We start from the raw sequence: 54,317 nt of genomic DNA, 5'->3' as shown, positions 1-54,317 counted from the left end.
CCCCTGCCCCCTGCCCCCTGTTCCCTTCAATGCTGAATTTCTAAATTGAGAATATAACAACCCAATTGCACTTTTCCTGTCCAGAATTCGTATTCTAAACGGAGATGTTCTGGAAAAGGATGTCCACTGAGAGTGAAAGTTTTGGTAAAATTCCGCAAACGAATAGGTTGATGGGGTTGTAATGATTCATTTGGCAACCAAAAACGACTAATACCATATACACCTAACTCCCAAAAGTGACGGTAACTAACTTGTGCATTACCTTGCATTGTCATAATTAACCGCCGAGATGAAATTTCCAACCATAAAATTCTGGGACTGCTAGGAGGAGAAAAATTGTTTTTAGTTGGGTAAATTGTATCTTCTTGATTGAAATAACTGCCTACCTCACAACTAATCAGAGGTGGTGCAGTTAATAGTAAATGAAATTTATCTGTATCCTTTTGAATTAAAGTTCCAGCAGTGTCAACCACAGACCAAATCGGCAAGTCAGTGGAAATCATTGATAAACAGACGGGTTTGCGGTGGTGAGTTAGCATGAGAGTGTGAGGGGTTACAAATAAAGAATAAAAGTTGAGCGATTTTCTAAATTGCTGATTCTGCCTACTATTTAACGTTACGGCTGACGTTTTTGGTGGAAGCAACAAAAAACAAGACATTCAAACAAGATGTCTAATAAATAGTAAAACCTGGTTCATCGTCAGCAAATATTTTGATTTGTTAATCTAGACAATTCAATATGGTATTATCTGTCACCTGTTATCTACCAGAAGAAAGATTATAGTTGCCAAAAAGCGGTAGGATACTAAATTGGAAGTGAATAGTGATAAACAAGTCGCTGTTTAGCTTTTATTCTATTCAAAAGTCATTGTATCCTAATGTCGGCTATTGTTATTAATTTAGAAACTCAAGCAAACTCTTCGGATCACTTAATTATTCAGCGCCCTGTGGCTGGATTGTCTTTGCAGGGACGTATCCGAGTTCCTGGTGATAAGTCTATTTCCCATCGCGCTTTGATGCTGGGGGCGATCGCACAAGGGGAAACTCAGATTCAAGGATTGCTGTTAGGTGAAGACCCCCGTAGCACTGCTGCCTGTTTTCGGGCGCTAGGGGCGGAAATTTCGGAATTAAACACAGAATTGGTAACAGTCAAAGGCATTGGTTTAGGCAATTTTCAAGAGCCTATAAACGTCTTGGACGCTGGTAATTCTGGGACAACGATGCGGTTGATGTTGGGGTTGTTAGCCTCCCATCCAGGGCGATTTTTCACGGTGACAGGTGATAGTTCTTTGCGATCGCGTCCTATGTCCCGTGTCGTCAAACCTTTGCAACAAATGGGGGCGCAAATTTGGGGACGCAAGGATAACACTCTAGCACCTCTAGCCATTCAAGGACAAGCCCTGCAACCCATTCATTATCATTCTCCCATTGCTTCGGCGCAAGTTAAATCCTGTATCCTCCTGGCGGGTTTAAACACCGAAGGACAAACCACCGTCACCGAACCCGCTTTATCACGGGATCACAGTGAACGAATGTTAAGGGCTTATGGCGCAGAATTAAGTATAGATCCAGACACAAATAGCGTCACGATCACAGGTGGGGCGAAACTCTACGGACAAACCGTAATTGTCCCTGGTGATATCAGTTCAGCAGCTTTTTGGTTAGTTGCGGGGGCGATCGTTCCTGGTTCAGATTTGGTAGTGGAAAATGTCGGTGTCAACCCGACCCGCACGGGGATTTTAGAAGCTTTGGAATTAATGGGGGCAGATATTCAACTAGAGAACCAGCGGGAAGTAGCAGGAGAACCTGTAGCTGATATCCGCGTCCGTTCCGGTGGTTTAAAAAGCTGTACCATCGCTGGTGATATTATTCCCAGATTAATTGATGAAATTCCCATTTTGGCAGTTGCGGCGGCTTTTGCTGAGGGGACAACCATTATCAGGGATGCGGAGGAGTTAAGAGTCAAAGAGAGCGATCGCATTACCGTCATGGCACAACAACTCAATAAAATGGGGGCAAAAATCAGCGAACTACCCGACGGGATGGAAATCACCGGTGGTACTCCCCTAGTTGGTGCAGAAGTAGATAGCCATACAGATCATCGCATTGCCATGAGTTTAGCGATCGCAGCCCTTAACGCTACTGGTACAACCACCATTCACCGCGCTGAAGCTGCTGCTATTTCTTATCCCAACTTCACAAACACACTACGGGAAATTTGTCAATAATTTTTAGGGACAGGGAATAGAGAACTGGGGTATAATTGATAAACAACAAATATTCTTAATCAGCATTATGACTACAGTTGCCATTTTACCTATATCAAATGCCAGTGGTGAAAGGTCTTATCGTGCTATTGCTGGAGATAAACAGTCTGTTGGTAAAACTGCCGGTCAAGCTTTAGATGCTTTGACTACACAGTTAGGTGAAGTTGAATTTCGGGCATTATTAATTATTGATAACTTTCATCCCGATCAATTCTTCACTAGAGATCAACAAGAACGTTTATCCGAACTAATGACTATGTGGAGGATAGCACGAGATCAGGAACAGAAACTTCCGCCAGAAATACAAATTGAGTTAGATAATCTTGTTAATCTTGAACTCAATGCTGCTACAGCTAGAACTGCATCCTTCGCACAACAGTGGAGTCAATGAACCCATTTTATCAATTTGTAGCAGATCGCGCCATAACTAATGAAATCTATAGATGAAATTCGTGAACAACTTAAGTCAGGAAAGTTTGAATTTACTCGTCATGGACTAAAACGTTTAGTTGAAAGAAATATCAGTCGCGCGGAAATAATGGAAACAGGAGATAATGCAATTATTATTGAAGATTATCCAGATGATAAATACTCTCCTAGCTGTTTAATTTTAGGATTGACAATTAATAATCGTCCTTTACATTTACAGGTATCAAGACGAGAATCTGATATTTTAACTATTATTACTTTATATGAGCCTGATCAAACTGAATGGATTGATTATTCCCAAAGGAGGTTATGATGGAAAGTTGTCATATTTGTGGTTCAGATAAATTTACTGAAGAATTAGTTAATGAAACTTTTGAATTCAAAGGTAAACTAATTTTAGTAGAGGGTATTCCAGCTAAGGTTTGTTCTCGTTGTGGAGAAATAACCTTTAGTAGTGAAACTGCTGAAAATATTCGTTTAATGTTGAATAGTAATCAAAAATCTCAGAGAAAAATTGAGATTGATGTTTTTGCTTTTTCTGCTTAGGATCATGAATTTAATAAGGTGTCAAACTTTGTTTGAGGTTTCTTGTCCTACGTCAAAGATAATAACCGGGAATTACAGGTTATTTAATCCACGATCCTTAACTGATAACTTGAATATTCTTGTATCATATGAAACTGAATCTGATTTCAATGATTATCTTTCTAATTTAGAAAATTATGAAGCTAGATTGGCTAAAGGAGAAATAAAATCATTTCGTTTCTTGTCTCCATGCTTCTTGACGAATGGACTCAGTAGTAATATTTCTATTTTCCCAGATTCCTGCCAAAGAAAAAAAATCTTGCTCATCATCAGATATATTTGTGTTATCTTCTATTACTTCTACAGAGTTAACAAAATCTAAAGCAGAAATAAGTTTTAATAGCATCTGTGCTTTTTCTTTATCAGCAATTTGAATGATTAGTTGTTGCATATTTGTTTATTGGTATAATAATATTATTGTAATTATACAACTATTTTAGTTTAGTTTAGCGGAAATTATCAAAAATTATCAAATAATAAGCCAATGTTTGCGGTATTTGTTTAATTTGGCAATTTTAAATATCTGATGTATAATTTAGATATATCTTAGTGAAAATGACTCCATGTAATTAAATGCTATGGAAACAATAACCTTAAATTCTCATGTTGGTGAAGATGGAATATTACATTTAGATATTCCTGTAAATATGGTTAATGCTGATTTAACTATTACTATTATTTTAAACCCTAGTGATGATTTTCAACAAGAAAATAAACCAAAAGGAAAAGGTTGGCCTGCTAATTTTTTTGAAGAAACATCAGGATGTTTAAAAGATACTCCTTTAATTATAGATTCTGAATGTTGGGTTTCGTTACCTCCACCCAACCTACTTACTAAGTCCTAAACTACTAAATTGAGTTCAACACGCCTTTCCTTTTGTAGTTTTTCTAAAATGTCAGAGGGAAGATTAGTTACTCGTTTTACTTCAGCATCAACTGTGATGACAAAAGTTTTATCATCTCTCTTAGTGTAAGTCCGAATTTCCATAAAGTTCCGTTCATCATCTAAGATAAGATGACTGCCAAGAACTATATCACCTCTGGCTTTCATATCTCCTTGTATCCGTCTCACATCTTCTTCAATTCGCTCAAAATTCAACAATCCTTCTTGAACACAGACTAACTTAGAAGTTTCTTGCAATCCCTCCTCAACTGCATCTGCAAGTTTTTTAGGGATACTCGTTATATTGTTGAATAGCTTACCAAACTTATCTTGAAGGCTTTCCTGCTTATCCATAACTGATTGTCTCCTAAGTTGCCTGTTGCATAACTTTTATTTTGTCGTTTCTCCTAAATTGGTCTTCAACTTCAGCCGGGACTTCGGCAACTTCCTCCTCTCTGTATTTAAGGGTTGTCACACCAGAGTTACGATTTCTGACATAAACTTCTATTCTCTTATAAAAACGAGCGCCTTGTTTTACAAGATAAACAGTTGCGTCTGATGTGAGTTCAATTGCTCTGTTGATAGAATCAAGGATATAGCCTAGCATTCGACTAGCCCATTCCTGAATTTCATCCCAGAAATAACCAACAGTAAACCCTGCTAAAGCGCTGCCTATAATTATTGCCCAAGAAATTGGATCAATTGGCATAAAATTACTAAAGTCTGTGCTTTCTCTTGCTTACTTGACTTATCACTGTCTTTGACAATCGTGTACTCCATATTAATACTTAATTTGTTTTACTCATCTACAACAATGCCAGAATTTCAGTATTTTAACCAGTCTGATATAAACGGATTTATACGGTTGTTTTATTACAAAATATTAAGAAAAAAATAGGAAAAGATCGGAAAAAATTGAACAATATTCATCTATAATGGTTAAAAGCTTTACACTGTATAAATTCTATGAATGTAAACGAAGTTGTAACATTTGTTGATAAGATAGTCTTTGAAAAAACTGGCAAGCATTTAGACAACGTTCAAACTGCTGTAGTTCAGGGAACATGGGAAAGACGAACCTATGATGATATTGCACAAGAATTTAATGTTACTAAAAATCATGTAGGAGATATAGGTGCTGAATTATGGCAACTTTTATCTCAAGCATTAGGTGAAGATATTAAAAAAACTAATTTTCGTTCTACATTAGAAAGGGTATATATTAAATCATCTAAAAATTCTAATATTTATAATATAAATGGTACTAACAATTATTTTTATCATCCACAAACAACAAAACAGCCTAATAAACAAAATCAAGAAACTAATATAAATACTCAATCTAAATTATCTCATCACGACTTAACCCTAGCACCCCAAATCATCAAGTTTCATAACAGAGAAACTGAACTACAAACGCTTAACCATTGGATATTAAACCAAACTACTAATTTAATCTCAATCTTAGGATTATCCGGTATTGGTAAAACCACACTCGTTAAAAGATTTATAGACTTACATCAACAAAAATTTGATGCTATTGTTTGGAGAAGTTTAAAATTTCCTCAATCCTTAAATTTATTACTTGATGATTTACTCAAACATCACAAATTAGAATCATTACCAACAATAAATGATAAATTAAAACAATTATTTGATATTCTCACAAATAAAAAATGTTTAATTATCCTTGATGATCTGCAAAATATCTTTATTCCTACTCAATTCGCGGGAAAATATCAACCAGAATATCAAGATTATCAAACCTTATTCAAAATGATTACAGAAACCCAACATCAAAGTAGCGTCATATTAATTAGTCAAGAACAATGTCCAGAAATGGAATGTTTAGATGAAGAATTATATCCTATTAAATCTTTAGAATTATCAGGTTTAGATAATCCAGAAATCCTCAACAATACAGGATTAAAAAATGAGGATAGTTGGTTAAAATTAATCAAATTATATGAAGGTAATTTACTTTATTTAAAAAGTATTAGTATATTAATCCATAAAAATTATGATGGTCAAGTTGTTGATTTTTTAGCTGAAAATACTTTACATATTACCAATCAAATTCAGTCTCATTTTCAAGAGACATTTCACCACCTATCACCCCAAGAACAAGAAATAGTATTAGAAATAAGTAAATTTGAAACCCCTATTTCCAGAGAAGAATTAAGACAAAGTTTAAATTTATCCTCAGTAGATTTTAATAATGGGTTACAATCCTTGCAACAACGGTATTTAATCACGAAAATCAAAGAAGATAAAATTCTGTTTAAATTGTCTCCAGTTTTTCAAGAATATTTGAGAACTTGTTCTTAATACGAAAATGTTAGCATCATAGGGAGAGCGATCGCATTACCGTGATGGCACAACAACTCACTAAAATGGGGGCAAAAATCAGCGAATTACCCGACGGAATGGAAATCACCGGTGGTACTCCCCTAGTTGGTGCAGAAGTAGATAGCCATACAGATCATCGCATTGCCATGAGTTTAGCGATCGCAGCCCTTAACGCTACTGGTACAACCACCATTCACCGCGCTGAAGCTGCTGCTATTTCTTATCCCAACTTCACAAGCACATTACGGGAAATTTGTCAATAGTTTTTAGGGACGGGGTAAAGGGGCGGTAGATTGGCAAAATATTGTTAATATTCCATATATAGAATATATTGTCTTTATATCATGGAATGGAACATTGTGTTTGATCCAGATTTTAGAATCTGGTTTTATCAGCAGGAACAGGGATTTCAAAGTCAACCACCCATCACTTCCCTTCGGGTAAGTGAGGGCTTGTAAAAGCCTAGTGTTTTTTATTACGGAATTACAAAAAGGAAATTTATTAGGGGATAGGTTAAGTGGTTTGTGATATAATATCAATACCATAAACAATAGGAGATGTTTTATGAATCAAACTATCAATAAAATTGTGGAATCAATTGAGTCTCTTTCCGGTGAAGAAAAATATTTATTATTTGAGCAATTAGCTAAAAGAAAATTATTTAATGGTTATGAAAAACTATATCCAGATGTCGGAGAATCTTTAGAAATAGCTGAATCTAATTTTAATGATTATCTTTCTAATTTAGAAGATTATGAAGATAGATTGGCAAAAGGAGAAATTAAGTGGTAGATTTAAAAAGAGGAGATATTGTTTTATGTGATCTTAATCCAGTTAGAGGAACAGAACAGGCAGGAATTAGACCAGTTGTAATTGTACAAATAGATCAAGCTAATAAAGTCAGTCCTCATACAATCATTGTACCTTTGACTTCAAAAATTCGACAAACTATTTTAACATCTCATGTATTTATACCCGCTAATATTGGAGGCTTAAAACAGGATTCAGTTATTTTATGTGAGCAAATTAGAGTCATAGATAAATTAAGAATTAATAAAATTATTGGTCATTTAGAAGATGATTATTTGGTTAAATTAGAACAAGCATTATCCGTAATTTTAGGGATTAATATTAACTAACAAAACGGAAAAAATTATTGATGAAACTTGAAAGAAAGAAATAATTAATTATATGGAAACAATAACTTTAAATTCTCATGTTGGTCAAGATGGAATATTACATTTAGATATTCCTGTAAATATAGTCTCATTTTCAAGAGACATTTCACCACCTATCACCCCAAGAACAACAAATAGTATTAGAACTAAGTAAATTTGAAACCCCTATTTCCAGAGAAGAATTAAGACAAAGCTTAAATTTATCCTCAGTTGATTTTAATAATGGGTTACAATCCTTACAACAACGGTATTTAATCACGAAAATCAAAGAAGATAAAATTCTGTTTAAATTGTCTCCAGTTTTTCAAGAATATTTGAGAACTTGTTCTTAATACGAAAATGTTAGCATCATAGGGAGAGCGATCGCATTACCGTGATGACATAACAACTCAATAAAATGGGTGCAAAAGTCACCGAACTACCCGATGGTAACCACCATTCACCGCGCTGAAGCTGCTGCTATTTCTTAGATTAAAAAAGCCTTCTTTAATGTAATTGAAGCAAGAGGAAGGGTAAATTTATTGTCTGAAGATGTTCAAAAAATTCTGATAAAATTTGAACAAAAACTCCAAGAAACAGGTGAAATTGAATTTAATCTTTTACGAATATTGCTAGAGTCTTTAGGATTCAAAGTAGGTTTAATGGTAATATGAATTAAGTGTTGGGTTTCGTTACTCAGTGACTCCTGACTCCTGCTATATTATGTTCCTGGACGAGAGCGAATATGATCTGGTAGATGATGGCGATCGCCTAATATTTCCAACAAAGGACCATTCACATCAAATTTAACCATACTTACTGATGCCACCAAAATATTGACCCGATAACGATAGCGTCCCAAATCAATCCCCAGTAAACTGCAAAGCATAATCCTAATCGTGGCTTTATGGGAAACGACTAAAACATTACCTTGGGGATGTTTTTCTTGAATTTCCGCAATTACAGGCATAGAACGGTTAGCAATCTCTACCGCAGTTTCTCCACCAATGGGTGCATTCCAAGCGGGTTCTGTCAACCATTTTACATAGTTTTCTGCATAATTTTCTTGAGCAAAAGATTTACTCTTAGTTTCCCATTGTCCATAACTACCTTCCCTGAGTCCTTCCCGCACCTGCATCTCCATACCAGTAGCATCACAAAATGGCTTGGCGGTTCCAAGGGCGCGTTTCATCGGACTAACATAAACCGCTGACCAGTGCAATTTTTGATAAACATCAGCAAAACTAGATGCCATTTCCATCCCTGCGGGTGTCAAATCTGCATCAGTTTCACCACAGAAATTACCACTTTGACTAAAAGTAGTTTCGCCATGTCGCAGTAAATACAAATTGAGTGTCATAGTTTGTATGGTGATGGGGATAAAAGAGTTTGTACAAAAACAAAATAACATCAATCTCACTATTGAATCTGTAACAGCAGTACATCGAGTTTTCTGTATCTGTGCCATAATCAAATTAACCTTTTCGGTGTTGCTGAGTAAAAGTATGATTTTATTATGCCTACGGCACGCTGCGCGAACACGCAGAGGCACTCCAGTCGCAGAGAGTAAGAGTTTCATTTTTTTGATTTTTCAATTTCATACCTCAATTCAACAACGCCCGGTCTAATTCAGAAAGGTTAGGAGGATGATCTCTATCTTTTTGATAAATATTTATATATGCACCAACAGGAATAATAACAAAGCCTAATAAAATCAAGTTAAAGCTCTCCTTGCAGACATTAATTCCCATCCTTGCTCACCCATACGGTTCATACCGCTATCAAAAATAACATCTTCAAAACTTTCAAGGTTTCTCATCAGTTTGGGATTCAAATTATTTAAAGACTTTACCCCTTATCCCTATAGGTTTTTGGGAGGTTGTACCTTGTACCCCCCGTAATATTTTATATTAAGGAATAGGCACAGATCGTAATAATCGTTCAACTATAGTTTTTGCATTGCGTCCCCCTCTAGGAATCAGACGATGACAAAGAACGTGCGGTGCGAGAAACTTAACATCATCAGGAAGAGCATATTCCCTACCTAAAATAAAAGCCAAAGCTTGAGCGGCTTTTTGTAAAGCGACAGTACCACGAGGACTAACACCAAGAGTGATTTCTTCATCCTGTCTAGTAGTCCGCACCAATTCCAAAATGTATTTTTGCAAAGATACTTCTACCTTAACTTGGGAACAAGCTTGGCGTAATGCTTGGACTGCTTCTAAAGTAATACAAGGCTGTAAATCAGCAACCTTGAAACCTGCTTGCAAATTTTCCAACATTTGCATTTCCTCAGATTCCGAAGGATAACCCAAACTTAAAGACAGCATAAATCGGTCCATTTGCGCTTCTGGGAGGGGAAACGTCCCTTGGTACTCAATGGGGTTTTGGGTAGCAATTACAAAGAATGGCTGCGGAACTAGACGAGAAACACCATCAACCGTTACCTGATGTTCTTCCATAACTTCCAGTAAAGCCGACTGGGTACGGGGTGTAGCGCGGTTAATTTCGTCCGCTAGGAGGACGTTAGCAAATACAGGACCTTGTAGAAATGTAAATTCCCCAGTTTTAGGATTCCAAATATTTGTACCGGTGATATCTGTAGGGAGTAAGTCAGGGGTACATTGTAACCGTTGAAATTTACCATCTACAGAACGAGCTAGAGACTTGGCTAAAAGGGTTTTACCGACACCGGGGACATCTTCTAGTAAAGCATGACCACCACCTAGTAAAGCTACTATCACTAAGCGTATAGCTTCATGTTTACCAACAATGGTACGAGCCAAATTCTGTGTTAAAGCGTCAATTTTTTCTCTCATGTAGTACCTGGGGGGAAATGTAGAAGGAGAAGTCCTGGCGAATAAAATTCGCGGCTATACTCAAAACGGTTGTGACATGGACTTTTGTAAAATCACGAAAACCCCAGATTTGTAGGGGTAAAGCAAAAGCTTAATGGTGTAAACTTAAGCTCTGGCGAATGGAATTCACGGCTACACAAACAAAGTCCGCCTGCGCGGACTAAGGAAAAATCAAGGATTGAAACCCACGCAGGTGGGTTTTGCCTGTGTAGACGCGGTTTCTAACCGCCCGTTTTACCTTAAGTTGACACATATCAGCAGTGCTAAACCCCTACCCGGAGAATCAAGTAATTAAGCCGTGTTGAGTATACACAAACAAAGTCCACCTGCGCGGACTAATGAGCAATCAAAGATTTTAAACCCAGGTCGGTGGGTTTTACCTGTGTAGACGTGGTTTCTAACCGCCGCTTGATTTTTAAGTTTATACTTTTCATAGTTTAGCCTTTCCTACAGTATTCCCACGTAACAATTCTAATCCACCATGAGAATTAAAAGTTTATTAAGTTGCTAAACCACCGACACAAGGAGAGGAAAGTCAAAAAACAGCTTTTTGGAAATGGTTTTACTTTTAACAATACCTTGGTCAAAAAAAGAGTATGAAGAGAGGGCTGATGTAGTAGAGTTATAATCTTCCAAAAAAACAACTCAAATTTTTGTCATGTCTAATTTTAATATTCAATTATTTATATCAGTAGATTTTGCCTGAATAGCTCTTGATATTTAACTAAATTTCTCAAATATATACTTAGGAAATTTCCTTTTTTCATCTTTGCTGTTTATGTATCAAATAAACTGCCTTTGTTTTACTCTTTATGAATGATTTTTTTCGCTTGTGAGAAATCCGGGTACTATCTTAATATAGATTGGTTTAGGAAAATAAAGCATGAAACGAGATGAGGTACTGGCAACTTTAGCTGCACATAGAGAAAAGTTGCAGGAACTGGGAGTAAAATCCCTTAATTTGTTTGGTTCAGTGGTGCGGGATGAAGCTAGTTCAGATAGCGATGTAGACTTTTTAGTGGAGTTTAATCGTTCGGGTGGGTTGTTTCAACTTTTGCAAGTGCAGTATTATTTAGAAGATATTCTGGGATGTTCTGTTGATTTGGGAACGGAGGATGCTTTGAGAGAACATTTGCGAAAACCTGTATTAAAGGATGTCATTCGTGCCTTCTAGAGATTGGCGGTTTCGTATTCAAGATATTGTCTTATCTATCAATGAAATTGAGCAAAGGACAAAGGGTGTAAGGTTTGAGGAATTTACAAAAAATCAAACGCTTGTCAAAGCTGTTCTCTATGATTTCGTCGTGATTGGAGAAGCTACTAGAAATGTTCCTAATGATATTCAGTTACGCTATCCTCTTATACCTTGGCGGTTAATGGGAGGGATGTGAAATGTTGTACTCACGAATATTTTCAAGTTGATTTGAGTAGAGTCTGGGAAACAATTCAAAATGATTTATCCTCATTATTGCCACAACTACAAGAGGTGCTAGAAAGAGAAATATCAGGAGAATAGTTGATCTGGTACAAATAATTGTAAACTAGGAAATAAATTGTATTTCCTAAATAAGATGTCTTCTATTCCTTCTCTTCGTGAACAACAACATCCCCTGATTCATCAACTAGCTGATTGTATTGAAGCGGTTTGGCATAAACACCTAGACTTATCACCATACCATTTACCTGCGGAATTGGGATATGTAGAAGGTAAATTAGAAGGGGAAAAACTGATTATTGAAAATCGTTGTTATCACAGTCCCCAGTTTCGCAAAATGCACTTGGAACTAGCCAGGGTGGGGAATATGTTAGATATTCTCCACTGTGTGATGTTTCCTCGTCCTGAATATGATCTGCCCCTATTTGGTTGTGATTTAGTCGGAGGTAGAGGTCAAATTAGTGCTGCTATTGCTGATCTTTCGCCAGTAAACTTAGATCGGATTTTACCAGATGGTTATAATTCCCAACTTAGTAAATTAACCACATCTAACTTTTCTCAACCTCGTGATTTACCAGAATGGGGCAATATTTTTTCCGATTTTTGTCTGTTTATTCGTCCTAGTTCCCCGGAAGAAGAAACAAGTTTTTTGTCTCACGTAGAATCATTTTTAGAGATTCATTGTACCCAAGCGATCGCCTCTAGTCCAGTTGCACCGGAAAAAGTGGCTCAAATTGTTGCTGGACAACATAATTATTGTACCAAACAACAACAAAATGATAAAACCCGTAGAGTTTTAGAAAAGGCTTTTGGTGTAGATTGGGCAGAAAATTATATGACTAAAGTTTTATTTGACTTGCCAGATTTACCAGAATAATCTGAGAAAATATTACCAGAAGTGTCAGCAATTAAAAATTGCTATTACTTGATTTGCAGAGTCAGATCCCCGACTTCTTAGAGAAGTTGGGGATCTTATAGTTCATAATTAAAAATTGCTATTACTATATCTGTAAAATGCGTTACGTTTTCCCTCAACTGATAAATGTAGAATTTGTATGAAGTCATCATTACTGATACTTTTAGGAGGGAAAACTAACGTTAATCACGAAGATTCCTAGTTATCTGGTTTTGGCTGATAATTAGTAATTATTAATTGTTAAAATTCTTACCTATTTGCTCTTGTAAACTTTAACTTTTGAAGTTTCGCAAATCTTCTAAAAAATGAAATGTCAAATCTCAACTACTAATGATTTATTAAATCTACCAATTGTATACCAGGTTGCTTTGAGACAGAAATTTTCATGTCAAGATAATACACCTGAATAATCACAAAGTGTAGTTTATGCAAGGTTGATTATACCCAACCATAATTATAAACTTGCCAAAACAAAAGCCCAAAAAGGTGTAAGTCTTGCATAAAGTTTGCTGTGGATTTTAATTACAGCTAATTTACTTTTTTAGTTTCATCACCATAATTCAGATAAATAGGTTAAATATCATGTCAAGGGTGAATGAAAAATCAAAATCCCCAGAAAAGGCACTTGAGCAGCCGAAAATTTGGTTAAGTATTGCCGTAGCTTTACCCGTTGCTATAGCTGCTGGGTTCTTAGCTACAGCGAGAATGGAACAATTAAAAAAACTAACTTCTGCTGTATCTGTAGCCCCAGTTCCTAATAGTATTACTGCCATAGGACGCTTAGAACCAAGAGGAGAAGTAATTAAACTTTCTGCACCAGCGGGTTTATCCGGCAGTTCACGAGTCCAGCAACTTTTAGTCAGAGAAGGACAACGAGTACAGCAAGGACAGGTTGTGGCAATTTTAGATAGCCGCGACACCAGTATGGCAGTAGTAGAAGAAGCCAAAGCTAAATTGCAAGAATCCCGTGCCAATTTAGCCCAAGTTAGTGCTGGTCCACCCAGAGATGCTCAAGCTCAAAGATTCATTATTTCTCGGTTACAAGCCCAATTAGCGGGGGAAAAAGAGGCTCAACAGGCGACAATTAGCCGAATTGCTGCCCAGTTAAGTGGTGAGAAGGTTGCCCAACAAGCCACAGTCAACCGTTTGGAAGCGGAACTAATGGGACAAAGAAATTCCTTGAAAGCTAATATGGAGCGGATTCGAGCCGAACAACGAAATGCTCAGGTAGATTATGGGCGCTATGAATTTTTATATGGACAAGGTGCTATTTCTCAGCAAGAACGCGATCGCCGCCGCTTAAGTGCGTTAACTACAAATCAGCAGTTAATCGAAAGTCAAGCTAGTTTAAAACGGGCAATAGATACCATTCAACAGCAAGTTTCCGAAGCTAGAGCTAATCAAATTAAAACCCTAGCCACTTTACAACAGCAGTTAATTGAAGCCACAGCCAACCGTAACAAAACTGTCTCCACTTTACAAAGGCAAATAGACGAAGAAAGAGAAAGACTGAGCAGAATATTAGTAGTTAGTCCGCTCAATGTCCAAGTAGCCCAAGCACAAGTTACTAATGCCATTGCTTTAATGAGAAAAGCTCAAGTTGAACTTCAGCAAAGCTATGTTAAAGCACCTAGTTCTGGTGAAATATTAAAAGTTCATACCAAATCCGGGGAAATCATGGGAGCAAATGGAATTGCGGAAATCGGACAAACAGATCAGATGTTCGTAGTTGCAGAAGTTCCTGAAGATAGTATTAATAAAGTCCGTTTGGGTCAAACTGCTACTATCTCTAGTGACAACGGCGCATTTGACGGTCAACTAAAAGGCTCAATCACATCAATTGGTAGAAAAATCGGCAAAAAAGATGTCTTAAATAATGATCCAGCCGCAGATATTGATGCCAGAGTTGTAGAAGTGAAAATTGCCCTATCTCCAGAATTTACCAAGCAAGTTTCTGGTTTAACTAACGCTAAAGTCACCGTAGAAATTAATGAGAATTAACCTCATATTTCTATGCCAAATATTCATGTTCAACTACTTAATTAGTATTCAGATCAAAAGATTTAGAAAATGGCAGTAAAAATACCTTTATCTTGGCTACAACTGACAAGAGAAAAAACTCGCCTAGCGGTAGCTTTGTCAGGTATTGCCTTTGCTGATATTTTAATGTTCATGCAGCTAGGTTTCCGAGATGCACTCTATTACAGTAACGTTAGAATGCACAGTAGTCTAGTTGGCGATGTGGTTTTAATTAACAGTCAATCTAATGCTGTTTTGGCTATGAAAACCTTTTCCCAACGGCGTTTATATAAGGCGTTAGATTTGCCCACAGTGCAATCAGTACATCCTATATATTTAGACTATACAAGCTGGAGAAATCCTGTTACAGGTCGTCCTCGCAGTATCTTAATTTTTGGTATGAATCCAGAGGTTAATCTTTTTGATTTACCCGGAGTCGAGGAAAATTTAAATAAACTCAAACTACCTGATGTGGTTTTATATGACCGTTCTTCTCGGGTAGAGTATGGTCCGATCGCTGATAGTTTTAATGCCGGAAAAGTTGTCACAGCAGAAGTACGCAGAAGAAAAGTTCAGGTGGGTGGATTATTTACATTAGGGGCATCTTTTGGTGCAGATGGAAATTTGATTACCAGTGATGTTAACTTTTTGCGGATTTTTAATAACCGTCAGCGGGGATTGATTGATATTGGTATTATTAAGTTAAAACCTGGGGCTGATCCCATAGTGGTAGCTCAAGAATTGCGCAGTTATCTACCTACAGATATTAATGTTTTAACTAAGGAAGAATTTATTGAATTTGAGAGGAATTATTGGGCAAGTAGTACGGCTATTGGCTTTATTTTTACCTTGGGAACAATTATGGGTTTTATTGTGGGAACTGTAATTGTTTATCAGATTTTGTATACAGAAGTCAATGATCATTTATCTGAATATGCTACGCTCAAAGCTATAGGTTACACTCAAAATTATTTACTAACTGTGATTCTTCAAGAGGCTTTTTTATTAGCAGTTGTTGGTTATTTACCTGGATTTGCTTGCGCTTTGGTTCTTTATAATGTTGCTAGAGATGCTACACTTTTACCCATATTTATGAGTTATAATCGCGCCATTATGGTAATCATGTTAACTATTCTAATGTGTTTTATTTCGGGGATGATTGCTATTCGGAAATTAAGCTCTGCCGACCCAGCGGATATTTTTTAGATTAGTCATTGGTCATTGGGAAAAACAATATTTTATTCTTCTTTCTTCTTTCTTCTTTCTTCTTTCTTCTTTCTCCTGACTCCTGACTCCTGAATGGGCGCAGGCCCTGCGCCCCTACCTCCTGAACTCCTACACTCCCCTATTATGATCAACAAAGAACCTGTAATATCTATTAAAAATATCAATCACTACTACGGTAAAGGATCGCTAAGAAAACAAATTTTATTTGATATTAATTTGGAAATATATGCCGGAGAAATTGTGATTATGACTGGACCATCTGGTTCAGGGAAAACGACTTTATTAAGTTTGATTGGTGGGTTAAGGTCGGTACAAGAGGGAAGTTTAAAATTTTTAGGTGATGAATTGTGTGGTGCTAGTCAAAACAAACTGGTACAGATGAGACGGAAGATAGGTTATATTTTCCAAGCTCATAATTTATTGGGTTTTTTAACGGCTCGGCAAAATGTGCAAATGGCTGTGGAATTAAATAATAGTATTTCCCAATCAACGGCTATTTCTCAATCAGAGGAGATGCTGGCATCTGTAGGGTTACAAGAACGGGTTAACTACTATCCAGATAATTTATCTGGTGGACAAAAACAAAGAATAGCGATCGCTCGCGCCTTAGTCAATCATCCTCCCCTAGTCTTAGCCGATGAACCAACAGCCGCATTAGACAAACAATCAGGACGTGATGTAGTAGAAATCATGCAGCGTCTAGCCAAAGAACAGGGAACCGCCATCCTATTAGTAACTCACGACAACCGGATCTTAGATATTGCCGATCGCATTGTGGAAATGGAAGATGGTCTCCTCACTCGTGACGCTCAAAATGTTACTTCTGGGCATAACTCCTAATTTGGATGATCCGTCTTCTTAAATAAACCTTATATCTTGCTCACCAAAAGTTTTTCTCAGTTTTGAATTTTTCGGTATTTGTTAGTAATTTAAAGTGGTGATTATTTCTGAATATAGCAGTATGCACTTGAATGAGATACAGAATCTACAATAAAAGCCTTATGGTAAGAGACTCTTAACTCCTGACTTCTGACTCCTGACTCCTGCTATAGCATCTACAGGATGTTACCCTACTAACTACTATTGTCTCGTCGGAGGAGTTTGACGGCTAGTTCTAAATGTCACATTTACCCCCTCATTTGACTGTTCTAGTACCAGTAACGGAGTCGGTTTAGCCTTTTGATCCCAGTGTATATAAACAATCCGACCTTGAATAGTAGGTTGCCAAGTATCGTCATCTTCTCTGGGACTAAGGTATGTTTCTATACAATCAATAATTTGACTAATGGTAGAAGAAGTAGCTTGAGTTGGTAACTTCATTAACCGAATTTGCGCTCGAAACAGCACCCGCTTGACAATGTTGGGTGCTACACCAGTTTCATACTCGATATCAAACGTTTCATCTACTTGCCTACCTGTACTACTAGAAATCCCCACAGACCCTATATTAGCTTGGTTAGGACGCAGTGATAAAGAGATCTTATCTTTAACTTTGACTTTAATTTGATTCACTAGAGCAAAATGGAATACTTCCTCTGACATTCGCATCCGCAGATAATCTAGGTTAAATTCTCGTGAGTGAACTAAATCTGGATTCGTTTCCATTTTGCGAATAGTTTCCAAAGCCAACTTCAACTTTTTCTCTAATTCTCGCGTGCGGAATTGTTCAAATTTGAGTTTTTTCTCACCCCTTTGCACTATGATTCTGGCATAGACAATGACAGCAACCAGAACTAAGACCATTCCTCCACCCGCAAACAGCAGCAATGGTAGAGGTAGACTGTGAGACTTCTGGATAACAGGTAAGACTTTACTCGTTTGTGTCGTCTTAGATCCAGAAGATTGAGCCAGAAAAATCGTACTAACCATAATTGACAACCTGAAATTATTAACTCCCGATGTTTATAATGCCCAAATCTTACTGAGTAGTTCGCCGTAGTATAAATATTTTCTAGCTTTTCTTGGTAATATCATATGTACAAACCTATTAGTGACTTGGATCAGCATCTTATCAATATACAGCAGTTGTCTGATATAACATCCGCGCATTCATATCATATTCACCTATTGGCAACAGATATGGATGGAACAATCACTAAACATGGCAAATTTACGCCTCAATTACTAAATACTTTAGAGCAGTTATCCGCAGCTAAAATTCCGGTCTTAATTGTTACTGGAAGATCCGCTGGATGGGTAAGCGCTATCAGTAGTTTAATGCCTATAGCTGGTGCGATAGCTGAAAATGGTGGTTTATTTTATCCATCAGACAATTCTGATCCAGTTACACTCACCCATATTCCTGACCTAGTTAACCATCGTCAAGATTTAGCCGAGGCTTTTGTTAACTTACAAACTTATTTTCCACAAATTCAAGAATCCGCTGATAATTTATTTCGAGTCACAGACTGGACTTTTGATCTTACCTCACTGACAACCGAGGAACTACAAAAAATAGGTAATCTTTGTCAACAGATGGGTTGGGGATTTACTTACAGCAACGTTCAGTGTCATATTCAACCCCCAGGACAAAATAAAGCTGCCGGTTTATTAAAAGTTCTACGTCAATATTTTCCTACCTACTTACTTCCCCGAACAGGTGATCACTGTTGGTGACAGTCCCAATGATGAAAGTTTATTTAACCAGCGTTATTTTCCTATTTCCGTAGGTGTAGCAAATATACGCGGTTATGAAAATCAGTTACAACATAAGCCTACTTATATAACTACAGCATCCGAAGGAGAAGGTTTCTGCGAGTTCTGTAGTTATATTTTACAAAACTGTCAGCGGTAGGGGGAGTCACCGAGTCAGGAGTTCAGGGGAAAGAAGAAAGAAGAAGAAAATTCCCTGTTCCCTGTTCCCTATTCCCTGCGAGAAAGTAACCTCCACAACTTTTTTCTCGATCTTCTATCACCTAAAATTAATGTCATCATCTCCTCATGATTATGCAGTTCAGCTAGAGGAGAAAGCTAGATACATCAGTCTTTCCAGCAATTCTCCCTGGAATTACTGTGCCGTTTTATTACCATTCATAGAGATTATATATATAAAATTAATATATTCAATATCAGGAATCTATAAGCTAAGGCTATACCATTTTTATATTTTCTTTGTTATTTTGTATTCAACTGAACAGTTCTTCCACACAAAGCCAGTTTAAATAAAAATTAGTTCAACTACTTTACCGTTCTTTAAGTTCAGTGAAAATTTCCCAGACAATTTGTTGTGCAAATTGCCACATTGGCAAAATTTTATCAATCTCATCTACATAGGACTTACCATCATGCTAAAAACAAATAGTCAACCAATGGTTATCTCTAGTTTTGTCAACCCTATCAAAGAAACCCATTCAGTTAAAAATAAGTTTGATTTATTGCAAAAAATCCGTCAATGGTTGGACGAAATTGAAATTGATAATCGTCGAGTTGCTAGATTAATTGCTAAATTAATTCCTGCCCAATGTCCCTTTGAGCGTGATATCGTGGTTTTTGGTCGAAAAATCGCCCATATTCCACCTTTATGCAAATTCAACCCCCTCTATGATCAGTTTGTCGGCTTGCGTTTTCGTGCATTATGTTATTTAGTAGATAAGTGTGGAGAAGACATCCAATCTTATTGTTAAATACAACTCATGGAAATTAAAGTCGTACATCAACCAAATCTTGCACATCTTAATGAGTTAGATGTATTCAACTGGCCAATTTGGGAAAAGGAAATATCTAAATTTTCTTGGACTTACGATGATCAAGAAACTTGCTACTTTTTAGCAGGTAATGTTGTTGTCACTCCTGATGGAGGACAAGCGGTACAAATGGGTAAGGGAGACCTAGTAACTTTTCCCGCTGGGATGTCTTGTACATGGGAAATTACCAGGGACGTAAAAAAACATTATTGCTTTGATTAGTATTTCTGCAATCTCAATAACTAATATCTGAAGAGATGGATTGGATATTATTGAGAGGTTGGCTAGGAAATTATTGATCCTAAAATATCATCTACAACTAAATTAACTTCGGGGAATGCTTGAATTGACATTTTTTCTCCTCGACTGAGTTTTTGAATGTCGCTATAACCATTTTGGCTAGGGTAGCGATAAACAATAATCACTTGTTCATAAATATCAACTAACCAAACTTCAGTAATACCACTACTAGCATAGAGAGGAATTTTCACGTCTCTATCATATTCCAGACTGCTATCTGCAACTTCAATTAAGAGAAATACATCCTGGGGTTGAGGGTGTCCAGATTCATAAAAATCTGCACGAGGTTTCAGTAGTGCGATATCTGGTTGGGGTTCAGATAAGTTATTTAGGGTAATCGGATTTTGTACAGCAATTATGACTTTTTTACCCAGTAATTGCGAAAAAACTGAATTTAAACGATTTACACAAGCTGTGTGTCTTCTACCAATTGGTGACATTTCTAGAATTTCTCCATTAATTAGTTCTACTTTATCATTTTCTGAAAAAATACCGGCTTCGCTCATTTGATGGTATTGAGAAACATTGAGACGAAAGGTGTTAAGGCGTGGTTTTGCTAATTGTAGATTCATAATTAACTTCCTGTATTTACCTTTAGTTTTAATATAGCAATCTTGAGTGATTAAGATCCCCGACTTCTTAACTTAATTGATTATTTACTGACAGGATAGAAAAATAATTCGGGGATCTAGGTTCGGGGATCTAAGTTTATAGATAATCAAAAAAGACTTCGGGAACTAATCGTAATTCACCAGATTTAAACCGAGAAATATCTACCCACAATGCGCGATGTTGACGTTCTGGTGTTTCTGCAAAAGTTAAACTTTCGATTTGATAAAACTGGGAATCAGCAAAGTCGCATTCATAGAGTTGAATGATTTCATGTCCTTGTCTACCGTTAAAAGTAAATAAGTTTTCGATACAACTTAAATAGCGAATATTTGTTAATTCGGCTTGAATTTCTTCTTGAAATTCTCTAGCTAAGGCGATGCGGCTAGTTTCGCCAAATTCTACGCCACCTCCTAAAGCCCGATAGAATGTTGATTGTTTTTTAGGATCGAATCCTTCAGAAACAAAGATTCTATTACCATCTCGAATGAGTGCTAAAACAATCACCCGAATTTGACCTTCTTTATTCATAACTACAATTAATTATCGTAAATGGAAGAGGGACGACTTTCACTATCTTCTATAGACCAATCTGGATTTTCGCCACCAATGTATAGTTCTTCAATGGTGACGTATTCTTGAGTTAGTTGAGTGAGGGCGTTGATGAGAATATCTAAGGCGATCGCATCACTTGTACCTAAATCAAACCAGCAACGCCCCCATTCTCCTTCGTATTCAAATTCACCCATGTTGTGCATCAAAGCTAGTAAGCTTTTATCATAGCCTTTTGCATCATAGTCCATGTAGCTGATATCAAATCCTGCGTCTTGGATTTGCAGATTTTCCGCATTAAATCCCCCTAATTTACCTAGATAAAACCAGGAATTGAAGACTTCTTCTACATATTGTTTTTCCCGTTGGGAGGGAACATTGCTGAACTTAAACCAAATCCAAACATCAAAAGGATTAAACTCGCGGAATTCAACTTGCATTTTTGTAATTGGTAATGGGTAATGGGTAACTGGTAATTGGTAATGGGTAATTGGTAACTGGTAATTATTCCTATTGCCTATTGCCTCTTGCCTATTCTTTGACTACTAACAGCCTGATTGCGTTCATGTTCAATTTGTTTGACTAAATTAGTAGGAAGTTGGGATTTTTTGGCTAATGCTTTATCAAAATGAGTTATTGCTTCCTTAATTAAATCCTGACTTTTTTCCACTTTCCCCTTTTCATGGAGAATTTGGGCTTTGAGATAGTAAATTTCTGGGTTGTCAGCAGTTGTTTTTAAGGCGCGGTTGACATAATCTAAAGCTTGGGAGTATTGTTTTAAATCTCGATAGGCTAAAGCAATACCTCTATTTACCAAATAATTAGGAGCAGCATTTTTTTCCAATCTTTCAATTACTTGATCTGGACTAGTAAAAGGTAAATTCACAGCTAACATTAAATCCATATAGCCGCGAATTAAGTTTAACTCTGGATCATTAGCAGAAATATCTTCGGCTCTGTCAAGATAGGTATAGACTTTCCGCAACCGACTCAAAGCTTGGGGGACACCATTTACAGTTCCTTCTCGATTTAAAATTACTGCACCTGTCAAAAAATGACCGACAGCAGTATATAAGTTACCACGTAATGGATCACTGGCGATTAAATTTTGTCCAGTTTCTAGGGTTTTGCTGCTGTATTTTTCTAAACTAGCGCTATCTTGATTTTGATATGCTAAAGAAGCCTGAATGGCGTAAATTAGAGGTTCATTGGGTTCGCTAGAGGCGGCTTTTTGTAAAGCATCTTTGGCTAGGGAGTAATTTCCTTGTTGAAAAATAGCATTAAAAGCGGCTTCTGTGCGATCGCCAATTTTACGCGATTCTTGGCCGCGAAAGGGATCACCCGCAAAGGAAGGATTTACCAAGATATGGAAAATGATAGAAGTCGCCACAGTTACTTTTAAAAAAGTAGGCGATCGCCAGAATATCCTTAATTGAGCAATTAAAAACTGTTTAAACATAATAGCCTTCCCGAATAATTACGGTTGAAATTGTTGTATCTATTACCTAAAATGCCAAAATAGTGAATTTAAATTAGTCTATTTCCGCCAAAAATTTTCATAACTCGGTAATTTACACAAATGCTCTATCTTAGAAATCTAACTTATCACCCCACAGCCTGTCCAAAAGCCATCCTCCAAGCTATAAATTTAGAATTACCACCCCAGAAACTAGGTTTAATAATTGGTCCTAGCGGTTCGGGTAAAAGCACCTTATTAGAAATTTTATCTGGATTGGCTGATCCTAGCGCTGGTGGGGTTTTTTGGCGAGAACAGGGACTCATAGCCGAACAATTACAACAATTAGCAGGTTTAGTATTTCAATTTCCAGAACGCCATTTCTGCGGGGGGACAATTTTAGAAGAATTACGCTTAGGACATCCTGAACTGGGAACAGAACAGGTTAAACAAGCATTAACTGAAGTTGGATTAGATCATTTATCCTTATCTGCATCACCTCACGCTTTAAGCGGTGGACAACAGCGACGTTTGGCTTTAGCGGTACAGTTAATTCGTCAACCTAATTTATTATTATTAGATGAGCCTACAGCGGGTTTAGATTGGTCAATGCGTCGCCAACTGATCAATTTACTAGCCAAACTCAAAAAAGATTGGACATTGTTAGTTGTAACACACGATGCAGGTGATATGTTACCAATAGCTGATTATTGTTGGACATTAGATCATGGGGTTTTAAGATCAGGAGTCAGGAGTCAGGGAGAAGAGGTAAAATCTGCTTGAGACTAAATTAATTTTAAGAGTAATTGAACGCAGATGAACGCAGATGAACACAGATAAAGAGGGATGAATTCATACCCTTAATCAGTAACGCCAAAATAGCTTAAAAAAATTAATTTTCACCAATGGATTTAGAATCTTTAGCGATCGCTAATTTGCCAGAAATGGCGGAAATATGGCAAAAAACTCTGAATTGGCAACCAACAACTGATCAAGCACAGCAATTTCAACAGCTTTATCAATTAATTATTGCTGGAAATCGTCAACTGAATTTAACTCGCATTACTGAACCTGATGAATTTTGGGAAAAACATCTTTGGGATTCTTTACGGGGAATTGCACCTAAACAGGTATTTATTCCTGGGATTGAACAGGGTAAGCGGATAATTGATATTGGTACGGGTGCGGGGTTTCCTGGTATCCCCATTTCTCTAATTTTTCCTAATTCTCAAGTTACACTTTTGGATTCTACGGGTAAGAAAATTACTTTTATTGAGACAGTTTTATCAGCACTAGCTGTGAATAATGCTAAAACTTTACTGGGTAGAGTGGAAGAAATTGGTCAACAAATTCAACACAGACAACAGTATGATCTAGCTGTAATCCGGGCTGTGAGTAATGTTTCGGCTTGTGCGGAATATTCCTTACCTTTGGTGAGAAAAGGCGGTTTGGCGGTAATTTATCGCGGTACTTGGACTCAAGCAGAAAATGAAAGTTTAGAAGCTGCTGTTGAGCAATTAGGTGGAGTCATTGAATTAATTGAGGAATTTTCCACTCCCTTGAGTAATAGTATTCGTCATTGTCTTTATTTGCGAAAAGTAGCCAGCACACCAATTAGTTTTCCCCGTGGGGTTGGTATACCTAACCAAAAACCAATTTAATCAACGGATTTCTCGATTTTAGATTAGATTGGTGATTAGATATCTAACAGCGCGAGAGCGTCAACATCGTTATCAATGGCTGAACCCAAGGTTCAACAGTAGCTAAACGCTGATAGCGAAAACAAACCTAAAATCCCAAAATCCAAGTGTTAAATTTGTCTCAAAATGGGTGTTCTGTATGGGTTGCTTCTTCAACAGAAGAACTGCTGACACCGACTGCTGTGGCTCTTGGCAAATTTGATGGTGTTCATCTTGGTCATCAAAGAGTGATTCAGCCAGTATTGCAGTCAGCATGGAGTCAAGAAAATTCAGTCCGCCCCTACTCAACCGTTGTTACATTTGATCCCCATCCCCAAGAGTTTTTTACTGGACTTCCCCGTGATTTGTTAACACCACTAGATGAAAAAGTTGCACAATTGCGATCGCTTGGGGTAGAACAATTGGTATTATTACCCTTCGATAGAGAACTATCTGCCCTTTCTCCCGAAGAATTTGTAGATAAAATCCTGGTTCAACAACTGCAATGTCAACAAATTAGCGTCGGACAAGACTTTTGTTTCGGCAAAAAGCGCGTGGGTACTGCTCAAGATTTGCAAGCGATCGCCGCGAAATACAACATACCCGTAACAATAGTTCCTATAAAAACTGATACAGATATTTTGCCAGCAACAGATGATGCTCGCATCAGTACCTCATTAATCCGCGAAAGTTTGGAAGCAGGTGATATTCCCAAAGCAAATCGGCTTTTGGGAAGACCTTATACTCTCACAGGTGAAGTAGTAACAGGTCAAAAATTAGGGAGAACTATTGGTTTTCCTACCGCCAACATTCAACTACCAAAAGACAAATTTTTACCCCGTCATGGTGTTTACGCTATTGAGGCAATTATCCATAAGGAAACTCCAGATAAATCTCCCACTCAGCAATTTGGAGTCATGAATATCGGCAACCGTCCCACAGTTAATGGTATAGATACCTGTGTAGAAGTACATTTATTCAATTGGTATGGTGATTTATACGGGAAAATTTTGGAGATACAGCTAGTAAAATTTTTGCGTCCTGAACAGAAATTTCCTTCCTTAGAAGCGCTGAAAAACCAAATTCAACTTGATTGTACAGCAGCTAAAGCAATTTTTAGTTGTTAATATTGGGGGAATTTTCAATGGTAATCTCAACATTACAGTGATTTTTAGGTAAATAAACCACATTTTAAAGTCTCACGCCAAGGCGCAAAGTCGCAAAGGAAGAAAGTAATATAAAAACAAGAGTGTGGTACAAGTAAATTAAAATTGCTGTAATGAGAAAGGTAAGAAGCGCATCTACACAGGAAACACTACTTCTGTAATATGAAATATTATGGGAGGTATAACTTCCCAAAAAGTATTTCTATTATTGTCTAATCATAAAAAAATCACATTTACCTATGCAAAAAATAATCATCGAAAATTTTGGTCCAATTCAATATGCAGAAATTGAAGTCAAGAAAATATTAGTTTTGATTGGTGAACAAGCTAGTGGTAAAAGCACTATTGCTAAATTGATTTATTTTTTTAAATCACTAAGGGATGATTTATTTAGCCAAATATATCAGGATACGCAGAAGGATTATTTTGATATTACTTCTGATCTTATATTTCCAATAAGAGAAAAGTTTTATGATTTTTTTGGTTCTACATTGCACTTACCTAATTTTGAAATAAAATTTTATTATAGTGCAGAGAATGACAAATATCTAAAATTAAGTCTTAATGATAAGAAAAGACTAGATTCTCGATTTAGTGATAATTTATTAAATGAGAATTTTAGAACTTCCGCAACTGCAATTAAAAAACTTTTTCAGCAGAGTTTAAATACAAATGATATTTATGAACAATTGACTTATGAGCAAAATAAAATTAAATACGCTCAAAGGCTTTCTAAACTATTGAATGAATCATTTCAAATGTATCATGAAGATTCATTATTTGTAATCGCTGGTAGGAATGCAACAGTAAGTTATTCTGACTTATTTGAAAAATTATTGTTTGCAGATGTTAGCAGTCGTTTAGAGAAAAATAGCAAGAAGAAATTTGCAGGTAAGCAACAAACAATAGATGAAACATTAATGCTAAAATTTATGGAAAAAGTTGATATAATTAAAGGTAAATTTAAAAAAATTGGCAATGGTAATTTTGAAGGGGTAATTGAAAGTTATGAAGATGATGAAAATCTCAAACAAAAATTATATGATATCAAAAAACGAATAGATGAAATACTCAAAGGTGAATACAGAATTGATAATTGGGGAGAGAAAATAGTATTTAACAAGGAAACAGAAGAATATGTTAAGCTTTCTAATACTTCATCAGGACAACAAGAATCTATAAGAATTTTACAAGATATCTTTCTAAATATTCTTGATAATACAAAAGTATTAAGAATTTTGGAAGAACCAGAAGCTCATTTATTCCCTATTGCTCAAAAGCAATTGATTGAGTTATTAGCTTTAATGATAAATCAAAATGATGATAACCAACTAATTATAACCACCCATAGTCCCTATGTTCTCACAGTTTTTAATAATTTACTCTTCGCGAATAGAGTAGTTGAAAAAAATCCGTCAACAGAATCAGAAGTAGCACAAATAATTCCCCAAGATTCTTGGTTAAGTGCTAAAGATTTTTCTGCTTATTCTTTGGGAAATCAATCCGTTGGTGATAGCTTGCGTGGCGACGTAGGAGCAATGGATAGTAATTATTGTGAACCTATCTTTAATCAAGAAAAAGGTACTATTCAACAAAATTATTTAGATACAGTTTCCGAAATTTTGGGTGGTGATTTTCAAGCTTTGTATAGTATTCACGCTAAAACTTTCAAAAGAAAATGAGCAAATTTGAGGATATTAAAGAACTTCTATCAACTGCTTTTGATAATTTTTCCGATGTTCTAGAAATTGAAATGAGATCAGAATTTTCAATCATAGACTATCAAGGACAGTCTTTTATTATTATCAATATAAATTCAGATGATGACACATTTACTATTAAACTAAATGGTGTTGACACGGTTGAAAATGGTTTTGATATCACTAAATTATTTAATGTAATCAATGCTAAAATGGTTGGTTTTATTCCTATTGACGGCAAAAAAGGACTTTTAGGATTTGGTGATTCCCATTGCGATTTTGTATTTTTTGATGAAAATGATTTTTGTTTTGTAGAGTTCAAATTAAATGCAACGAGTTTAAGAAAAGTAGATGCAAACCGCGATAAAGCTATTAAACAATTAACTAATACTATTGATTTATTTGATAAGAAATTAAATGGAAATTACGCGGATTTAAATTTAGAAGCTTATGTTTGTACTCCTGAATTTTACCCAAGATTTAATTCAAGCTGGATAGCATTTGCGAAAGATTTTTTAGAAGAGTATGGTTTTGAACTTTTTGAAATAAACAATAAAATCTGTGATTGAATAATATATTTAAAAGTAAACCCATTTCCAAAAAGCTGTTTTCTGACTTTTTTCTCCTTGCGTTGGTGGTTTAGCAACTTAAGAAATTTTGTAACCGTTCACAGAGGGTGAGAATTTATTAAAAAACCTGAAAGCTTTGTCTGTTGGGTTTTTCAGGCAACTTGACATATTAACGAATGGTTCTTAAATTGGCTGGAAAACGATTTGCAAACCGATATAGAGATTTTGCGAATTTCAAATGACCTAAAAAAATCAAATCTATAACGTTTTTCATGCTGTTTTCGTGGAATCTCATATAGAGCGTTTTTTGTACCCCCCGTGAACGGTTACGAAATTTTTAATTCTCATGGTTGATTAGCCAACATTCCGCAGATGTGACTTAGATTATTGAGATTTTTGAAAAATTCCAGCCAGGAAAATTTTATCTACCTAGTTTTTCTGGCTGAGGTTAACTTTATTTGCCAAAAAATCTTAACGGGTGACAAGGCGGCTAAAGAGCTTGTTTCATAAGGGATAGAGCCTGAAAGCCCCGTTGAAAAAAGAGGCGTTTATGAGGCTTGAGATTGATTAAATTCAGAGCTAAATCAGCCCATAATTCCATACCATAAATCCATAGTTGTCCGTAGAGAGCAAAGCTAAAATCACTTTGACGTGGGTACTTGTCCTGATGTTGTTGAATACGTCCGGCATAAGTCTCTATACCTAATTTTTTCATCCGTTGACCGTGCATAGTGGCTAAACTATAAGCAATGACAATCAATAATACTAAAGCTAAAAAGCGAGTTTCATTTACTTTAGTATCCTCTAGATTATAACCACCAGTTTTACAATCCTTAAAGAATTGCTCAATTCCCCATCGACATCTATAGAGGCATAAAGTTTGTTGGAGAGTTGGTAGATTCGTCAAGATATACCAAGGTTCTTTTGGTCCAGAGTTCCGATATTTTCTCTTCCAATAAACAGCGATATTAAATAAGCCTAATTCATCCCCTTTACCACATTTAACTTTTTCATAAAATCTCGACACTTCGGCTAGGCTCAGTGACCACATTCCTGGCTTAAATCCTTGATTTTTAAGAACTTGATATTCTTGTTCAGGTTTTTCTTGAAAATAAAGGTTTTTCTTCTGGCGTAGAGCAAAGTAAACTCCTTGCTCATCAAGCCATTTAGCCAGTTTTGGACTATGAAATTCTCTGTCTGCTAACACCACAATTCGACATTTTTTTAACAACTTTATTGCTGTCTTTATTAATCTTTTCTGTGTTTGTAAATTACTATTTCCGACATGATTTAATGTTTCCCAATATAGTGGTAGGGCATGAGTACCCCATACCAATGTCACCATAAATATATTTCGCCCCTTCCACTGTGTTCGATCCAGTGCTACCATCCAATAACCATATTTTTGATACTGTTTTTTATGAAAATAACGGCGCTGTTCTCGATTCAGTTGTTTTGGTGTTAACGATTGTCTAATCCAATATTTTATCAATGGAAACCATAATAATTTTACGCAGAGTTTACCTATTCCTAAAAATCTTTGTAGATTACGTTTCCTGCTTTCATATTTAATTGGTTGGGGAAACAAGCTGGCCAATTTTGACAGTTTTACTTGGCGATGAGCCTGTATTAATAACAACAATATCTCTAGTGTCAAATACTGCTGTTCACTCAAATGCTTTCGGAAAATTGTTTGATATGATTCTGGTAACATTTTTTGCTTCGGGGGCTTCTTTGTCCCTATTTTTTTACTCCCTTATTTTCTCAAATTATTGCCACATCTCATCTTCAACCGCCTTGTCACCCGTTAAGAAAAAACAACGAATTACTTAACTATCCCCAAAAATCTGTAACTTCATATTCTAATTCCCCGATCATCTGCCGTAATAAGGGTAAACTCAAACCAATAACATTACTGTGACAACCCTCTATTTTCTCCACAAATAAACTCCCAAACCCTTCTAAAGCAAATGCTCCAGCGCATTGAAGAGGTTCACCTGTAGCTACATAAGCAAGAATAGCGCGATCGCTCATTTTCGCAAAATACACCCTAGTAACTTGACATTTAACCACAGTTTGATTTTTAGTAGTATCAATCAAAACATGACCAGTGTACAAGTCACCAAAATTACCTTGCATCAATTGCCACCGAGCGATCGCTTCCTCAGCATCCCCTGGTTTACCGTAAATCCCCCCACCCATAGCCAAAACCGAATCACAACCCATCACCAACGCCGCTGGAAATTGGGAAACCACAGTTTCCGCTTTACACCTAGCCAGGGTTTTCACCAATTCCCCAGGTTCAGTTAGTTGTATTTGTGACTCATCAAAATCACTCGGACAAACTATAGGTTTAATTCCCACAGTTTGCAATAACCGACGACGAGCAACAGAAGCAGAAGCAAGGACAAATTGCGGAATTTTCATAAATTGTTGTATAAGTAATTTTTAGTTGAGAAGAAACAGGGAAAGGGCAACACTATGGCTTACTTAAAAACATGTTTTTTTGACTGGGATTTAAACTGGTGAAACTTTAGTTTCTTATCTGTTCCCTGTTCCCTGTTCCCCGTTCCCTTTTCCTTTTTTTGTAATTGATAATAGTTAATTGTCAATTACCACTATTTCTAGTTATTAATAAACAGTGAAAGAACTCACAACTTCATCAATCATCCGTTGCAACTTCTGCCAACGTCTCTCAGGAACCGAAGCATTAAAGGTAAACAGCTTACCACGACTAATAGCCACACTAGAAATATTATGTCTTTCCTGTCCATTGGGAAATTTAACCGCATATTCTAGAAAGTAGTAAGTTTTCCCATTTACTTCCCTTTCAGCCGCATTGATTAACTCAGCAGTCCGATCAGAACCTACAGGAGCAAGAGCCACCTTTCCTAATTTATAACCAACTTCCGTTGGCGTTCCCAATTCCGCCAAAGTTTTACCAGAAGCAACCGGACTAATCACCACAGACACATTTTCTGATACTTCAATTAAATCGTGAAACACCACATCAGGCCCATCACCAACTTTAACCTGTAACCAACCATTTGGGTAAGAAAACTGATAACCGTCAGCACTATCTACAAACCTATTCAGTCCACCAGCCGCATTAGCCACACCAACACTACTCAAGCTGAAGCTCAACACCAATAATAAGATCAACGTAATTCTTTGCCACATTTTTTCCAATTCCTTTGATCCGTCAACAATACAAGGTAAAGATAATTGCAAGTTTTTATTTTCTCACTAATCTGGACAATCTGGAGACTTTACTTTTGTCATCCCCTTCAGCCTTGATAAGTATGTGTGCTACAATTGGACAGTCTTGCACCTTGTGGTCAAATAAAAAACCTCTTTGTTGTCAAAATAAGCCGCAAGCACATCTAAAAGTATGAAAAAAGTTGTCGTTGGTCTTTCCGGTGGCGTTGATAGTTCAGTAGCTGCTGCTATGCTGCATAATCAAGGCTATGATGTAATTGGTTTAACTCTTTGGCTAATGAAAGGCAAAGGGCAATGTTGCTCTGAAGGAATGATCGACGCGGCTGATATTTGTGAACAATTGGGTATACCCCATGAAATTGTTGATATTCGGGATGTCTTTCAAACAGAAATTATTGATTTTCTAGTCACAGGTTACAGCGTAGGCATTACGCCATTGCCTTGTTCCCAATGCAATAAAACGGTGAAATTCGGGCCAATGGTGGAATATGCAAGGGAAAAATTGGCATCGGCTAAAATCGCCACAGGTCATTATGCCCAAATCCGCTATGATGACACTACTAACCGTTACCAATTATTACGAGCCGTAGACCGCAACAAAGATCAATCTTATTTCCTCTATGACTTATCCCAAGACTTATTAGAGGCAACAATTTTTCCTCTGGGTGAACTGAATAAAAGCGATACTCGCAGAATTGCCGCTGCATACAACTTAAAAACCGCCGATAAACCAGAGAGTCAAGATCTATGCTTAGTAGAAAGCAATGGCTCTATGCGGGCATTTTTAGATAAATATTTAGCTCCTCAACCTGGTGATATTGTAGATACCACTGGTAAAGTTTTGGGACAACATGATGGTGTTCATCATTACACCATTGGTCAGCGAAAAGGCTTAGGCATCGCTGCATCTGAACCCTTGTATGTGATCGAATTAGATGCAGCTAATAACAAAGTAGTTGTAGGCGATCGCACCAAAGGAACTCAGTCAGAATGTACAATAAATCGAGTAAATTGGGTTTCCATAGCTGAACCCGTCGCCCCCATTTGCGCCGAAGTCCAAATCCGTTATCGTTCCCAACCCGTACCGGTCACAGTCATTCCCCTCCCAGATTCCCGCGTCCGGTTAGTATTTGATGAACCACAATTCAGCATTACCCCCGGACAAGCAGCGGTTTGGTACGACGGCGAAAAAGTCTTAGGTGGCGGAATCATCGAACAATCGTAGGGGCGCAGGGCCTGCGCCCTTTCTTTGTCCCTATAACCGCAACAGAAATTATTCCAGAAAATCGGGTTCTTGCCGCACAATCATCTCATACAAAGACTGAAAACTAAACCAACCCATCTCAGGAGAACCCACTTGGCTATAAGCTATCTTCGCATACTCCGGCTTAATCGGGCTAGGTACTCCAGCAGCTTCCGCCAATAATTGAGCTTGACAAGAACGCTCCATCGTGATAAACCACCAAGCAGCCTCATCAATAGTTTTACCTACCGTCAGCAAGCCGTGATTCTTGAGAATGACAGCTTTATTTTTTCCCAAAGTTTCAGCAACGCGCTTACCTTCTTCCAGGTCGAGAACAACTCCCGTGTAGTCAGTAAATATACTGTGGTCTTCGTAAAAAGAACAAGCATCTTGAGTCAGGGGGTCAAGCAGACGACCAAGACTAGACCAGCTTTTACCATAGATAGAATGAGCATGTGCCGCCGCTACCACGTCAGGACGGGCTGCATGAACTTGAGAATGAATAGCAAAAGCAGCGCGATTTACCGGACGATTACCGTAAATTACATCACCTTGCTGATTAACTAATATCAAATCACTAACTCTAACTAAACCAAAGTGCATTCCAAAAGGATTCACCCAAAAATGTTCAGGGTATTCTGGGTCACGGGCTGTAATGTGTCCAGCAACACCTTCATCAAATCCAAATCGGGAAAATAGCCGCAATGCAGCCGCTAGTCGCTGTTGACGGTGCAATCTTTCTTCAGGAATGGAGGTAAAAGTGGGAATTTGGGGACTATTGGGTTTTTGTATAGGCTTTTCAGTCATATATACCTTTGTCGAGAATGTTTTCCACAGAAAATATAAAGTGGTGCATAGCAATATCCTCCATAATAAGTATTGAAAAATACTTGTTCTTGATTTCCATTATTGATGCACTAATATAGTATTCTGTCAAGATAATTTAGATGCGTTTCCCCTGGGGTGGGGATAAAAGTTTTTTCTTCACTCTGTTTTCAGATGCCTAATTTTACTATTCAATTATTTATATCAGTATATATTACCTGAATAGCTCTTGATATTTAACTAAGTTTATCAAAAATATACTTAGAAGATATCCTTTTTTCATCTTTACTATTTATGTATCAAATAAACTTCCTTTGTTTTACTCTTTATGAACAATTTTTTTCGCTTGTGAGAAATCCGGGCTAATTGTTCTTTTGCCGCATTTACAGCCGCTTTTCGGGCTTCTAGAGTGGCTATGGCTGTCTCCAATGTAGTTTGTGATTGGTCAAATTGTTGTTGATTAATAGCACCTTCTTTGATCAGCTGGGCATAGCGATCGCTGTTGATTCTCGCTAATTTTACCTCTGCCTCTGTTTGCTTAACTTGAGCTTGAGTTTGTAATAATTGAGCTTTAGCCGCCGCTACATTAGATTTTGCCTGTTGAATTCGTCCTTGGGTATCCCCCTCCGACTGTTGTAAATTGAGCTTTGCTTCCCTAATTTGACTTACTCCAAAAACTTTACACTGGGATTGTTATCCCCACAGCCGTTTATCATCGTGTTAGGAGTTCGGAGTTTCTCCTTCGGAGACGCTACGCGAACAGCAACGAGATCATAAGGGTTTAAGACTCATATTTGCGGCAGTTTTCCAAAAATTAGCTTATGTCGAACTCAGGTATCATCAAATGGTCAGGGCGGGTAAAATTGTTCCAGGTTTGATGACAATTTGCTGTAATTTATTTTAAATCTAATAATCCTGTTTCTTTTAATTTGGGATTAAAGCGGATTTGAGTATTGACTCCCCGGTCTTTGAGAACTCCTAAAATTTCTTCTTCAACCCGCCGCGCCACATTTTTTAAAACCTTGCTTTTTCCTAATTCATCAATAGCTATATTTTGATAATTATTTTCTTCTTCTGGTGTCATTAATGCTTTCACATCTATAGGATTATTCCACTTGTGTTTATTTTCGATATTCGGAAGATCAGGATTAGCATTTTCCGTAATCCAAGCACTTTCAATAGCTTCTAAAATTGTTCGATTAGGACGTTCTATAGTTTGTACCTTTACCCAATAACAATTTTGGGGTTGACGGACTAAATGCTGCTTTAAACTTAGATAAATATCACGAGAATAGCCAACAAATTGCAGAATTTTATCCTGATTAAAAATTGCGTAAACTCCAATTTTTTCTTGAAAGGTAACTATGATTTCACCATCATGATCAATATAAGGATGATATTCCAAACTAGCTAGGGTTGGTAAGTTTATTTCTGTTGTCATAAATAAATTAGAAATTTGCTCAAAGAGTGACGATTAATTACCCGAAAATTAAAAGTTATATACAGCATCAAGAAATAATTAACCGCAGATAAACGCAGATAAATTTGGATTTCATCAGACTAGGAAAGGTTATATTGTAATCATCAACCAAAAACTTGCCACTTCTTCACCATAATCAAATGAAATTACCTTTTTTGATAGCGAAGCGCTCCGTAGGAATCTTAACTTTTTTGTTGTGTGAGTTTTTTGCCCATAAAGGTGTAAATGCTAAAACTCAATCAGTTTCTAACGTCGGAGTTGAACATCATCAATCAGCAGATTTAATCACCCAACCAATCACAATTGATAGTTATTGGCATCAAATACCTCAAGTTAATCCTGAACCTGAACCATATTTTAGTATCAGCAAGCCAGAATGTAAAAAAGCAAGTCCTCTTGATTATATCAAGAATCCAGAATCTTTTTTGAAATTATGCCCCAATACGAATAACTCAAATCGTAAACCTTATGAGCCAGTTGAATATCTTAAAGTTCCTCCCCTAGATTCTGGAATTAAAATCAAGTTAGGTGATTTTTAATAATGGATAATGGATAATTATTCATTACCAATTATCCATTATTTAACTAGATTTTACTCATCATCAAAATCATCATCATCGTTATCATCGTCATCTTCTTCCTCGAAATCATCGTCCTCTTCTATAACTAGGTCGTTAATTTCATCAGCAATTAAATCATCCTCATCGAGGAGTAGTCGTTCCCCGATCTTGCTACCAAAGCCACCGTCGCCCATGCCCGGTGCATCCAGGTTGTAGAGTTTCGCCGTGCGGTCATCTAGCACCATGTCCAGTGGATCATCCACTTCGTCTAAGATGCCATTGCCCATGTCTACTACGTAATCGTCAATTACCCCCGCTTCCTCATAGGTATTGTAGCCAGTTCCCGCCGGAATCAAGCGCCCAATGATCACGTTTTCCTTCAGTCCCCGCAGCCAGTCCGATTTGCCCTCAATGGCAGCCTCTGTTAAGACCCTGGTGGTTTCTTGGAAGGAAGCAGCAGAGATGAAACTATCGGTGTTCAACGATGCCTTGGTAATCCCCAACAGCATGGGAGTGTATTCTGCCCTTGCCCCACCGGTAATGGCCATAGCTTCGTTCACCTGTTCTACCTGCCGGAGTTCTACCAGTTCCCCTGGTAGCATGGTGGTGTCGCCACCGTCATCAATCCGCACCTTGTTGGTCATTTGTCGGACAATTACCTCGATGTGTTTGTCGGAAATGTCAATGCCTTGGGATTGGTACACCATCTGCACCTCGTTCACCAAAAAGGTTTGTACCTTCTGCAAGGCGTGGGAAGCACAGGCATAGACCCCATCCTCTGACCCCAAACTGAAGAATATCTCCAGAATCTCGTGGGGGTTGGAGGGTCCGTCTGTCAGGGGTTGTCCGGCTACAATGTGCGCCCCGTCGGGAACAATCAGGTTTTGTCCAGGTCCGAGGGGGTAGTCGGTGACTGTGCCATTGGCTTCGACAATCTTAATGGCATAGGCTTCTCTAGTGATGGATGTCACCTCATCTCCATCGCCATAGACTATCTTCACTTCCCCCGGACGACGGGCTAAAATACAGGCTTCCTTGGGTTTACGGGCTTCTAGCAGTTCCTCAATCCGGGGCAAACCTTGAATAATGTCCCCAGTCTTGGCGCGTTCAAATACCAACAACACCAAGTTATCACCCCGTTGCACCAAATCCCCATCTTCCACCTGTAACACCGCCCCCGGACTCACCCGGTAAGGACGACCGACGCGGAGGGTAATGGTGTGAGAAGAAGGTGACAGGTTAGAGGTGACAGGTGACAGTGAAGAAGCATTTCTGTCACCTATTCTCTGTTCCCTGTCACCTGCTTTCACTTCCACTACCTGCCCTGATTCAGCCGCAAATATCCCCGGCGCGATCGCACTTCCTTCTACTACCAAATCACCTTTACCGACGGTGGGCAAGACATTGGTATTCACCGTTACCAAATCATTGGCACGCAATACCAAACAACGGCGCACTGTTTCCGCCCCCTGTTGCACACCCCGGACTATGCCCCCTTCTTTACAGAGGATCTTCGTTCGGGCTACCACTGCCCCTGGTTCAATGGTCTCACCATCCACTACTTCTAAATTAGTTTGGGTACTGCCTTGGGTGGCATCGGCGGTAATGTCTCGCCGCACGACCAAAGACTCTAAAATCACCAACTGCAATCTTTGAATCTCTGGATCTTCTGGGTCAGCAATCAGTTCAATGTCCGCCGCCAAGGGGGAACTGCCATGTTCTCCTTCCGTGTCCTGCTCAATTTCTAGGACAATCTGTGTCCGTAGCAGTTCCACACCCTCCACCGACTTCACCCGTTCCGAATCCTTGTAGGGAATCCGTTGCACCGCCCGCAGTTGAATCGAGCGTCCGGTCTGTTGACTCACGGAAGTTGTCGCTGGCACATCAGGGTTGGTGGGGACAGCAAATTCCACCACCGGACGACTCAGCAAGCCTGGACCTTCGGGAGTTTCTACATACTGGACATAGCGCAATTCTGTGGCTACAGTCCCTTGCAGTTCCTCACCGGGTTGCAAGAAAGTATTGTCATGGGCGATCGCTGCTTCTGGATCATCCACCATCAACAGTTCACCGGGTTTAATCACCACCTCCCGCAAAATATCGTTCTTTTGGGTAATTTCCACTACCCCCCCGGTTTGGCAGAATAAATCCTGAACTACTTCAGTCCCCGCTTCCACATATTGGCCATCCTCCACCCGTAACAGGGAAATATCCTTATTCACCTCATGGGTTTCTTCTGGTATCCACAGCAGGGTTCCCCCCTGGACTACCTCATAGCCCAATTTGGCCTTACCTTTTTTCTGTACTTCCACTTCGGCAAACTTCAGCAAGCCCCCAGTGGTTGTCCGGTACTGGTCATCAATCAATTCTGCCACTACCTGACCATTTTGCACCTTCGCCCCTGGAGTCGCCCGCAAGTTAAACTCCGATATTGCCCCATTATCAGGATTGGTGGTGGTAATCAGGTAACTATTCCGTCCTTGGGAACTCTGGATAGTCACCGCTGCCTGATCCAACACCACGGAAGCGGTAATAATCTCAATTTCCCTGGTGGCTTTCCCGGGAATTGCTTCTGGTAAGCGCACCACACCCCCATGCACTGTGGTCAATTTGGTTTCCGCTAGGACTCCATTGGTCTCCACCGCATCGCCATTTTTCACCACCAACTCTGCTCCGGGCAGTAAATTATATACATCCCCCGACAGAATCCAAATCAACCCCCCTCTAGAGGCTGTGACAGTGGTGTTACCCTGACGGTCGGTTTTTTGTTCCGCCACCACATCGGCAAACTTCACCTCACCAGCCAAGTCGGTCGCCACATCCTTGACGGCTTTTTCCGTATTGGTTCTGGTAGTTCTACCCCCCAGTGCCACCTCCGCCACCAAGTGATCTGCCAATACCTGTTGACCATTGTGGATATACAGAGTCGAACCTTGGGTAACGGCAATTTCTTGGCTTTCCCCCGTTCCTGATTTCTTATCCCCTTCAATTGTCAAAGTTCCATTGGCTTCCACATACAAGGCATCCTCACCATGACGGGTGCGATAGGGACGGGTTTGTAACTTGCGCGGAATTTTCACTGTTCCTGACACCTGCGATCGCACCTGTTGGGCTACTTCCCCTGTGAATACACCCCCGGTGTGGAATGTCCGCATGGTTAACTGTGTCCCCGGTTCGCCAATACTTTGCGCCGCAATAATCCCCACAGCTTCACCCAAATCCACCATCTTGGCATGGGCTAAACTCCAGCCATAGCAGTGCTGACACACAGACCGGGCCGCCTCACAGGTCAAAGGACTGCGGACTGTTACCTTCTGGACTCCGGCTTTTTGGATGGCGATCGCCAAGTCATCATCAATGGGGGTATTCCGATGGGCAATTATTTCCCCCGTTTCTGGATGCACCACATCCTCACCCACCACTCGACCCATCAACCGCGTCGCCAGTTTAATCAGAGTTTTATTCCCCTCCACCATCGCCCCAATCGTCAAACCGCGATTAGTGCCACAGTCAAACTCTCGCACAATCACATCCTGGGACACATCCACCAACCGCCGGGTTAAGTACCCTGAGTCAGCAGTCCGCAGCGCCGTATCCACCAGCCCCTTCCGCGCCCCATAACTAGAAATAATATATTCTGTTACCGTCAACCCCTCGCGGAAATTGGTCTTAATTGGTAAATCTATAATTTCCCCCTGGGGATCTGCCATCAGTCCCCGCATCCCCACCAACTGCCGCACCTGGGAAATATTTCCCCGCGCCCCCGAAAAAGCCATCATATACACGGAGTTGAGGGGATTGGTTTTTTTGAAATGCACCACCACCTCATCCTTGAGAGCTTCTGAGGTACTGTTCCAAGTATCAATTACCTTTTGAAAACGTTCAACTTCCGTAATTTCCCCCCGTTGATACCGTTCCTCCGTCGCCAAAATCTCCGTCTCTGCTGCCTCCAGCAGTTCCTTCTTAGAAGGTGGAATCATCAAATCATCCACACTAATAGACACCCCCGCCTTGGTAGCATAGCGAAAACCCAACTCCTTGAGTTTATCGGCCATCACCGCCGTCCGCGCCGTTCCATAATGGGTAAAAGACCAGGAAATCAAGTCTCTTAATTTACCCTTGTTCACCACCAGATTGCGAAAAACTGCTTTAGTCATAATTTTTAGGAGTTAGTTGTTAGTTGAAGGAGTCAGAAGAAGGAGTCAGGAGTCAGGAGTCAGGAGAAGAAAGAATAAAGAAGAAGGATAAAGAAGGAAGGAATTTCTTGCTTCTGGTTCGGTGATTGGGCGCAGACCCTGCGCCCCTACCTCCTTCTTCATTCTTCATTCTTCATTCTTCATTCTTCATTCTGACTCCTGACTCCTTTCTCTAGGCATCTATCGCTTCCTGAATCGCCTTGTTATAAATCGCCCTGCCAGGAGTCGTATAAATGTACTGAGAAATCAGATTTCCCTGACCATCTTCTCGGACTCGGCGGAACTTATAGATCAGGGTGCGACTTGTCACCTTACCCTTACTATCCTTGTCCTCAATCACTTCCAACGGTTCATTATCCGGTTCACCTGAATCAATTTCCCCATCAAAGCGCACGTAAATATAGGCATGAAGTTCCACCTGTTGCGCCTCATAAGCCATAATTACATCATCCAAAGAGGAGAAATACTTACCTGCCCCCTTCGTGGCATTGGGGTTTTCCGCTGTCAGATAATATGCTCCCAAGACCATATCTTGGCTAGGAGTCACAATCGGTTTACCAGTTGCCGGTGACAAAATATTATTAGAAGCCAACATCAACAACCGCGCCTCTGCCTGACTCTCCAAAGACAACGGTACGTGAACAGCCATTTGGTCACCATCAAAGTCAGCGTTAAACGCCGGACAGACCAAAGGATGCAATTGAATTGCTCTCCCCTCCACCAAAATCGGTTCAAACGCCTGAATCCCCAAGCGGTGCAGGGTCGGCGCTCGGTTTAACATCACCGGATGCCCCTCAATCACCTCTTCCAACACATCCCACACACTGGGATCATTACGAGAAATCAGCTTCTTTGCCGCCTTGATATTATTCACCATCCCCGACCGAATCAAGCGATTGATCACAAAGGGCTGGAACAACTCAATGGCCATTTCTCGCGGCAGTCCACACTGGTGAATCTTCAACTTGGGACCGACGACAATTACTGACCGTCCTGAATAGTCCACCCGTTTCCCCAACAGGTTTTGCCGGAACCGTCCTTGTTTACCCTCAATAATGTCCGACAAGGATTTGAGCGGGCGGTTATTAGCCCCCACCACCGTCCGTCCCCGGCGACCATTATCAATCAAAGCATCTACCGCCTCTTGCAGCATCCGTTTCTCGTTACGGACAATAATTTCCGGCGCAAGAATTTCCTGCAAGCGAGCCAAACGGTTATTCCGGTTAATCACCCGGCGATACAAATCATTCAAATCGCTGGTAGCAAACCGCCCCCCATCCAACTGCACCATTGGCCGCAAGTCTGGGGGAATCACGGGGATAATTTCCATGACCATCCATTCTGGCTGAGAACCAGTAGCGATGAAATTATCAATTACCCGCAGGCGTTTAATTAACTTCGCCCGTTTTTGTCCCTTGGCTTTTTCGATTTCTTCCCGCAGGGTTTCCGCCTCTTGCTCTAAATTAATATCCGCCAACAGCCGCAACAGAGCCTCTGCCCCAATGCCCACTTCCACACCCTCTAACTGGGAATCTTCGCTGTAGATAGCATCCTCAATTTCTAGCCACTGGTCTTCGCTTAACAGTTGCTTGTAGGTCAGAGTATCAGCGTTACCAGGAGCTAAAACACAGTAAGAGTTGAAATAAACAATCTGCTCCACATCCCGCAGCGGCATATCCAGGAGAATCGCAATATAGCTAGGAATCCCCTTGAGATACCACACATGAGCCACCGGGGCAGCCAACTTAATAAAACCCATTCTGTGGCGACGGACGCGGGATTCTGTTACTTCTACACCACAGCGCTCGCAGACAATCCCTCTATGGCGCACCCGCTTGTACTTACCACAATGGCACTCCCAATCCTTAGCCGGACCAAAAATTCTTTCACAAAACAAACCATCCATTTCTGGCTTGAGAGTGCGGTAATTGATAGTTTCTGGCTTGGTAACTTCACCTACAAGTTGCCCATTAGGCAAGGTACGTTCACCCCACTGGCGGATGCGTTCCGGCGAAGCTATACCAATTTTTACGTAGTCAAATTGATTATTTTGGGGGGATCTCATATTAAAAAAGTCAAAAGTCAAAAGTCAGGAGAAGGAAGGAAGAAGAAAGAAGAAAGAAAGAAAGAAAGAAGGAAGAAAGAAGGAAGAAGGAAGAAGAAAGAAGAAAGAAGTAAATTATTTATACCCCTGCTCCCTGCCCCCTGCCCCCTGCTACCTGTTCCCTGTTCCCTGTCACCTGTCACCTGCCTCCCTAATCGTCCCCTTCCAAAGATTCACGGGAAAGGGACTCATAGGTGGGTCTAGGTGGTGTGCGGCGAGCGGCTTGGTCTGCCATCAGGTCTACCTCCACATCCAAAGAACTGCCATCTGCTTGGGTTTCTACCTTATGCACAGCAATATCTAAGCCTAAAGACTGCAACTCGCGCATCAATACCTTGAAGGATTCAGGAGTACCAGGACGGGGAATAGCTTTGCCTTTGACGATCGCATTCAGTGCTTCATTCCGTCCCTGCATATCATCGGACTTGACTGTTAACAACTCCTGCAAGGTATAAGCAGCCCCGAAAGCCTCCAGCGCCCACACTTCCATTTCTCCAAATCTTTGCCCACCCTGTTGAGCCTTACCACCCAACGGTTGCTGAGTCACCAAAGAGTAGGGACCTGTGGAACGAGCGTGAATCTTGTCATCAACCAAATGCACTAGTTTGAGCATATAGGCAACACCGACAGTAATCGCCCGGTCAAAGGGTTCGCCGGTGCGACCATCATAAACCATGATTTTGCCGGCATTGTCGGGGTTATATACCCAATCCTTAGCAGTTTCGTCTCTGGCTTCTTGGAGTTTGCCGTGAACTAGGCGACGGGAAGTTTCTTCCCCATACATTTCATCAAAAGGAGTAATTTTGAACCTCACTCCCAAATTATGACCAGCCCAACCTAGCAAACATTCAAACACCTGACCGACGTTCATCCGGCTAGGTACACCCAGGGGATTGAGAACAATATCTACAGGTGAACCATCGTCTAAATAGGGCATATCTTCAGCAGGCAGAATCCGGGAAATGATCCCTTTGTTACCATGTCTCCCTGCCATTTTGTCGCCAACTTGGATTTTGCGCTTTTGAGCTACATAAACCCGGACTACCATATTTGCCCCTGGTGGCAGTTCATCACCCTGTTCACGGGTGAATAACCGGACATCAACTACCCGACCTTTTTCACCATTGGGAACTCGCAGAGAGTTGTCGCGGACATCGCGGGCTTTTTCCCCAAAGATAGCCCGGAGCAGTTTTTCTTCTGGGGGTTGGTCTGATTCTCCTTTGGGTGTTACCTTCCCTACGAGAATATCTCCAGCATCTACCCATGCCCCAATGCGAATAATCCCTTGTTCATCTAACTGTCTAAGGGCATCTTCACCGACGTTGGGAATTTCTCTGGTGATTTCTTCAGGTCCCAGTTTGGTTTGTCGCGCCTCGATTTCGTATTTTTCAATGTGAATAGAGGTATAGATATCTTCCTGCACCAAGCGCTCGGAAATGAGAATCGCATCCTCGTAGTTGTAACCTTCCCAGGGCATATAGGCGACAACGATGTTTTGTCCTAATGCCAGTTCTCCCCCTTCTGTGGAAGAACCATCTGCCAATACCTGACCGGCAACGACTTTTTCGCCAATTCTCACCAATGGTTTTTGGTTTAAGCAGGTATCTTGGTTAGAGCGTTGATATTTGGAAAGTTTGTATTTCAGTTCTTGCCCTTTCTCAATAACTTGACTACCACTAGCTGCGGACAATTGACCGCTGGCACGGACACGAATTTCTGTGGCATCAACATAGACCACATCGCCATCTGTGCGGGAAACTATGACCATCCCGGAGTCTCTCGCCGCTTGGGCTTCTAAACCTGTTCCCACTAGGGGGCGTTCTGGTTTTAACAGGGGTACTGCTTGGCGTTGCATATTGGAACCCATCAGCGCTCGGTTAGCGTCGTCATGTTCCAAGAAAGGAATCATGCTGGTAGCTACTGAGACGATCTGGACTGGGGATACTGCCACGTAATCCACTTGTTCAGGGCTGGTGGTTGTCCAGTCTTGGCGATAGCGAACTGGTACTTGTGGTCCTTTGATGTAACCGTTTTCATCGAGGGGAACGTCACCGGTGGCTGTGCGGAGGTCGTCTTCTTCGTCTGCTGTCATGTAGACGGGCGGAACATCGAATAAGACTTTGCCGTTTTCTACTGGTCTAAAAGGTGTTTCTAGAAAACCGTAGAGGTTAACACGGGCATGGGTAGCTAATGAACCAATCAGTCCGGCGTTTGGTCCCTCTGGTGTTTCGATGGGACAAATCCGTCCGTAGTGGCTGGGGTGAATATCTCGCACTGCAAACCCGGCTCTTTCTCTGGTGAGACCACCTGGTCCCAAGGCACTGAGGCGGCGTTTATGGGTCAATTCCGCTAAGGGGTTGGTTTGATCCATGAACTGACTTAGTTGGCTCGAACCAAAGAATTCTTTGATGGCTGCGACTAAGGGTTTGGGGTTAACTAGGGATGCGGGGGTGAGAACTTCGGCATCGGATACGGTCATCCGTTCTCGAATAATTCTTTCTAAACGATTTAACCCGACTCTGACTTGGTTTTGCAGTAACTCCCCAACGCTTCTGACTCGACGATTTCCGAGGTGGTCAATGTCATCAATGCTACCGATGTCGTATTCTAGGTTAATGAGGTAATCAATGGCGGCGAGAATGTCCCCAGGGGTGAGGACGCGCATGGTGTCAGGGGCGGAAAGACGCAGTTTTTTGTTGAGTTTATAACGACCAACTTTGCCCAGGTCATAGCGTTTAGGATCAAAGAAGCGGGAGTCTAAAAGCTGTTGTCCGCCTAAAACTGTAGGTGGTTCACCGGGACGAAGTTTTCGATATAATTCCATTAGGGCTTCTTCTTCGGAAAATTGCCCTTCTTTTTCGATGGTTTTTTGGAAGTATTCTGGATGGCGCAGGGCATCAAAAATTTCGTTGTCGGATAATCCCAGTGCTTTCAGAAGTACCTGGGCGGATAGTTTCCGGGTTTTATCTATCCGTACCCAAACTAGGTCATTACGATCTGTTTCAAATTTGAGCCATGCGCCCCGGTTAGGAATTAAGCTGGCGGAATAGGTACGTCTGCCGTTTTTATCAATTTCTGATTTATAGTAAACTCCAGGCGATCGCACAATCTGATTGACAATGACGCGCTCGGCTCCATTAATTATAAATGTGCCTCTATCTGTCATTAAGGGCAAATCACCAATAAATACTTCTTGTTCTTTAATGTCTCCTGTTTCTTTGTTCAGTAGCCGGGTAGGAACATACATTTGCACTGCATAGGTGCTGTCTCTCCGCTTGGATTCTTCAACGCTGTATTTAGGTTCTTTGAGTTTATAGTTATTACCTAAAAAGTGCAGTTCTAGTTTGCCAGTGTAGTCTGTGATGGGACTAAAAGAATTCAGTTCTTCTATTAGCCCTTCTTCTAGAAACCAGCGAAAGCTAGAACGCTGAATTTCAATCAAGTCGGGTAACAGAAAGGCGGATTCCATGTATTTGTCGTCGTTAGTCATGCCTTTACCTTTATCAACCTGGTTAAACTTTAAAGGAAGCCGATAGCTTGCGTGGCGCAGCCATAGCTGCGAGTCTGCCATGAAGGCTTTGTGCTAAAATATGAATTCAAAGGTATGAAGTCCATAAGCTTGAGAATAAATAGTCTGTTGCTAGATTTTTGACTGATAGTGCAAGAGTCGCGTCAGCCCTAACATTTCTTTCTACTTCACACTTTTTCATCTTTTACACCTCGCACTTGATCCTGGCTGTGGATTCCCAAAACTGGGGACTGACACCGTAGTAGGATTTGATAGGGCAACGTTGTGTTTAAGGCTGCACTATGGATTTGATATTGCTATGATTGTCTGGAGTGGACAATTACTTTTAACGATTTTCTTTATTGTTTGATATACCAAAGGATTGCTGTTTCCACCTTTTCAAGTTTTTTGAGAGTGAAACCTTGGTTGCCATTGCTTGTGATCTATTGAGAGCATCCGTTTGTAGAGATTTAAGTGGATGGGCAGACAATGTTGGATTTTAGATTGGGGTCGCTTCGATTGATTAAGCGGGCTAAAACCACAAATTCTCGAGCCGGCTAATATCGGGTTGATAACAGCACAAATTGAGCTTTAGGAATTATTATCCTTCCTTTACCATTATGGCTTGACCTCAATGTTTTCGAGGGAATAATTTTAGCACATTTTTATCCTCCTCATAGTTTCTTGCCTCTTGCCTCTTGCCTTGCCATAACGATAAATTTTAACGCCTACCTACTTATAATGAGAGACCGAATAATCTACAGGCATTTTGGGTGGTTTTCTGGGCAATTTCTTCTATTGTTTCGGCTCGTAGTTTTGCTAGTGCTGCCGCTACATAGCGAACATAAGCCGGTTCATTGCGTTTTTCACCCCGTTTAGGAACGGGTGACAGAAAAGGACAATCTGTTTCTATCAGCAAGCGATCGCTATCCACCATAGCCGCGCTCGCTTGAATAGTCTGAGCATTCTTGAAGGTAACAGTGCCGCTGAAGCTAATATAGAAGCCTAAATCCAGAAACCATTGAGTTTCTTCCGGTGTCCCTCCCCAGCAGTGCATGACACCCCGTACTCTTTCTCCATGCAATTTCCGCCATTTTTGCAGTATGTCTCTGACAGCAGGTGCTGCATCACGACAATGGATGATCACTGGTAAATTGAGTTCACAAGCGATCGCTAATTGTGATGTAAATACTTGCTGTTGATGCTCATAATTATCTGCTTTGTAAAAATCCAACCCCATTTCCCCAATGGCTACCACCTGGGCATGAGAACTGGCTAAAGACTTGATTTGGGTAGCTGTTTGCTGATCCCATTTATGAGCATCTAGAGGATGTAGCCCTACAGCAAAACTAAGTTCAGGAAACTGCTCTGCTATAGCTTGAATACTCGCAAATTCCTGGGGATGAACACAGGAGTGGACTAATCTCACTACTCCTGCTTCTTGCCACCGAGAACGTACGGCTGCTAAATCTGGCTGAAAAGTGTCAAAGTTAATGTGTACGTGGGTATCTATAAGTTGCATGACTTGTCGGTGAAAAATTTTAGATTTTGGACTTTAGATTTTAGATTGAGAATCTTTGGTACAAGCTCCGCCATGAGAGAGGGGAATTAATCCCAAATCACCAATCTAAAATCATCAGTCTCCACAGTTGAGGGTAGAAGTAAATCCAAAATCAAAAATACTCGCTGCGTACGCTGCGCTAAGGTAAATCCCAAATCTCTTGACCACTGAACTATTGACTAAGCGGTAAGGGTTTTGTGTTTATGAGCCAATCTAGATTTTTTTCTGGCTCCATTGTTGGGATGCAGTACGCCAGTTTTTACAGCTTTATCAATTTTGCTGTAAGCTTCGGACATTCTCGCTTCCACTTCCTGCTTGAGTTCTGTTGTCGGGTTAGCAGCACAAGCTTCCACAGAACTAAAGTATTTTTTCATCAGCGTTCTTACGGCTGATTTATATGCTTTATTACGCAGTCGGTTACGTTCTGCGATTTGTGCGCGTTTAAGAGCAGACTTTGTATTCGCCACAGTAATTCCAAAAAAGACTATTAATTATGTACACACACTACTAGGTTTAATAAATATAGCATTATTTTCGCTAATGTGATAGGTTCTGCAAAAAAATATTTTATTTGGGCGGAAAAGCTGATGAGATCCCCTGAAAAAATAGATTAGAATGATTTACTGACAAGGAAACCAGGTCAATTCCCTCAATTCAGACTGCGGGAATGTTAAATTTCTCAGGCTGTCTGAATTTTATCAAGTAGTATCAAAAAAAATCCAGGTTAAGCTAGAGAAGAGAATTACATTCAGCTTGATCCTCTAACGCCGCCCAGCGGAAGTCGAAAGTCAAAAGTCAAAAGTCAAAAAGCTTGATATTTTAGGCTTTTTAGCTATTGTGAATGGTTGTTCTACTAACGCGATGTTGTCGTAGCTGGTCTCAAGCTGAGATGGTTCTTATTTTGTGAATATTGTAAAATTTGGTATTGTCATTACTCCATGCTGCGAATTATTACTCAGCAGGCAGACGTTAGATCAGAACTTCAACGGATCTGCGATCGCACCCAGGATGAACAGGTACTTCATAAAGAAGCAACAGTCCGCGAAGTGTTGCAAGCGGTGAAGCGCCAAGGCGACAAAGCTGTACTACATTATACAGCCGAATTTGATCACCAAATTCTGAAAGCAGAAGAACTCAAGGTAACAGGATCGGAACTGGATGCAGCCTACCAACAGGTATCCAAGGATCTACTCCAGGCGATTCGTCTAGCTTGCCAAAAAATAGAGGCTTTTCATCGTCAGCGCGTCCCCAAAAGCTGGGTACAGTTTGGCGATGATGAAGTAGTTTTAGGCAAACGCTACACCCCGGTAGATCGAGCGGGTTTATATATACCAGGCGGTAGAGCCTGTTATCCTAGTACGGTGTTAATGAATGCCATTCCGGCAAAAGTGGCAGGTGTGCCTCGTGTAGTGATGGTGACACCAGTGAGAGGCGGTAAAATGGTGAATCCTGCGGTTTTGGTAGCGGCCCAAGAAGCAGGGGTTCAGGAAATTTACCGTGTAGGAGGCGCTCAAGCCATCGCAGCTTTAGCCTATGGCACGGAGACTATCCCCAAAGTCAATGTGATTACTGGACCCGGTAATATTTATGTCACCTTGGCTAAAAAGTTAGTTTACGGAACTGTGGGCATTGATTCTTTAGCAGGTCCGAGCGAAGTGCTGGTGATTGCTGATGAAACAGCTAATCCTGTGTATGTAGCAGCGGACTTATTAGCCCAAGCAGAACATGATCCGATGGCGGCAGCGATTTTGCTGACAACGGATGCGGGGTTGGCGAAAAAAGTGCAAATGGCGGTGGAAAGACAATTGGTAGATCACCCGCGCCGGATAGATACGGAAAAGGCGATCGCCCATTATGGTTTAATTGTGGTGGTAGAATCCCTCGCCGCCGCCGCCGAACTGTCCAACGAGTTTGCACCAGAACACCTAGAATTAGAAGTTGCTGATCCTTGGGCTTTAATTAACCAAATTCGCCATGCTGGAGCGATTTTCCTGGGTAGTTCCACACCTGAAGCTGTAGGCGATTATTTGGCAGGTCCCAACCATACCTTACCTACTTCTGGTGCAGCCCGTTATGCTTCCGCTTTAGGGGTAGAAACATTTTTAAAACACTCAAGTATTATTCAATACTCACAAACTGCCTTGGAAAAAGTGGCATCTGCCATTGACATCTTAGCAACTACAGAAGGTCTACCTTCCCATGCTGACTCCGTTAAACTCAGGGTAGAGGATTGACCAGGAATTTGAGATTTGAGATTTGAGATTTTAGATTAAAAGAATTTGGTACAATCCCCGTCCTGAAGGATGGAGTCAATCCAAAATCCAAAATCGTCAATCCAAAATCGAGTGATAGTCCTTCAGATTAAAAATGCGAACAATTGCGGAAATTAATGAAAGAATCAGCCGAAAACGGGCGGTAGTCTGGACGGTTGAAGAGTTAAAAGCGCGAGTTGCCGAAATTGGTGTGACTAAAACCGCCAAGGAAGTAGATGTAATTACCACTGGCACATTTGAGCCAATGGAATCGAGTGGTGCAATTATTAACTTAGGACATACTGACCCACCCATTAAAATTCGGCGTTGCTGGTTGGATGGAGTTCCAGCTTATGCTGGTTTTGGGGCAGTAGATTTATACTTGGGTGCTAGTTGTCCAGTTGACTCTTTAGATGGGGAAGAAGTGCGAGAACATGGTGGTGGTCATGTAATTGAGGATTTAATTGCCGGTAAATCTATCCAAGTTCGCGCTGTAGGACAAGTTACCGATTGTTACCCTAGAGCTACATTTGAAACCACTGTCACCCGTGACACTATCAATCAGTTTTATTTATTTAATCCGCGCAATCTTTATCAAAATTTTATTGTTGGGGTGAATGGAGGCGATCGCCCACTGCATACCTATTTAGGACCATTGCAACCCCGTGTAGGGAATGCAGTCTATTCTAACCCTGGTTCGCTGTCACCCCTCCTCAATGACCCCGATTTACAACTTGTGGGGATTGGGACAAGGATTTTTCTCGCTGGGGGTATTGGTTATGTAGCTTGGGAAGGGACACAACATTTTCCCTTGCAAAAGCGTTTAGAAAATCGGACACCTATTGGACCATCGGCAACTTTAGCGTTAATTGGTGATGCTAAACAAATGGATGCGCGATGGATACGGGGTTGTTATTTTAAAAGCTACGGACCATCTTTAATGATGGGTGTAGGTGTACCATTGCCAGTTTTAAATGCTGGTGTGGTAGAACGCTGTGCTGTCCAAGACAAAGACCTAGTAGCGCCAATCGTAGATTTTTCAATTCCTCGTCGTGTCCGTCCTACCTTCGGTTTAGTGAGTTACGCGCAACTTAAATCTGGGCGTGTCACTATTGAAGGGAGGACGGTACGAGTAGCTTCTTTAGCTAGTTTGTTTCTTTCTCGACAAGTAGCCCAAGAGTTAAAACTCTGGATTACAGAAGGGAAATTCACTCTCACTGAACCAGTAGCCCCAATTCCTATGGAACGTTCTTTTTTACCCCAAGACCGTTGGACGGAATTTTGAGATGAGGAGTCAGGAGTCAGGAGTCAGGAGTTCAGGAGGAAGAAGAAAGAAGGAAGAAGAAAGAAGAAAGAAGAAGATAATTTTCTCCCCTGCTCCCCTGCTCCCCTGCTCCCCTGCTCCCCTGCTAATTAATCCCCCGCAGGTTTAGGCTTTTTAACTGGCTTAGGAGTGGGGGTTTTTGGTACGGGTTTAGTGATGACTGTGGAATCACCGCCCGTCTTTTTAATGGGACGTGGGGCTTCTCCATTGCGTCTGGGAGGGAATGGCTTTCTACCACCACCACCAGCACCACGAGGCGCTCCTTTGAAGGGTGGTTTGCGTTTTTTGGGTAAATCGGCGATCGCTTCAGCATTAACTATTACTAATGCGTCAGCTTCCCGTTTAACATTGAAGTCCCAGAACTTACCCACAGCTTTGGTGGTTAATACGCCCTTGAGTTTCAACTTAAAATATTTAGCTTTATCAGTAGGTTTACGGGGAGCTTGTTTGATTTTCACCACCAAACTCCTTTCGTCAAAGGACTGGTAAACTACCTCACCACGCACAGAAAAACCACCATCAGGAACTGCTGATGAGGGTTTTGGCTGAATGGTTGACGCTACGCTACCGTTATCAGACACTACGGGAGAGTTATGTAACTTTCGCGCAGTCGGATCTGGGACATCTGCATCTAGTTCATATTTTGCCAGATTTTCTGGTTCCCAAACACCAACAATTTGCAGGTGCAATGCGTCATTTTCTTGTCTAGTGCGGGGATAAACTACCCATAGATGTTCTTTTTCTAGGTCTAAGTGATTTTTGACTAAACTCATAATCCGACCTAAAAGGACGGCATTAAGTTCAACCCCATCTTTTGTGATGAGTGTTCCTTGGGTGAACTGTTCATCACTAGCATGGTAACACCCCCTAATTAACCCAATAGCTCGGTATTGAGTCGGTTCACTAGGAGGGGGAATTGGTTGTTCTCGATTAGTCAAATGTCCATTAGAATCAGGTTTGCTAGAGCCAGTGAGAGAACTTTCCAGTTTAGAGGATTGGTCTGCTAATGTATTAGCATTAACAGGGGATTCAATCTCTTTTACGCCTTGGTTAGAGGCTGTGAAATTTGCGGATTCAGAAGACGGCATCAGGTCGGAATTCATAAAAACTCCTTGCGGCACAAGACATACCCCATTATGGGATTTAATAAAGACAAAGGAAAAGAGCCAGTGTGTAACTGATTAAAGTATATTTCTTTTTAATCTGGCTACTCGCTTAATGCTCTGTACGAAAATCAAGACGCAAAACCCCACATTTATACACTAAATGTGCAATTTAGCGTCTTTAATCCAGTTATGGCTTACGCCAAGCTACGCTATCGGAAGCATAGCATAGCGATAATTCTGACGGGTCTTCCTAAAGTCATCACTTACTTTAGCAGGATAGATATTTATTTGTTATAAAATTCACAGACAAATGACCGTATTCCGCAAAGTTTTGGAAATTTTTAACTTTGCCATTAATTTCATTACCATTTAGGAGCAGAATAATATTGTGTCTGAATCGCGTAATCGCTGGGTAGTCCGAGTAGTGTTAGCTTTCGCTGTTGTTGCTTTTATAGGGGTTTCTATTATACCTATAATCACAGCGATTAACCCTGAATCATCACCACAGAATCAGCCTACTGCTGAACCTAAAATATCTTCATCGGAGCAAAAGTCAAAACTGGAAGATCAAGTTCGGGGTTATGAATTAGTTTTACAAAAAGATACAGAGAATCAAACTGCACTCAAGGGACTTTTGCAAGCACGTCTGGGTTTGTTGAGTCAAAAGAGCCAAGGGGAAGTGAAACCAGCGGATATTCAAGCTGTGATTGAACCTTTGGAAAAACTTGCTAAACTCAATCCCCAACAGTCAGAGTATGGGGTTTTATTGGCACAGGCTAAACAACAAATTGGCGATAAGGAGGGGGCTGCTCAAACTTACCGGACTATTTTAACGACAAAACCGGGCGATTTGAAGGCTTTGCAGGGGATGGTAAATTTGCAATTAAGCGAAAAGCGTCCAGAAGCAGCTATTGGTTTATTACAAGAAAGTTTGGCTGCTGCTACCCAAGCTAATACTATTCAACCGGGAAGTGTGGATGTAGTTGCAGTGCAGGTACTTTTAGGTAGTGTTTACGCTTTTCAAAAGAATGATGAGAAAGCTATCTCTACTTATGATGAAGCAATTAAGAAAGATGCTCAAGATTTTCGCCCTGTGTTAGCAAAGGCAATGCTGTTTAAGCAACAAGGTAAGCTTGATGAAGCAAAACCTTTGTTTGATAGTGCCACAGCTTTAGCACCGGCTCAATATAAGGACGAGATTAATAAAGCCGCAGCTTCTAATCCTACTCCCACGGAATCACCTACGCCTTCATCCACAGAATCACCTACGTCATCTCCTACGGCTACTCCGTAAGGGTTTGGGGGATAGGGGATAGGAAATAGGGAGTCAGGAATACAGGCGTTTTGGTTTTCAATCAATATGTTAAATTAATTTTCCTTGGGTACTTACCAATTGTATGTAGGGCTTGCTGAAAAAGTCTTTCCGTTAGGGCTAGGAGTCAGAAGTCAGGAGTCAGGAGTCAGGAGGAAGAATTAGAAGGAGATCAGAATATTCTAAAATCTGGGTAAATGAACGGTTTTTGATGCTTTCATCGCTTATTTCTTGCACCTGCTCCAATTTTTTTAGCCTGAAACTGTTGATATATCTAGGTTTTTGCTTTATTCAGCAACCCCTATGTAAAACTGCTTATGTTTATTGCCCCTGGCAATGGGGGTATTTTTGTGTGCATCTTCATACAGAATTGGTATAAGTCCTATTAAATATTCAATTACTGAAAATTACTATGGTGACAACTACGGGAAATACAAATCATCAAGAGTTAGTCGGTTTTATTTGGAGTATAGCCGACAAACTCCGGGGACCTTACCGCCCTCCCTCATATCGGCGAGTGATGTTACCTTTGATAGTGTTGCGGCGGCTAGATGCGGTATTAGAACCAACTAAAAAAGCTGTACTGGAAGCCCAAGTAAAATATGAGGGGATGGGGATAAAAGGAGACGCGCTAGAAAAAGCGATCGCCAAAGTTGCCACTGGTACAGATAGAACTCAACCTTTATACAACATCAGCAAATTTACATTTAATAAATCTGATACCTCATCCACAGAACCTAACTATGTTCCCCAATATGTAAGTTTATTGAGTGACCCAGATGGCATTACCAGTAACTTACGTAATTATATCAATGGCTTCTCCCCCAGAGCGCGAGATATATTTGAAAAATTTGATTTTGATGCGGAAATAGAAAAACTCGATGAAAGTAATCGCTTATATTTAGTGATTAAAGAACTTTGTAACCCAGAAATAGATGTATCACCAGAGAAACTTTCTAACCTACAAATGGGTTATTTATTTGAAGAATTGGTGAGAAAATTTAATGAACAAGCCAACGAAGAAGCAGGGGACCACTTTACACCCCGTGAAGTAATTCGCCTGATGGTAAATTTGGTTTTCTGTGATGAACAAGATGTCTTTAAACAAGGTATTTATCGTTCTATTTATGACCCCACAGCCGGAACAGGGGGAATGTTATCAGTAGCAGAAGAACATATTAAAAATCAGAATCCCCAAGCTAACTTAGGATTATTTGGGCAAGAATATAACCCCGAATCCTATGCTATTTGTTGTGCAGATTTACTGATTAAAGATGAACCCATTGATAATATCATTTATGGCGATACATTGGGAGTAAAAAACGCCAAAGTTAAGAGTAATAACTTCTTACCCCATGACGGACACCCTGATAAAAAATTTCATTATATGTTTGCCAATCCTCCCTTTGGAGTAGAATGGAAACCAGAGGAAGAATTTGTTAAAGATGAATATGAAAGCTTAGGATTTAATGGCAGATTTGGCGCAGGTTTACCACGCATTAATGATGGTTCATTGTTGTTCCTCCAACACATGATTTCTAAAATGCACAAACCACCAGAGGAAGGGGGAGAAGGTTCAAAAATTGCCATTGTCTTTAATGGTTCACCTTTATTTACAGGAGATGCGGGCAGTGGTGAAAGTAATATTAGAAGGTGGATCATAGGACTTACGCATTGACAAAGTAGTAAAATAGTGTATTGATAAAAAGTATCATCTACTTATCAGGTATCGGACAATTAGAAAAATCAGCAAACCTTCCACAGCACAATGCAATCTGGAACATTACA

The 54,317-nt window shown here is 40.0% G+C and carries 51 protein-coding genes and 2 pseudogenes; 30 read left to right on the top strand and 23 right to left on the bottom strand.

Translation table 11 applies throughout. From position 1 onward, the window contains the following. Positions 1-26: 26 nt before the first annotated feature. Entirely contained in the window at positions 27-539 is a 513-nt protein-coding gene (locus IQ226_RS12600; RefSeq protein ID WP_193895840.1) for a hypothetical protein, read from the bottom strand. 339 nt (positions 540-878) lie between these two features. Between IQ226_RS12600 and aroA the strand changes: the two genes are divergently transcribed. The 4 genes from aroA to IQ226_RS12580 all read left to right on the top strand — a co-directional run bounded on the left by aroA (position 879) and on the right by IQ226_RS12580 (position 3,242). Then, positions 879-2,228, top strand: a complete 1,350-nt coding sequence (gene aroA / locus IQ226_RS12595) for a 3-phosphoshikimate 1-carboxyvinyltransferase (protein WP_193895838.1) — start codon at positions 879-881, stop codon at positions 2,226-2,228. 67 nt (positions 2,229-2,295) lie between these two features. Beyond that, positions 2,296-2,658 carry a hypothetical protein gene (locus tag IQ226_RS12590; protein WP_193895836.1) on the top strand — a complete coding sequence of 121 codons (363 nt, stop codon included), beginning with the start codon at positions 2,296-2,298 and terminating at the stop codon, positions 2,656-2,658. A 39-nt stretch (positions 2,659-2,697) separates the two neighbouring features. Continuing rightward, the gene (locus tag IQ226_RS12585; protein WP_193895834.1) at positions 2,698-3,009 is read left to right on the top strand and encodes a DUF4258 domain-containing protein; all 312 of its coding nucleotides are present in this window, start codon (positions 2,698-2,700) and stop codon (positions 3,007-3,009) included. After that, positions 3,006-3,242 (top strand): YgiT-type zinc finger protein, encoded by a 237-nt coding sequence (locus IQ226_RS12580; protein ID WP_228039399.1) that lies wholly within the window; start codon positions 3,006-3,008, stop codon positions 3,240-3,242. Before IQ226_RS12585 ends, IQ226_RS12580 begins: the two co-directional genes overlap by 4 nt. A gap of 208 nt (positions 3,243-3,450) precedes the next feature. Here IQ226_RS12580 and IQ226_RS12575 read toward each other — a convergent pair whose 3' ends face one another. Next, positions 3,451-3,672: a hypothetical protein gene (locus tag IQ226_RS12575; protein ID WP_015078156.1), complete on the bottom strand. Its 222-nt coding sequence runs from the start codon at positions 3,670-3,672 to the stop codon at positions 3,451-3,453. A gap of 187 nt (positions 3,673-3,859) precedes the next feature. On the opposite strand from IQ226_RS12575, the gene IQ226_RS12570 reads away from it, so the two are divergent. Next, positions 3,860-4,126 carry a hypothetical protein gene (locus tag IQ226_RS12570; RefSeq protein WP_193895832.1) on the top strand — a complete coding sequence of 89 codons (267 nt, stop codon included), beginning with the start codon at positions 3,860-3,862 and terminating at the stop codon, positions 4,124-4,126. On the opposite strand, the gene IQ226_RS12565 is transcribed toward IQ226_RS12570, so the two are convergent. Both IQ226_RS12565 and IQ226_RS12560 read right to left on the bottom strand, forming a co-directional pair. Next, the gene (locus IQ226_RS12565) at positions 4,123-4,518 is read right to left on the bottom strand and encodes a hypothetical protein (protein WP_193895830.1); all 396 of its coding nucleotides are present in this window, start codon (positions 4,516-4,518) and stop codon (positions 4,123-4,125) included. The genes IQ226_RS12570 and IQ226_RS12565 overlap by 4 nt on opposite strands. A gap of 13 nt (positions 4,519-4,531) precedes the next feature. Then, on the bottom strand, positions 4,532-4,873 hold the full coding sequence (locus IQ226_RS12560) for a hypothetical protein (protein ID WP_193895828.1): 342 nt from the start codon (positions 4,871-4,873) through the stop codon (positions 4,532-4,534). Positions 4,874-5,130: 257 nt separating this feature from the next. Between IQ226_RS12560 and IQ226_RS12555 the strand changes: the two genes are divergently transcribed. The 4 genes and pseudogenes from IQ226_RS12555 (at position 5,131) to IQ226_RS12540 (ending at position 7,652) form a co-directional block, all read left to right on the top strand. Next, positions 5,131-6,492 (top strand): ATP-binding protein, encoded by a 1,362-nt coding sequence (locus IQ226_RS12555; protein ID WP_193895826.1) that lies wholly within the window; start codon positions 5,131-5,133, stop codon positions 6,490-6,492. Between the two features lie 20 nt (positions 6,493-6,512). Next, positions 6,513-6,776: pseudogene (locus IQ226_RS12550) on the top strand (3-phosphoshikimate 1-carboxyvinyltransferase); the annotation flags it as partial. A 301-nt stretch (positions 6,777-7,077) separates the two neighbouring features. Further along, a complete protein-coding gene (locus tag IQ226_RS12545) occupies positions 7,078-7,305 on the top strand; it encodes a hypothetical protein (protein WP_193895845.1) in 228 nt (75 codons plus the stop codon). Beyond that, positions 7,299-7,652 (top strand): type II toxin-antitoxin system PemK/MazF family toxin, encoded by a 354-nt coding sequence (locus IQ226_RS12540; protein WP_193895824.1) that lies wholly within the window; start codon positions 7,299-7,301, stop codon positions 7,650-7,652. Before IQ226_RS12545 ends, IQ226_RS12540 begins: the two co-directional genes overlap by 7 nt. Positions 7,653-8,391: 739 nt before the next feature. Here the strand turns inward: IQ226_RS12540 and IQ226_RS12535 are convergent. Continuing rightward, a complete protein-coding gene (locus IQ226_RS12535) occupies positions 8,392-9,030 on the bottom strand; it encodes a histidine phosphatase family protein (RefSeq protein WP_193895822.1) in 639 nt (212 codons plus the stop codon). 550 nt (positions 9,031-9,580) lie between these two features. After that, a complete protein-coding gene (locus IQ226_RS12530; protein ID WP_193895821.1) occupies positions 9,581-10,489 on the bottom strand; it encodes a MoxR family ATPase in 909 nt (302 codons plus the stop codon). A gap of 922 nt (positions 10,490-11,411) precedes the next feature. On the opposite strand from IQ226_RS12530, the gene IQ226_RS12525 reads away from it, so the two are divergent. The 7 genes from IQ226_RS12525 to IQ226_RS12500 all read left to right on the top strand — a co-directional run bounded on the left by IQ226_RS12525 (position 11,412) and on the right by IQ226_RS12500 (position 16,965). Then, complete coding sequence (locus tag IQ226_RS12525; protein ID WP_193895819.1) at positions 11,412-11,702, top strand: nucleotidyltransferase family protein; 291 nt, start codon at positions 11,412-11,414, stop codon at positions 11,700-11,702. Then, on the top strand, positions 11,692-11,919 hold the full coding sequence (locus IQ226_RS12520; RefSeq protein WP_370567131.1) for a DUF86 domain-containing protein: 228 nt from the start codon (positions 11,692-11,694) through the stop codon (positions 11,917-11,919). Before IQ226_RS12525 ends, IQ226_RS12520 begins: the two co-directional genes overlap by 11 nt. Then, complete coding sequence (locus tag IQ226_RS25935; protein ID WP_370567130.1) at positions 11,916-12,044, top strand: HepT-like ribonuclease domain-containing protein; 129 nt, start codon at positions 11,916-11,918, stop codon at positions 12,042-12,044. The genes IQ226_RS12520 and IQ226_RS25935 overlap by 4 nt, the downstream gene beginning before the upstream one ends. 55 nt (positions 12,045-12,099) lie before the next feature. Further along, positions 12,100-12,840: a phycocyanobilin:ferredoxin oxidoreductase gene (locus IQ226_RS12515; RefSeq protein WP_193895816.1), complete on the top strand. Its 741-nt coding sequence runs from the start codon at positions 12,100-12,102 to the stop codon at positions 12,838-12,840. Between the two features lie 621 nt (positions 12,841-13,461). Further along, positions 13,462-14,880, top strand: coding sequence for an HlyD family efflux transporter periplasmic adaptor subunit (locus IQ226_RS12510; protein WP_193895814.1), 1,419 nt, complete (start codon positions 13,462-13,464; stop codon positions 14,878-14,880). 69 nt (positions 14,881-14,949) lie between these two features. Next, positions 14,950-16,104 (top strand): ABC transporter permease DevC, encoded by a 1,155-nt coding sequence (gene devC, locus IQ226_RS12505; RefSeq protein ID WP_193895812.1) that lies wholly within the window; start codon positions 14,950-14,952, stop codon positions 16,102-16,104. A 144-nt stretch (positions 16,105-16,248) separates the two neighbouring features. Beyond that, positions 16,249-16,965, top strand: coding sequence for a DevA family ABC transporter ATP-binding protein (locus IQ226_RS12500; protein ID WP_193895810.1), 717 nt, complete (start codon positions 16,249-16,251; stop codon positions 16,963-16,965). Between the two features lie 240 nt (positions 16,966-17,205). Here IQ226_RS12500 and IQ226_RS12495 read toward each other — a convergent pair whose 3' ends face one another. After that, positions 17,206-17,994, bottom strand: coding sequence for a hypothetical protein (locus IQ226_RS12495; RefSeq protein WP_193895808.1), 789 nt, complete (start codon positions 17,992-17,994; stop codon positions 17,206-17,208). A gap of 105 nt (positions 17,995-18,099) precedes the next feature. On the opposite strand from IQ226_RS12495, the pseudogene IQ226_RS12490 reads away from it, so the two are divergent. From IQ226_RS12490 to IQ226_RS12480, 3 genes and pseudogenes are all read left to right on the top strand, one after another. After that, a pseudogene (locus tag IQ226_RS12490) lies at positions 18,100-18,919 on the top strand (HAD-IIB family hydrolase). A gap of 490 nt (positions 18,920-19,409) precedes the next feature. After that, the gene (locus IQ226_RS12485) at positions 19,410-19,748 is read left to right on the top strand and encodes a Mo-dependent nitrogenase C-terminal domain-containing protein (protein WP_193895806.1); all 339 of its coding nucleotides are present in this window, start codon (positions 19,410-19,412) and stop codon (positions 19,746-19,748) included. 9 nt (positions 19,749-19,757) lie between these two features. Beyond that, positions 19,758-20,030, top strand: coding sequence for a cupin domain-containing protein (locus IQ226_RS12480; RefSeq protein WP_027400915.1), 273 nt, complete (start codon positions 19,758-19,760; stop codon positions 20,028-20,030). A 62-nt stretch (positions 20,031-20,092) separates the two neighbouring features. Here the strand turns inward: IQ226_RS12480 and IQ226_RS12475 are convergent, their stop codons facing one another. From IQ226_RS12475 to IQ226_RS12460, 4 genes are all read right to left on the bottom strand, one after another. Further along, the gene (locus IQ226_RS12475) at positions 20,093-20,680 is read right to left on the bottom strand and encodes a Uma2 family endonuclease (RefSeq protein ID WP_193895804.1); all 588 of its coding nucleotides are present in this window, start codon (positions 20,678-20,680) and stop codon (positions 20,093-20,095) included. 136 nt (positions 20,681-20,816) lie between these two features. Continuing rightward, positions 20,817-21,248: an NUDIX hydrolase gene (locus tag IQ226_RS12470; protein ID WP_193895802.1), complete on the bottom strand. Its 432-nt coding sequence runs from the start codon at positions 21,246-21,248 to the stop codon at positions 20,817-20,819. 8 nt (positions 21,249-21,256) lie between these two features. Continuing rightward, on the bottom strand, positions 21,257-21,709 hold the full coding sequence (locus tag IQ226_RS12465) for a DUF3531 family protein (RefSeq protein WP_193895800.1): 453 nt from the start codon (positions 21,707-21,709) through the stop codon (positions 21,257-21,259). 77 nt (positions 21,710-21,786) lie between these two features. Next, positions 21,787-22,728 (bottom strand): Sll0314/Alr1548 family TPR repeat-containing protein, encoded by a 942-nt coding sequence (locus IQ226_RS12460; protein ID WP_193895798.1) that lies wholly within the window; start codon positions 22,726-22,728, stop codon positions 21,787-21,789. A gap of 120 nt (positions 22,729-22,848) precedes the next feature. On the opposite strand from IQ226_RS12460, the gene IQ226_RS12455 reads away from it, so the two are divergent. The 5 genes from IQ226_RS12455 (at position 22,849) to IQ226_RS12435 (ending at position 27,839) form a co-directional block, all read left to right on the top strand. Beyond that, complete coding sequence (locus IQ226_RS12455; protein ID WP_193895796.1) at positions 22,849-23,508, top strand: ABC transporter ATP-binding protein; 660 nt, start codon at positions 22,849-22,851, stop codon at positions 23,506-23,508. A gap of 122 nt (positions 23,509-23,630) precedes the next feature. Next, positions 23,631-24,386 carry a 16S rRNA (guanine(527)-N(7))-methyltransferase RsmG gene (rsmG, locus tag IQ226_RS12450; RefSeq protein WP_228039398.1) on the top strand — a complete coding sequence of 252 codons (756 nt, stop codon included), beginning with the start codon at positions 23,631-23,633 and terminating at the stop codon, positions 24,384-24,386. 146 nt (positions 24,387-24,532) lie between these two features. Continuing rightward, positions 24,533-25,531: a bifunctional riboflavin kinase/FAD synthetase gene (locus tag IQ226_RS12445; protein ID WP_193895794.1), complete on the top strand. Its 999-nt coding sequence runs from the start codon at positions 24,533-24,535 to the stop codon at positions 25,529-25,531. Between the two features lie 278 nt (positions 25,532-25,809). After that, positions 25,810-27,252 carry an AAA family ATPase gene (locus IQ226_RS12440; RefSeq protein WP_193895791.1) on the top strand — a complete coding sequence of 481 codons (1,443 nt, stop codon included), beginning with the start codon at positions 25,810-25,812 and terminating at the stop codon, positions 27,250-27,252. Then, a complete protein-coding gene (locus IQ226_RS12435; protein ID WP_193895789.1) occupies positions 27,249-27,839 on the top strand; it encodes a hypothetical protein in 591 nt (196 codons plus the stop codon). The genes IQ226_RS12440 and IQ226_RS12435 overlap by 4 nt, the downstream gene beginning before the upstream one ends. Before the next feature lie 490 nt (positions 27,840-28,329). Here IQ226_RS12435 and IQ226_RS12430 read toward each other — a convergent pair whose 3' ends face one another. The 3 genes from IQ226_RS12430 to psbP all read right to left on the bottom strand — a co-directional run bounded on the left by IQ226_RS12430 (position 28,330) and on the right by psbP (position 31,019). Continuing rightward, a complete protein-coding gene (locus tag IQ226_RS12430) occupies positions 28,330-29,553 on the bottom strand; it encodes an IS4 family transposase (protein WP_193895787.1) in 1,224 nt (407 codons plus the stop codon). 119 nt (positions 29,554-29,672) lie between these two features. Next, the gene (locus IQ226_RS12425; RefSeq protein WP_193895785.1) at positions 29,673-30,266 is read right to left on the bottom strand and encodes a nucleoside triphosphate pyrophosphatase; all 594 of its coding nucleotides are present in this window, start codon (positions 30,264-30,266) and stop codon (positions 29,673-29,675) included. A 204-nt stretch (positions 30,267-30,470) separates the two neighbouring features. Then, complete coding sequence (gene psbP, locus IQ226_RS12420; RefSeq protein ID WP_193895783.1) at positions 30,471-31,019, bottom strand: photosystem II reaction center PsbP; 549 nt, start codon at positions 31,017-31,019, stop codon at positions 30,471-30,473. 211 nt (positions 31,020-31,230) lie between these two features. On the opposite strand from psbP, the gene mnmA reads away from it, so the two are divergent. Further along, entirely contained in the window at positions 31,231-32,283 is a 1,053-nt protein-coding gene (gene mnmA, locus IQ226_RS12415) for a tRNA 2-thiouridine(34) synthase MnmA (protein ID WP_193895781.1), read from the top strand. Between the two features lie 48 nt (positions 32,284-32,331). Here the strand turns inward: mnmA and IQ226_RS12410 are convergent, their stop codons facing one another. The 3 genes from IQ226_RS12410 to IQ226_RS12395 all read right to left on the bottom strand — a co-directional run bounded on the left by IQ226_RS12410 (position 32,332) and on the right by IQ226_RS12395 (position 34,567). Continuing rightward, the gene (locus IQ226_RS12410; protein ID WP_193895779.1) at positions 32,332-33,108 is read right to left on the bottom strand and encodes a class II aldolase/adducin family protein; all 777 of its coding nucleotides are present in this window, start codon (positions 33,106-33,108) and stop codon (positions 32,332-32,334) included. A gap of 306 nt (positions 33,109-33,414) precedes the next feature. Next, positions 33,415-33,786, bottom strand: a complete 372-nt coding sequence (locus IQ226_RS12400) for a TolC family protein (RefSeq protein WP_370567132.1) — start codon at positions 33,784-33,786, stop codon at positions 33,415-33,417. 235 nt (positions 33,787-34,021) lie between these two features. Then, positions 34,022-34,567, bottom strand: coding sequence for a GIY-YIG nuclease family protein (locus IQ226_RS12395; protein ID WP_193895777.1), 546 nt, complete (start codon positions 34,565-34,567; stop codon positions 34,022-34,024). Between the two features lie 179 nt (positions 34,568-34,746). Between IQ226_RS12395 and IQ226_RS12390 the strand changes: the two genes are divergently transcribed. Further along, positions 34,747-35,145, top strand: coding sequence for a hypothetical protein (locus IQ226_RS12390; protein WP_193895775.1), 399 nt, complete (start codon positions 34,747-34,749; stop codon positions 35,143-35,145). A 53-nt stretch (positions 35,146-35,198) separates the two neighbouring features. On the opposite strand, the gene IQ226_RS12385 is transcribed toward IQ226_RS12390, so the two are convergent. The 5 genes from IQ226_RS12385 to rpsT all read right to left on the bottom strand — a co-directional run bounded on the left by IQ226_RS12385 (position 35,199) and on the right by rpsT (position 47,002). Next, positions 35,199-39,323 (bottom strand): DNA-directed RNA polymerase subunit beta'', encoded by a 4,125-nt coding sequence (locus IQ226_RS12385; RefSeq protein ID WP_193895773.1) that lies wholly within the window; start codon positions 39,321-39,323, stop codon positions 35,199-35,201. Positions 39,324-39,534: 211 nt separating this feature from the next. Further along, a complete protein-coding gene (locus IQ226_RS12380; protein ID WP_193895771.1) occupies positions 39,535-41,427 on the bottom strand; it encodes a DNA-directed RNA polymerase subunit gamma in 1,893 nt (630 codons plus the stop codon). Between the two features lie 190 nt (positions 41,428-41,617). Next, positions 41,618-44,956, bottom strand: a complete 3,339-nt coding sequence (rpoB, locus tag IQ226_RS12375; protein WP_193895841.1) for a DNA-directed RNA polymerase subunit beta — start codon at positions 44,954-44,956, stop codon at positions 41,618-41,620. A 754-nt stretch (positions 44,957-45,710) separates the two neighbouring features. Continuing rightward, positions 45,711-46,496 carry a TatD family hydrolase gene (locus IQ226_RS12370; protein ID WP_193895769.1) on the bottom strand — a complete coding sequence of 262 codons (786 nt, stop codon included), beginning with the start codon at positions 46,494-46,496 and terminating at the stop codon, positions 45,711-45,713. Between the two features lie 218 nt (positions 46,497-46,714). Then, a complete protein-coding gene (gene rpsT / locus IQ226_RS12365; protein ID WP_039202355.1) occupies positions 46,715-47,002 on the bottom strand; it encodes a 30S ribosomal protein S20 in 288 nt (95 codons plus the stop codon). A 471-nt stretch (positions 47,003-47,473) separates the two neighbouring features. On the opposite strand from rpsT, the gene hisD reads away from it, so the two are divergent. Beyond that, positions 47,474-48,769, top strand: coding sequence for a histidinol dehydrogenase (hisD, locus tag IQ226_RS12360; RefSeq protein ID WP_193895767.1), 1,296 nt, complete (start codon positions 47,474-47,476; stop codon positions 48,767-48,769). A gap of 133 nt (positions 48,770-48,902) precedes the next feature. Then, complete coding sequence (locus tag IQ226_RS12355) at positions 48,903-50,072, top strand: homocysteine biosynthesis protein (RefSeq protein WP_193895765.1); 1,170 nt, start codon at positions 48,903-48,905, stop codon at positions 50,070-50,072. Between the two features lie 128 nt (positions 50,073-50,200). On the opposite strand, the gene IQ226_RS12350 is transcribed toward IQ226_RS12355, so the two are convergent. Next, the gene (locus tag IQ226_RS12350; RefSeq protein ID WP_193895763.1) at positions 50,201-51,214 is read right to left on the bottom strand and encodes a hypothetical protein; all 1,014 of its coding nucleotides are present in this window, start codon (positions 51,212-51,214) and stop codon (positions 50,201-50,203) included. 391 nt (positions 51,215-51,605) lie between these two features. Here IQ226_RS12350 and IQ226_RS12345 point away from each other — a divergent pair, with 391 nt between their 5' ends. Further along, positions 51,606-52,511 (top strand): Tfp pilus assembly protein PilF, encoded by a 906-nt coding sequence (locus IQ226_RS12345; RefSeq protein ID WP_193895761.1) that lies wholly within the window; start codon positions 51,606-51,608, stop codon positions 52,509-52,511. A 430-nt stretch (positions 52,512-52,941) separates the two neighbouring features. Continuing rightward, entirely contained in the window at positions 52,942-54,207 is a 1,266-nt protein-coding gene (locus tag IQ226_RS12340; protein WP_228039396.1) for a class I SAM-dependent DNA methyltransferase, read from the top strand. Positions 54,208-54,317 lie beyond the last annotated feature (110 nt).

Origin of the sequence: Dolichospermum sp. LEGE 00240, assembly GCF_015207875.1 — a bacterium.
GTDB lineage: Bacteria > Cyanobacteriota > Cyanobacteriia > Cyanobacteriales > Nostocaceae > Dolichospermum > Dolichospermum gracile.
This window is presented reverse-complemented; position numbering and strand designations above follow the sequence as displayed.

Coding starts and splice junctions, on each gene's coding strand:
- IQ226_RS12410 (WP_193895779.1), bottom strand. CDS start 33,108: ATGACTGAAAAGCCTATACAAAAACCCAATAGTCCCCAAATTCCCACT.
- IQ226_RS12580 (WP_228039399.1), top strand. CDS start 3,006: ATGATGGAAAGTTGTCATATTTGTGGTTCAGATAAATTTACTGAAGAA.
- IQ226_RS12395 (WP_193895777.1), bottom strand. CDS start 34,567: ATGACAACAGAAATAAACTTACCAACCCTAGCTAGTTTGGAATATCAT.
- IQ226_RS12575 (WP_015078156.1), bottom strand. CDS start 3,672: ATGCAACAACTAATCATTCAAATTGCTGATAAAGAAAAAGCACAGATG.
- IQ226_RS12510 (WP_193895814.1), top strand. CDS start 13,462: ATGTCAAGGGTGAATGAAAAATCAAAATCCCCAGAAAAGGCACTTGAG.
- IQ226_RS12545 (WP_193895845.1), top strand. CDS start 7,078: ATGAATCAAACTATCAATAAAATTGTGGAATCAATTGAGTCTCTTTCC.
- IQ226_RS12525 (WP_193895819.1), top strand. CDS start 11,412: ATGAAACGAGATGAGGTACTGGCAACTTTAGCTGCACATAGAGAAAAG.
- IQ226_RS12455 (WP_193895796.1), top strand. CDS start 22,849: ATGCTCTATCTTAGAAATCTAACTTATCACCCCACAGCCTGTCCAAAA.
- IQ226_RS12475 (WP_193895804.1), bottom strand. CDS start 20,680: ATGAATCTACAATTAGCAAAACCACGCCTTAACACCTTTCGTCTCAAT.
- psbP (WP_193895783.1), bottom strand. CDS start 31,019: ATGTGGCAAAGAATTACGTTGATCTTATTATTGGTGTTGAGCTTCAGC.
- hisD (WP_193895767.1), top strand. CDS start 47,474: ATGCTGCGAATTATTACTCAGCAGGCAGACGTTAGATCAGAACTTCAA.
- IQ226_RS12350 (WP_193895763.1), bottom strand. CDS start 51,214: ATGAATTCCGACCTGATGCCGTCTTCTGAATCCGCAAATTTCACAGCC.
- IQ226_RS12530 (WP_193895821.1), bottom strand. CDS start 10,489: ATGAGAGAAAAAATTGACGCTTTAACACAGAATTTGGCTCGTACCATT.
- IQ226_RS12435 (WP_193895789.1), top strand. CDS start 27,249: ATGAGCAAATTTGAGGATATTAAAGAACTTCTATCAACTGCTTTTGAT.
- devC (WP_193895812.1), top strand. CDS start 14,950: ATGGCAGTAAAAATACCTTTATCTTGGCTACAACTGACAAGAGAAAAA.
- IQ226_RS12470 (WP_193895802.1), bottom strand. CDS start 21,248: ATGAATAAAGAAGGTCAAATTCGGGTGATTGTTTTAGCACTCATTCGA.
- aroA (WP_193895838.1), top strand. CDS start 879: ATGTCGGCTATTGTTATTAATTTAGAAACTCAAGCAAACTCTTCGGAT.
- IQ226_RS12390 (WP_193895775.1), top strand. CDS start 34,747: ATGAAATTACCTTTTTTGATAGCGAAGCGCTCCGTAGGAATCTTAACT.
- IQ226_RS12440 (WP_193895791.1), top strand. CDS start 25,810: ATGCAAAAAATAATCATCGAAAATTTTGGTCCAATTCAATATGCAGAA.
- IQ226_RS12355 (WP_193895765.1), top strand. CDS start 48,903: ATGCGAACAATTGCGGAAATTAATGAAAGAATCAGCCGAAAACGGGCG.
- IQ226_RS12515 (WP_193895816.1), top strand. CDS start 12,100: ATGTCTTCTATTCCTTCTCTTCGTGAACAACAACATCCCCTGATTCAT.
- IQ226_RS12460 (WP_193895798.1), bottom strand. CDS start 22,728: ATGTTTAAACAGTTTTTAATTGCTCAATTAAGGATATTCTGGCGATCG.
- IQ226_RS12465 (WP_193895800.1), bottom strand. CDS start 21,709: ATGCAAGTTGAATTCCGCGAGTTTAATCCTTTTGATGTTTGGATTTGG.
- IQ226_RS12370 (WP_193895769.1), bottom strand. CDS start 46,496: ATGCAACTTATAGATACCCACGTACACATTAACTTTGACACTTTTCAG.
- IQ226_RS12485 (WP_193895806.1), top strand. CDS start 19,410: ATGCTAAAAACAAATAGTCAACCAATGGTTATCTCTAGTTTTGTCAAC.
- IQ226_RS12380 (WP_193895771.1), bottom strand. CDS start 41,427: ATGAGATCCCCCCAAAATAATCAATTTGACTACGTAAAAATTGGTATA.
- IQ226_RS12555 (WP_193895826.1), top strand. CDS start 5,131: ATGAATGTAAACGAAGTTGTAACATTTGTTGATAAGATAGTCTTTGAA.
- IQ226_RS12600 (WP_193895840.1), bottom strand. CDS start 539: ATGCTAACTCACCACCGCAAACCCGTCTGTTTATCAATGATTTCCACT.
- IQ226_RS12495 (WP_193895808.1), bottom strand. CDS start 17,994: ATGGTTAGTACGATTTTTCTGGCTCAATCTTCTGGATCTAAGACGACA.
- IQ226_RS12430 (WP_193895787.1), bottom strand. CDS start 29,553: ATGTTACCAGAATCATATCAAACAATTTTCCGAAAGCATTTGAGTGAA.
- IQ226_RS12340 (WP_228039396.1), top strand. CDS start 52,942: ATGGTGACAACTACGGGAAATACAAATCATCAAGAGTTAGTCGGTTTT.
- IQ226_RS12385 (WP_193895773.1), bottom strand. CDS start 39,323: ATGACTAAAGCAGTTTTTCGCAATCTGGTGGTGAACAAGGGTAAATTA.
- IQ226_RS12425 (WP_193895785.1), bottom strand. CDS start 30,266: ATGAAAATTCCGCAATTTGTCCTTGCTTCTGCTTCTGTTGCTCGTCGT.
- rsmG (WP_228039398.1), top strand. CDS start 23,631: ATGGATTTAGAATCTTTAGCGATCGCTAATTTGCCAGAAATGGCGGAA.
- IQ226_RS12480 (WP_027400915.1), top strand. CDS start 19,758: ATGGAAATTAAAGTCGTACATCAACCAAATCTTGCACATCTTAATGAG.
- IQ226_RS12590 (WP_193895836.1), top strand. CDS start 2,296: ATGACTACAGTTGCCATTTTACCTATATCAAATGCCAGTGGTGAAAGG.
- IQ226_RS12500 (WP_193895810.1), top strand. CDS start 16,249: ATGATCAACAAAGAACCTGTAATATCTATTAAAAATATCAATCACTAC.
- rpoB (WP_193895841.1), bottom strand. CDS start 44,956: ATGACTAACGACGACAAATACATGGAATCCGCCTTTCTGTTACCCGAC.
- IQ226_RS12560 (WP_193895828.1), bottom strand. CDS start 4,873: ATGCCAATTGATCCAATTTCTTGGGCAATAATTATAGGCAGCGCTTTA.
- IQ226_RS12570 (WP_193895832.1), top strand. CDS start 3,860: ATGGAAACAATAACCTTAAATTCTCATGTTGGTGAAGATGGAATATTA.
- mnmA (WP_193895781.1), top strand. CDS start 31,231: ATGAAAAAAGTTGTCGTTGGTCTTTCCGGTGGCGTTGATAGTTCAGTA.
- IQ226_RS12565 (WP_193895830.1), bottom strand. CDS start 4,518: ATGGATAAGCAGGAAAGCCTTCAAGATAAGTTTGGTAAGCTATTCAAC.
- IQ226_RS12535 (WP_193895822.1), bottom strand. CDS start 9,030: ATGACACTCAATTTGTATTTACTGCGACATGGCGAAACTACTTTTAGT.
- IQ226_RS12585 (WP_193895834.1), top strand. CDS start 2,698: ATGAAATCTATAGATGAAATTCGTGAACAACTTAAGTCAGGAAAGTTT.